This is a genomic window from Delftia sp. K82, from assembly GCF_002193035.1.
In the GTDB taxonomy this organism is placed as follows: Bacteria; Pseudomonadota; Gammaproteobacteria; order Burkholderiales; family Burkholderiaceae_C; genus Comamonas; species Comamonas acidovorans.
Map to the genome: position 1 here is coordinate 643,002 of NZ_MYFL01000004.1, position 57,141 is coordinate 700,142.

Genomic DNA, 57,141 nt, shown 5'->3' on the forward strand with positions numbered 1-57,141 from the left:
GAAAGGTGAAAGGCTCGTGCGAGAGATAGAAGCCAACCTACCCCGGTGGATTCCGAATTTTTGATATGGATAGGCTTGGTAGCGAATATTAACGGGGTCGCCTAGTTTTATAAAACCAATGGCTTTACTTGGTGCATAGAGCTCTGCCACAAGGTATGAGTCCGTTGGAACAATAAGCATCAGGAGCAGGCGTGCATCAATGCTATGGCCAACTTCAGCGAATACCGCGGTTGCCGTGCCTGCCTCTGGTGCGGTAATGACGAAGGCTCGCCTCGCTTCGCTCTCCGTGAGTTCCTGTGTGAGCATCGAAAGTTGTCGGTTGATCTGTGCTAGTTGATTCTTCTGTCGACTGTCAAGCCCTGCGAGTTCATTGGTGCGCTCTACCGCCTGCTGCTCCAAGCTTGTCTGTTCACGACGTAAGCGCTGAAGCACCTGTATTTGACCTAGTTGCTCCGCCTGACGTTGCTGAAATTGATCCTTTGAGATATAGCCTTTGTCCAACAATCCTTGGTATCTCTGAATGGCGTTGTCTGCTAGGGCAAGTAGATTCCGCTGGCTTTTAACCTGCTCCGCTAGCACTGACAGTTCCACGCGAAGGCTTGCAATTTTTCTATTCAATGTTTGCCGCTCCGCGAGATGCAGCTGCAGAAATTTCGTATGCTCGTCAATGAGCGATTCTCGCCTTTGTTCCAGGCTTCGGGTGATTTGAGAAAAAACTGCTACCGCATCTTCACCAAAACGCTCACTGGAGATTTTATAAAGAATATCGCCTTTCTCGACGTATTGCCCCTCCTTTGCATACTTTGCAATAACAACACCTGGTTGTTGAGAAAAAACTCTGATCTGCCCCGTAGCTGGAAGGAGTTGACCTTTAACTGTTGAGTGTCTGGAATAGGTTGAAAATAAAAGAATTATTGCTATCGATAGGAAGGTTGTAATGGAGAATGTCGTTAAAACTGCGAAGGAAAATGGACGAATCATTAAGACATGGCCGTCCAGTTTAAATCTCTTGGAATCAAGAGATTCTTTTCGGAATAATGTCATCTGAGATTATTTTTGCCTTCGTTATTTTAGATGTAATAAAATTTATGAATATTAATTTATTTCTTTGCAAGAAATGTCATGATTATTGGTGTGAAAATGGTTATAAATATGGCTAATATAAATATTTTGCGGTTGCTGGTGATTTTTCTGCGAAGTGAATTCTTGTTTGTTGCTGCGTATATTATTGCTATTACGATAAAAACTATTAAGTTTATGATTGCGAGTAATTTTTGAGTTTCGGTCATGTTGTGTTGGATAATTTTTGCGGTAAATTAATGGCCAATCAGTGAGTTGATTGGCCATTTTTTATCTACTATGCATCACCGTCAAAATCAAAGGCTTTCCCATCGATGAGGCCGTCGCCGATCGCTACTCCTCCCCAATAACTTACCAATCCCGCTCCGAGGAGTCCGATTATTCCAACGGGAGTAGAGACTATTGCGATGCCTAAACCAACACCAGCAAGCCCCGTCCCTACTTCCCCCCAGTCTGCTCCGCCATTTACGACTTCCATCTCTGAAATTACTAGTTCGCGCATTTAATTCTCCAATATCGTTGCTGTGAATTTTGTTTCTGGCTAATCTAAATAAATTATGTCGTTTTCTATTAAATTTTTTATTAGGGATAGTGCTCTTTCTTGAAAATTTGGATCAATATTTCTGATGATTTTTTCTATGCTATCTCCAGGGTTGTTTAAAATTTGTAAAAATATTGATTTGGATATCTCGTCGGAGGAGATTGCTATTCCGTTTGCGTGTATCTTTTTGCTGTGAGGTGAATATAGCGAGGAGTTAAATTTAATTGATCTGGTTAAATATTGAGATGACAGTTTTTTCTTGAAAGTATCTTGGATATTGAATTCTGAGGGAATTCTCTCCTGGCTAATCTGATGGTTTTTGAACTCTTCTATGTTGTCTTGATTGATTAATATGTCTTTAATGAAGTGAATTGATTTTTCTATACCATTTGTGGAATAGTCTTCGTGTTTGATTGTCTTTCGTAATGCGGGGATTTCTGAAAATGTATTAATGCAGGACCATAGTATGTAGTCAACTATGTGAAGTGTGTGAACTCCAACTGCAATGTGAAAAGTCTCCCTATCTTTTATAGGAGCCGCCTCATGCCACCAGCCTCTTGGGATATAGAGTACATCGCCCTCGTTTAGCACACGGTCAAAAACAGGTGTTTTAGGGCATTCATGCTTGAAATTCTTGCTTCTCTGATGTGGGAGTGGCAGGGGAAATGTTGGCTCAAAGATTCTCCATCGTTTCTGTCCAATTAGTTGAACCGCAAACACATCATGAGTATCCCAATGTTTGGAGAATGTTCCTTCTCCGCCGAATGCGGCGTAACCGTTTGCGACAGTCCTCTCTCCAATGAATTTACCGAATCTTCGTGTAATTTCGTTGATCAGAGAGGATTTGGTTTCTATTCGGTTAATTACCAGCGTCGCACCATTGCGCATATATTCATTGAATAAACGCTTTGTGATGCGGGTTTTTCTTATATTGAAATCTATAAAGTTTTCAGTATATTTTTCGATCGGAATTAGTCCATCTTTGAAAATGCTCAGCATCCCATCACTAGGATCTGATGAAAATAGCACTTCATTTATATGATTCCAATCAATTTTATGTGGATATAGTGCATTATGGCAAAAAAGGAAATTCTGCTCAAAATAATTTTCAATAAATTCTTCTCTGGTAATGCCCATGTTCATGGTTTGTAAATATGCTAAATCTTAGAATAATTTCAGCAATTAAAATTAATTTGCTTTATGCGATATGAATTGACGGCAGTAATCTTTTTTACTTAATAAATATAGGTCCTTCTGACGAGGGAAAATCGTGTAAAGGAATTTTGTTAAGACTTATTTTTCAAAATCCGTGACATCTAAGAAGATTGAATTGAAATATTTTTTTGCCAAAAAATAAATAGGGAAGATTCTTAAAATTCACCTGTAAAGAGTAGGATTAATCTTATTTACGAAGTGGTTGCTCAGATTAGTCCTAGAAGATGGTTGAACAAGAAATTCAAGGACTCCCGAATGGTGGAAGTGTGACTCAACGGAGAGTTTTGCTTGGATGTGAGCTCTTCGCTTTGAACTAGAGAACGTATAGAAATCCGCCTGCATGAGAGGGCCATACAACATGCGTATCTGCGCTGAACTTCAACTGGCGACCGGCCTTCATGGGTCCTTTGGCCAATTACTAGCGTACCGGCGGGCAAGATGTTGATGTGCTGCTGCTGCCCGTTAACGCTGGTGAGCGTTCAGGGCCTTGGACTGATCAACAAGTCCTGCGTGCAGCGGGTGTGGATGCCGACGCGTGCTATCCAAAGTGGTGGTGCGTCCCATTGAGGGTACCTAATGGACAAGACCCGGCAATACTTGGGCGAGCCGCCTAGCAATACGGTCTACGCCTTCGCTAGCAGCGCAAATGTGTCGCGCTCTGGCCGGCCGTGCAAATCGGCAGGTATGCCCATCCCAGGCAATTCAATAGCATGCGCTTGGCCGTGTACCCGGCGCTCGAGCTTGGAAAGTGTGCATGGGTCCGTGCGGTCCCAGATTGATTGAGTGCCCGAGCATGCTCGGCTCCACTGCCGCAGTACACGGACCGCACCTTCCGCCAGTTCCCTAAAAAAGAGAACTAGCTGTATTCCCAGCATGCGCGAGTGGAGTGCACCTCAAAGGGAAAAGCCAGGACATCGCACGAATTGGAAGCGAAGGTGAGAATCGCCACCACGTTGAAGGAAAGCCAGGCAATGGGCATGCGCTCACAATGCCGGGCACCCATATGATGGCCGTAGTTAGCTGAAATACTGGACCGCTTGGCGATGGTATCCAAGCCGTGATGTATGACACAAGGCGCAACCGATCTTGGCCGTGCTGCGGTTCTATTGCGCCAGCTGTTGCGCAAGGCTGACTACCGTCCTTGCCCCGCTGCTCCAGCGTCTGCGTGTTCAGACATCGATGATTGCCTGAAGGAAGAAGTGAATTTACAGGGCGGACTCAAGAGCTAGAACATATGTCCGCTCAATCCAGCTTGATGTTGTTGGCCGAGATCACCCGTCCCCACTTGCTGCGCTCGGCGCGCACGAACTGGCCCATCTGGTCGGCGCTGCCGGGCATGGGCTCCACGCCCATGGCGGCCAGGCGTGCCTTGGTGCGGGTGTCGGCCAGGGCCTGCTGCAGCGACTGGCTGAACTTCTTGACCACCTCGGCCGAGCTGCCCGTGGGCACGACGATGCCCTGCCAGGCGTAGCCCTCGAAACCTTTCAGGCCCTGCTCCTGCAGCGTGGCGATCTGGGGCAGAACGTCCACGCGCGCGGGGCTGGCCACGCCGATGGCCTTGAGCTTTTTCTCGCTCAGGAAGGGAATGATGGTGGCGCTGTCGGCCCACATGGCGGGAATCTGGCCGCCGACCACGTCCTGCACGGCCGGGGCGGCGCCACGGTAGGGCACATGGGTCATGTTGCTGATGCCCGCCTGTTCGCGGAACAGTTCGCCCACCAGGTGGTGGGGGCTGCCCAGGCCGGCCGAGCCCCAGCTCACGCCGGTCTTTTGCTGTTTGGCCCAGGCCAGGAATTCGGCGAGGTTGGTGGCGGGCACCTCGTTGTTGACCACCAGCAGCATGGGAAAGCGCACCAGCATGCCCACGGGCTTGAAGTCGCGCTCGGCGTTGTAGTTGAGCTTGCTGAACAGGAAGGGATTGGCCGCCAGCGTGGCGAAGTCGGCCGTGAACATGAGGTTGCCGTAGTCGCGCGAGCGGGCGCTGTACTCGGCCGCGATGTTGGTGCCTGCGCCGGGCTTGTTGTTGATGACGATGACCCGCTCCAGATTGCGGCCCATGGCCTCGGCGATGACGCGGGCGACCACGTCCGAGCCGCCGCCGGCCGCATAGCCGACGACCCATTCCAGGGGCTTGTCCTGTGCCAGGGCGGCAGGCCCTGCGGCCAGGGCCAGGCCCGAGCAGGCCAGTGCGGCCAGAAACTGCTTGCGTTGCATCCTTGTCTCCATGTTGTATGCGGCGCCCTTGTGAGATGTCCGAGTTGTGAGGCGGGCGCCTTTGTGGGGATGGCAGGCCGCCGCACGGGCGGCGGCGCGCGGCTTCAGGCGGCCGCGTGCACCGGGGCGACCGGCGTCACGGCGCCGCGCTCGGCCGGGTCCGCGCCGGCAGGGGCAAGTCCTGCGCTGGCGCGGGCCAGTTCGAGCGCATGCAGCAAGGTGCCCTGGTGGCCAATGTGGTTGGCCAGCAGCAGCACGAGGCGGGCATTGAGGGCATGGCTTTGCGCGGTATCGAGCCCCTGGTGGGTGGCGATCAGGGCTTCGTAGAAATCGTCGCAGGCCTGCAGGTTGGGGTGGGTGGACAGCAGCATGGCGGTCTCCTGTGGATGGGGCGTAAGAGGTTCAGGCCGTGGCGGCGGCGCCGCAGGCTCTTTGGAGAGCGGCGCGCACGCCGGCTTCGTCGGGGCGGCGCCAGCGCGCGCAGACATGCTGGTCAGGCCGCAGCAGGTAGCTGGTGCCGGGGCGTGCATCCAGGCGTTTGGCCGCCAGGCCGCGCGCATCGATGAGGTCGGCGCCGTGCGCATGGGCCTCGCCCTCGGCCGCGATGGACAGGTTGAGCACGCCGGGCAGCGCCTGTGCCCAGGCGGGCGTGGGGCCGAAGTGCAGCAGCGTGAAGTCCGGTCCCAGAGCGCGCAGCAGCCAGGCCGTGCCGTCTGCGCCGGGCCGGCGCATGGGCGCATCGGCCAGCACGGCGCCGGGTAGCTGCGTTCCGTCGAAGGTGTCGGTGTCGGGCGTGTTGAGCGCCGAACCATGCAGCGTGGCCGGCAAGGACAGCCGCCCGCTGTTGACGATGCGGCGCGCGAATTCATGGTCGCGCGCCAGGTCCAGCACGGCGTCGCGGAACAGGCGGCTGATCTCGCTCTTGGGCGTGATGAAGTCGGTGGCGCGCGTGGAGTTGCGGATGTTCTCGTCGGCCGCGTATTCGCGCTCGGCGCCGTAGGTGGCGATCAGCGAGGCATCGGCCTGGCCGCGCAGCACGCGGTCCAGCTTCCAGGCCAAGTTCTCGGCATCCTGCACGCCGCTGTTGGCGCCGCGTGCGCCAAACGGCGAGACGCCGTGGGCGCTGTCGCCCGCAAAGACCACGCGGCCATGGACGAAGCGGTCCATGCGCAGGCAGGCGAAGGTGTAGACGCTGGCCCATTCCAGCTCGAAGGGCGCGTCCTTGCCCAGCAGGGCGCGGATGCGCGGCACGATGTTCTCGGGCTTTTTCTCTTCCTCGGGGTCCGCGTCCCAGCCCAGCTGGAAGTCGATGCGCCAGACATCGTCGGGCTGGCGGTGCAGCAGCACGCTCTGGCCCGGGTGGAAGGGCGGGTCGAACCAGAACCAGCGCTCGGTGGGGAATTCGGCATGCATCTTCACGTCGGCGATCAGGAAGCGGTCGCGGAAGATGCGGCCATGGCTTTCCTGGCCCAGCAGGCCACGCAGCGGCGAGCGCGAGCCGTCGCAGGCCAGGACCCATTGCGCATCGATGCGGTAGCTGCCATCGGGCGTCTCCACGGTCAGCAGCGCGCCCTCGGCCTGCGGCTCCAGCGCCGTGACCTTGCTGTGCCAGCGCAGGTCGATCAGCGGCAGCTGCAGTGCGCGCTCGACCAGGTAGGCCTCGGCGTAGTACTGCTGCAGGTTGATGAAGGCCGGGCGCTCATGGCCGTCCTCGGGCAGCAGGTCGAAGCGGTACAGCGGCTGGTCCTTGAAGAAGACCTTGCCCAGGTTCCAGGACACGCCCTTGTCCACCATGGGCTGGCCCACGCCCAGGCGGTCCCAGATCTCCAGCGTGCGCTTGGAAAAACAGATGGCGCGCGAGCCCGTGGACAGCCGGCAGTCGTTGTCCAGCAGCACCACGCGCTGGCCGCGCTGGGCCAGGTCGATGGCCAGCGACAGGCCCACGGGGCCGGCGCCGACGATGACCACGGGATGCCGGGCGGGCGTGTCCGCACCGGCGTCCTGGTCGGCATGGCGCTCGTAGGGAATGTGGATGGACTGTATGTCTGCGCCGCTGCCGCGCAGCGCTTGCAGGGAGATGGCGGGGTGGGACATGGTGTTCGTCCTCTGGCGTGGGCAGTGTGGAAAAAAGGGCGCAGCCATCCCCGCCGGCGCGCCAGGGCGCCGGGTCACGGACGGGTGCGATGGGCGGGCGTGCCGGTGTTCAGGCCCGGACGCCGCCGTGCATCAGCCTTCGAGCGCCAGCCACATCTGGCGGTCGCGCTCGGCGGTCCAGATGCGCGGGTCGGCGTGGCCCGATGCCTCGTCATAGGCGCGGGTCACATCGAAGGGCATGCAGTGGTTGAAGATCACCCACTGGCCGTACTTGGGCTGCAGCTTGGCGAAGGCGGCCTCGTAGACCTTGCGCAGGTCCTGCTGGGCATCGGCGCCGGCCTTGACCTCGGTCCACAGGTCGCTGATGAAGTCGCGCGTGCCGGCCAGGCCGGCCTGCACCTCGGCCGGCGTCTGCAGCGCGGCGCCCCGGCCGGGCACGAGCTTTTCGGGCTGCAGGGCGGCGATGGCGTCCAGCGTGTGCGGCCAGTCCTGGAAGTAGGCGTCGCCCGCATAGGGCGTGGCACCGAACTCCACCAGGTCGCCGCTGAACAGCACCTTGTCCTGGGGCAGCCAGACCACGGTGTCGCCCTTGGTGTGGCCGCGGCCCAGCTGCAGGATCTGCACCTCGAGCTTGCCCAGCCACAGCGTCATCTTGCCGGTGAAGGTGAGGGTGGGCCAGGTCATGCCGTCGGGCACGCTTTCCACGTTCTGGAACAGGCGCGGGAAGCGGCCGATCTCGCTGGCCTTGTCCTGCTCGCCGCGCTCCACGATGAGGTCATAGGTGTCCTGGCTGGCAATGATGTGCTCGGCGCCTTCCGCGAAGAAGGCCGAGGCGCCCAGCACGCGCACCGCGTGGTAGTGCGAGAGGGTGACGTACTTGATGGGCTTGTCCGTGACCTCGCGGATGCGGCGGATCACGTCCTGGGCCATGACGGGCGTGGCCTGGGTGTCGATCACCATCACGGCGTCGTCGCCAATGATGATGCCGGTGTTGGGGTCGCCTTCGGCCGTGTAGGCATAGGCGTGCTCGGAGAGCTTGTCGAAGCTGACCTGCTTGATTTCGAGGTCGGCGGCGGAGGCAAAGGTCTTGGTGGTCATGGGCATCCTGTTTTTGAGATGGACAAATGCATTTGTTTTTATCGAATGCCTGAATGCTAGGGAAAAATTCAACATTGAACAATTCATTTGACATAGTGAAAAACCCTCGGAGCCGCAAACTTCGGGTTCCAGCCTTCACAATGCCTGCCATGTCCGATGCCGCCTCCTCCCCGAACGACCCCGTCTTCCCCTCCGACAGCGCCGATGACGAGCCCGCGCGCGGCCCGCGCGGCATCCAGAGCGTGGAGGTCGGCGGCCAGCTGCTCAAGGCGCTGGCGCGCACGGGCCGGCGCATGGCGCTGAAGGATCTGGCGCGCGAGGCCGGCATGACGGCGGCCAAGGCCCATCCCTACCTGGTGAGCTTCTGCAAGCTGGGCCTGATGGAGCAGGACCGCGCCAGCGGCCACTACGGCCTGGGGCCGCTGGCCATACAGATGGGGCTGATCAGCCTGCAGCAGGCCGATCCCGTGCGCCTGGCGATTGCCGAGCTGCCCGCGCTGGCGCAGGAGGTGGGCAGCACGGTGTCGATTGCCATGTGGAGCGGCCAGGGCCCGACCATCATCCGCGTGGAAGAGGGGCCCACCCATGTCTATGTGGCCATGCGCCACGGCACGCCCGCATCGCTGCGCCACACGGCCACGGGCAAGATCTTTGCGGCCTTTGGCGAGCCCGGGCGCATCGCGCCGCTGCTGGACGCGGAAGGCCACAGCCTGGAGGAGCCCGCCTTTGCAAAGGAGCTGGCCGCCATCCGCGCCAGCCGCCTGAGCCGGGTCGAGAACCAGCTGCTGTCAGGCGTGAGCGCGCTGGCCGTGCCGGTGTTCGACGGCTTTGGCCAGCTGGTGCTGGCCATTGCCGCCATCGGCCCTTCGGCCACGCTGGATCTGGACCCGCAGGGCCGGCCGGCCCTGTTGCTGCAGGCCCAGGCGCGCAGTCTGTCCCAGCGCCTGGGAGCGCCGGCCCAGGCCTGAGCCCGTCGCTTGCTGCGGCTCAGTTGGTGAGCAGCAACTGATCCCGGGCAGGCGCACGCCCTTCCAGCGTGAAGCCGGCCACCGTGCGCGACAGGTGGTGGGCCTGCTCGTTGAGCACGGACGATGCGGCGGTGGACTCCTCCACCAGCGCGGCGTTCTGCTGCGTGGCGCGGTCCATGTCGGCCACGGCCTGGTTGATCTGGCCGATGCCCACGCTCTGCTCGGTCATGGCGCCGTTGATCTCGACAATGATCTGGGAGACGCGCTGGATGCCGTCCACGATCTCGCCCATGGTCTGGCCGGCCGCGCGCACGCGGTCCGTGCCCATGGCCACGCTGGCGCCCGAGGCGTCGATCAGGGTCTTGATCTCCTTGGCGGCCGCCGCGCTGCGGTGGGCCAGGCTGCGTACTTCTGCCGCCACCACGGCAAAGCCCCGGCCCTGCTCACCCGCGCGGGCTGCCTCGACGGCGGCATTGAGCGCCAGGATGTTGGTCTGGAAGGCGATGGCGTCGATGACGCCGATGATCTCGCCGATCTTGGACGAGGCCCTGGAGATGTCGTCCATGGTGCTCACGGCGCTGCCCACCACGTCGCCGCCCTTGGTGGCCGAGCTGCTGGCCGACTGGGCCAGGCGCGTGGCCATGGCGGCCGCCTCGGCCGACTGGCGCACATTGGCCGTCAGCTGCGACAGCGAGGCCGAGGTCTCCTGCAGGCTGCTGGCCGAGGACTCGGTGCGGTTGGACAGGTCCAGGTTGCCCAGCTTGATCTCGTCGGTGGCGGTCTTCATGGACTCCACGCCGTTGCGCACATCCTTGAGCACGGTGCCGATCTGCTCGACGAAGCCGTTGAAGGACGAGGCGATCTGCGCCACTTCGTCATTGCCCGACACCGGCAGGCGCTGCGTCAGGTCGCCGCCGCCCGAGCCGATCTTGTCCATGGCGTCGCGCACCTGCGACAGGCGCCGGAAGGACTGGGCCGTCAGCGCCGCCGCCACGGCCGTGGCCAGGCAGGCCAGCAGCACGATGGCAATGGCCAGCGTCTTGAGCACGCTTTGCAGGCCGGTCGTGGCCTCGGCCTTGTCCAGCGCCACCACCAGCAGCCAGTCCGTGCCCTGCACGGGGCGGGCCTTGAGCAGCTTGGCGCTGCCGCCCAGGTTCACTTCCAGCGGTGCCGTGGCGCTGGCCAGCGCGGTAAGCGCGGCAGGCGTCAGCAGCTCCGAGAGGTCGGAGGTGGGCTTGAGCAGCAGCTTGGCATCGGCATGCGCCAGCACCTGGCCGTCACGGCTGACCACAAAGCCCAGGCTGCCGGGCGTGGGGCGGATGGCGGAGACCACCTCGCGCACGCCCTCCAGCGGCACGGCGCCGCTGATCACGCCCTGCAGCGCGCCGCCGCGCAGCATGGGCGCCACGAAGGCCACATAGGGCACGCCCGTGGTGGAGTCGCCATAGGGCTTGGTCAGCGTCAGCTTGCCGGCCTGCACGGCGCTCTTGTACCAGGGGCGGGCCGTGGGGTCGTAGTCGGGCGGGGTGCTGGTGGTGGACTTGAAGGTCTTGTCCTGCCAGCCCACCGTGGTGATGGGAAAGCCGCTGGCCTGGCCCATGTGGGCGGCAAAGCCCTGCGGGTCGCCATGCTCGATCACGGCGGCGGCGGCGCTGACGGCGCGTGCCTTGGAGGCCACCCACTGGTCGATGGCCATGGTGTTGCCTGCGGTGATGGCGTCCAGATCCTGTTCGATGGTCTGGAACGTGCTGCCGCGGACGATGTGGTACGTGGCGGCCCCCGTGATGGCAAGGGCGCCGACCACGGTGGCTGTGCTGATGGCAAGAATCTTGGAGCGAAGGGTCTGGAGCATGGCGCGGCAAGGGAGGGCTGAGGACTCCGCAAGCCGCGATGGCCGGGCATGCGGCCCTGTCATTAACGCACAATTTGTTTCATTTTTGACGACATGCCAACCCTGTGGTGGCGTGCACCAACTTGCGCACAACACCTGTCATAGAGGCATTTGCTGCAGTGCACCATTGCAGTGCGACGTGACATGTTGCTGTAACGCAACCGTCGCGGGACTTTCATGGCGGCTTTCCACAATGGCGGCACGCAGGCAAACCGAGTGGCACAGGCAGGTCACCGACTGCGTCCAACATGACGAGGAAGGCGGGCATATGGACGTTCTTGACACCCTTCGCAACGCGGCGATCGACGTCGCCAAGCCCCCGCTTTCCGCGCTTCTCCAGCCACCCCAGGCCGCAGACAAACCGCTGCGGCTGGACGTGCGCTGGGCCCGGCACCTTGACGAAGTGCGACAGGTGCAGCGCCTGCGCCACGCGGTGTTCGCCGCCGAGATGGGCGCCGTGCTGCAGACGCCGCTGGCCGGACACGACATCGACGCCTTCGACGATTTCTGCGAACACCTGATGGTCTGCGACGCCGACCGGGGCGTGGTCATCGGCACCTACCGCCTGCTCACCCCCACCCAGGCGCTGCGCGCCGGCGGCCTGTACTCCGACCAGGAATTCGACCTCGCCCCGCTGCACGCCTGGCGCCCGCGCATGGTGGAGCTGGGCCGCAGCTGCGTGCATGCGTCGCACCGCCAGGGCGGCGTGATCCTGGCGCTGTGGGGCGCCCTGGCCGAATTCATGCAGCGCAACCAGCTGGACGCCATGGTCGGCTGCGCCAGCATTCCCATGCAGTACCCGGGCCTGGCCCACGGCGAGGGCCCGGCGCGCGTCTGGCAGCAACTGCGCCAGACCCATCTGGCCGAGCCCGAGCTGCAGGTGCGACCCCGCGTGGCCCTGCCCGAGGAGCTGGCATCCGTCAGCACCAGCGGCATGAGCGTGGAGCCGCCCGCGCTGATCCAGGGCTATCTGCGCACGGGGGCCAAGGTGCTGGGCGCACCGGCCTGGGACAGCGACTTCAACACGGCCGACCTGCCCATCATGATGCGCATGCAGGACCTGCCTTCGCGCTACATGCGCCTGTTCACGCGGCGCGGCTGAAGCCGTCCCGGCGCTTGGGGGGAATCGGGGGATTTTCGGAAAGAGAGGGCGGATCCGGCTTCTTGTGCAGTGAGCCGGACCGTGATGTGCATCACAGGGCTGTCACAAAGACCGTGCATGATGCTGGATGTGGGCTGAAGCAGACACCCGGACGGAGGCAGGTAACCTGCACCGGACTGACCGGGCCTTGGTCCACGCCAATTGCAGGCCGCAGCCTTTCAGGGGCTGCGGCCTTTTTCATGGGCAATTCCTGAGCTACCGGGCAGCGGCTGGGACATCGGCCAGCAGGCGCTGGTGCTCGATCTTCACGCAGCGGTCCTGCACGGTCCACAGGCCTGCGGCACGGGCCGGCTCCAGGGCGGCATCGTTGACCACGCCCAGTTGCAGCCACAGGCAGCGCGCGCCGATGGCAATCGCCTCGGCGGCCAGCGGCGGGATGTCCTCGCTCTTTCGGAAGCAATCGACCATGTCGATGCGCAGGCCCTGTGCGGCCAGCGCGGCCGCAGCGTCGGCCAGGCTGGCATGGACGGGCTCGCCCAGGATGCGTCCGCCTTCGCGTGCCACCACGGGGTTCACGGGAACGATGCGGTAGCCGTGGCGCTGCATGTACTGCGACGCCTGGTGGCTGGGCCGGTCGGGCTGCGGCGACAGGCCGACCACGGCCAGGGTGCGGCACTGCACGAGGATGTCACGCAGGCGGGAGTCTGTGGCTGTATCACTCATGCGCCGCAGTGTACGCAGCGCATGCGGATCAGGCCGGCTGCGCTGTCGCGGCCGCAGCATGGCGGCGGCGCAGCACCAGGCCCCAGGCCAGGCCCAGCACTGCAGCCGTGGCCGACGCCATCAGCACGCCCAGCTTGGCGGCATTGAGCAGGGCCTCGCTGTCAAAGGCCAGCGTGGCGATGAAGATGGCCATGGTGAAGCCAATGCCTGCCAGCAGGCCTGCCAGCAGCGCGTCGCCCCAGCCCATGCCTGGCGGCAGCGCGCACATCCGCAGGCGCACGGCCAGCCAGCAGCTGAGCAGAACGCCCAGCGGCTTGCCCAGTACCAGGGCCAGGGCCACGCCCCACATCACGGCCGACGTGCCCGCCACATCGGCACCTGCGCCGCCTGCCCCCTGCAGCGGCACGCCGGCATTGGCCAGCGCAAACAGCGGCATCACGCCAAAGGCCACCCAGGGATGCAGGTCCGCCTGCACACGCTCCACGGGCGCGGCGCTTTCGCGGCCTGCCAGTGCGTGCACGGGCGTCACGAGGCCCAGCACCACGCCGGCCAGCGTGGGATGGGCGCCGGTCTGCCAGATGCCCCACCAGAGCACGGCGCCCGGCAGCACATAGGCCCAGGCGCGGCGAACGCCCAGCGACTGCAGCAGGAACACGCCGGCCAGGCCGGCGGCGGCCACCAGCAGCTGGCTCCATTGCAGCCCGCCCGAATAGAACAGCGCAATGATGAGCACGGCCACCAGGTCGTCGATGATGGCCAGCGCCAGCAGGAACACGCGCAGCGCGGGCGGCAGGCCCCGGCCCAGCAGGGCCAGCACGCCCATGGCAAAGGCGATGTCGGTGGCCGTGGGCACGGCCCAGCCGTTGCGCAGCGGCGGCGCGGCATTGAAGGCCAGGAAGATCAGGGCCGGCGCCACCACGCCGCCCAGCGCGGCCATCACGGGCAGCAGCGCCTGGCGCGGCTGGGCCAGTGCGCCGGAATGCATCTCGCGACGTATCTCCATGCCGACCACGAGGAAGAACACGCTCATCAGCGCGTCATTGACCCAGAAATGCAGGGATTGCGACAGCTGCCACGGGCCCAGGCCCAGGCTCAGCGGCGTGTGCCACAGCGCCTCATAGGAACCGGCCCAGCCGGAGTTCGCCCAGACCAGGGCGGCGGCCGCTGCCAGCAGCAGCACGATGCCGCCCGCGGCCTCGGCATGGGACCAGCGGGACAGGAAGGCGCCGACGCGATCGGCGAAAGACAGGAAAAGGGGCGTGCGCGGGCCGGACGGCCGCGGGGTCGTGTAGGTGTTCATGTGCAAAGCAGCAAAGGGGCCTTGCGGCCCCGGTGCGCAGGCGGCCCGACCTGCGCTATCAACACCTGTCCTGCCGCCCCATGCGGTCTGGACACCCAGCCGCCATTATAAAAGAAGCCCCCACGCTCCCTTTGCTGCGCAAGGTCCGCTGTCCCCCCGAGGGGGCCGCTTTTTGCCTTGGGGCGGCCCGGCGGCAAAAAATCGGCGGCCGGGACCCTTGCCCAAAACCCTGCGGATTCAGGGCCTGGGCGGCTCATTGCGCGCAACGCATTCGGCCAGCAGCCCCAGCGAGGACAGCGCAATCATGAAGACCAGGAACACATAGGCCGCCGTTGCCACGCCCAGGCTCATGCTGAAGCCCCATTGCAGCACCGAGCAGGCCATGCCGGTCTGCGGGTACATCGCCGTGCACTGCGATGCGGCGGGCATGTGCACGTACCAGGTGATGGCCACCAGCATGGCGCCCGCCACCATGGCGGCGTTGCCCCAGGGGTGGGTCTGCGGGTGGTAGAGCGCGTAGATCAGCGCCACGGGAACGGCCAGGCCCCAGGCGAACATCATCAGCCAGCTGAACACCGGCGAGACGGCCAGGATGGACTGCAGCCATCCCATCTTGGGCAATCCGTTGACGAAGCCCAGCAGGTCCCAGACAAAGGGCAGGACGATCCCCGCCACGGCCAGGCTGGCAAGCCCCAGCGCCAGCAGCAAACCCTTGCCGCGTGAACGATGGTGCACCCCCGAAGGGTGCGAATGGGTGATCAGTGCATGCATGGCCCACCTCCTGTGTCGTGCAGGGCGGGCAGTTGCCGCGCGGGCGGGTCTCCGGAGTCGGGCGGCAGCCGCGGCGCCTAGCGTTCGGATTGCGGTATTCCCCGGATGCATCCAGTCTAGGACGGCGTGCGCTGCAACAAATGTAGGCCTGGGACCTACCCAAAATCGGGGTTTGTCCCAGGAGGGCGTGCCGTCAAAGCGCGGCCAACGCCCCAAGTACCTCGCTCTTCGATAGCAGCTCGCTGAGCACCACCGGGGGCTTGCCCGGCGCATGCAGCACATAGACGGGCACGCCGCTGCGGCCCAGTTGCTGCAGCGCAGCGGTGATGGCTGGGTCGCGCCGCGTCCAGTCGGCGCGCAGCAGGGTCACGCCGTGCTGGTCGAAGGCGGCGAGCACCTCCTCATGGTTGAGCGTGGTGCGCTTGTTGACCTGGCAGGTCACGCACCAGGCGGCCGTGTAGTCCACGAACACGGGCTTGCCCGCCGCCTGCAGCTCGGCCACGCGGGCGGCCGACCAGGGCTGCCAGCGCTCGCCTGCAGCGGACGCCGTGCCCGTGCCCTCGGCCTGGGCAGGCGTGGTGATCAGGGGCGCGGTGGTGGCCAGCAGCGCGCCTGCCAGCACCACGGCCAGCGTGGCCAGCACGGCGCGCGTGCGGCCCTTGAGCGTCAGCGTCCAGACCAGGGCGCTGAAGGCCAGCAGCAGGGCCAGCAGCGCGGTGGCGGCGTCGATGCCGCTCTGGTGCCCCAGCACCCAGACCAGCCAGACCACGGTGGCAAACATGGGGAAGGCCATGGCGCGGCGGAAGGTATCCATCCAGGCGCCCGGGCGCGGCAGCCAGCGCACCACGGCGGGAACGAAGCTGGCCAGCAGATAGGGCAGGGCCATGCCCAGGCCCAGGGCGGCAAACACCGTCAGCGCCTGCAGGGCCGGCATGTCGATGGCAAAGCCCAGCGAGGCGCCCATGAACGGCGCCGTGCAGGGCGAGGCAATGGCCACGGCCAGCACGCCGGACAGAAAGGCATCGGCCACCGGATGGCGCGCATGGGCCGCAGCCCAGCGGCCGGGCAGCATGGAGCCGAACTCGAACAGGCCTGCCAGGTTCAGGCCCAGCAGCGTGAACAGGGCTGCCAGCAAGGCCACGATGGCCGGCGACTGCAGTTGAAAGCCCCAGCCCAGCTGCTCACCCGCCGCGCGCAGGGCCAGCAGCAGGCCACCCAGGGCCAGGAAGGACAGGACCACGCCCGCCGTATAGGCCAGCCCGCCCAGGCGCTGGGCGCGGCGGTCCTGTCCATGGCGTGCAAAGCCCAGGATCTTGATGGCCAGCACCGGGAAGACGCATGGCATGAGGTTCAGGATCAGTCCACCCACCAGACCACCGAGCAGGGCCATCCACAGGCTGGTGGCGCTGGTGGTCGGCGCAGCGGCCTGGTTGGCCGCCAGGGCAGCGGCCAGTGCGGGGGAAACGCTGGCCATGGCGGCAGCCGTCCAGCGGCCCTCGACCGGGGCCTCGGCGCGCCAGGCCACGGGCTGGCCCTGCTCCAGCGCTGCGGCGCGCTCGGCGGGTGGCAGGGCCAGAACCACGGGCAGCTTGGCCGGGGTCTCGCCGCGCATGTCGGACAGGGGCAGCTCGGCCACCCAGGCTGCGCCGTCCCAATGCTGCTGCCAGTCCTTGCCCAGTTCTGCCGCGTGGTGGAAGGTGTCGGAAGATTCGGGATAGAAGTCCAGCGTGCGGCCCTGCAGGGATTCCGGCAGGCCCTCGATGCGCAGCTGCACGCGCTCGTCGGGCGTCCTGCCTTCTGCTGCTGGCTGGCTGGCCGGCACCACCTTGGCCTGGGCTGGCGCAGACAGTGCCTGGGGCTTGAGCGCCCAGGCCTGGGTGAAGGCTTGTCCCTGGCCTGCCGTGCTGCCCTGCAGGGGCAGCTGCAGCTGGAAATCGCCTTCCTCGGGAATGCACTCCACGCGGCAGACCAGCCAATTCGCATGCAGGCGCAGGTCCAGCATGCCGGACGCGGGCGGCTTGAAGTCGGCGGCCACCTGCACGGGCACGGGCAGCAGCACCTGGCCCTCATAGCCGTAGTTGAGCAGGGGGCCCACGCGCAGCGCCTCGGGCACGGGCCACTGGATCTCGCCAGCCGTCAGGCCTGCAGGCAGCTGCCAGTTCAGCTCGGTGGCCAGGCCGGAATCACCGGCGTTCTTCCAATAGGTATGCCATTCGGGCTGGTGGGTGATCAGCAGGCCCAGCCACAGCGTCTGACCGGGCTGAACGCCTTCGGGTGCCTGGGCCACGAGCTCGGCCCGCACGCGTGGCGTGTCCACGGCCGCGGCCGCCCCGGTGCCGGTCTTCAGGCGCAGCTGCGCGCCGGCAGGGGTGGCAAGCAGGCTGGCGGCGGCAAGGAAAAAGGCGAGGAGCCAGAAGGCGAGGTGCTGGGGGGCAGTGTGGCGAAGAGGTGGTTGGTGCGGCATGGCGGACTGTGGGAGCCAGGGGCATGGTCTTTGGTTCCCCCGGCTGCAGGCTGCGATGGTAGCGGGCCGTCCAGAGAGATCGCCTGTGGCCGGCTGCAGGACGATTGGCAAAAGATATCGTTGCATAGGCGCTTGGTATTGGACAGGCGATATGTCCGTTGCCCATCATGGACCGGCCACCCATCCGGGATAGAGCAACACAAGGAGACAAGCCATGCAGGAGACATCTCGCCGCCACTTCCTGGCCGCTGGCGCGGCAGCGGCCGCAGCCTGGGGACTGCCGCAGCACGCGCGCGCAGCAGCCGCCTATCCCGACAAGTCCGTGCGCGTGATCGTGCCCTTTCCCGCCGGTGGCACCACCGACGTGGTGGCGCGGCTGGCCATGCAAAAGCTCGGGGAGCTGACCGGCCAGTCCTTCGTGGTGGACAACAAGGGCGGCGCCAACGGCGTCATCGGCACGGAACTGGCCGCGCGCGCCGCGCCCGATGGCTACACCCTGCTGATGAACACGGCCGGCGCGCAGACCCTGAGCCCCGTGCTCTACAAGACCAGCTACGAGGCGCTGTCCAGCTTCGAGCCCATCAGCCATCTGTGCGACGTGGGCTTCGTCCTCATCGCACGCAAGGACCTGCCCGTGAACAGCCTGCAGGAGCTGGTCGCCATGGCCAAACAGGGCAAGCCGTTGAGCGTGTCCTCGGGCAGCAGCATGATTTCGCTGATCACCGAGCAGTTCAAGAAGGTGATTGGCGCGCCGGGCATCGTCAACGCCCAGTACAAGGGCACGGCGCCGCAGATGCAGGCCGTGGTGGCGGGCGAGGTGGATTTCTCGTTCGACTCCTTCACCTCGGTGGAGATGATCCGCACGGGCAAGGTCAAGGCCCTGGCCGTGCTGCTGCCCCAGCGCGCCGAAGTCTTTCCCCAGGTGCCCACCATCAAGGAGGCCGGCGTGGACGGCATGGGCTTCAGTTCCTGGTCGGGCCTGCTGGCGCCCAAGGGCACGCCCCGCGACATCGTGGCCCAGCTCGCGCAGCAGATGGACAAGGTCATGCAGGTGCCCGACGTGCTGGCCAAGCTGCGCAGCTACAGCTATGTGCCGCGCCGGGGAACGCCCGAGGAGTTCGCGCGGCTGATCGAGTCGGACAACGAGCGCTGGAAACGCATCGTCAAGGAATCCAACTTCAAGGCCGAGTGAGGAGGGCTCCTGCAGCCCATGGATGGCCCTAATATCGGGCCATGCAAGACTCCCCGCCCGAACAGATATCCCCCGGCGCCTGGCCTTCCCGCTGGTGGGCCGAGGCCTCTGCACGCGACTTTGCGCAGGCCCAGGCCAGCGGCCTGGCTGCCGAAACCATCGCCGTGCTGCCCGTGGCCGCCGTGGAGCAGCACGGCCCGCACCTGCCGATGTCCGTCGACGCCCGCCTGCTGCAGGGCGTGATCGATGCGGCCCTGCCGCTGCTGCCGCCCGAGCTGCCCGCGCTGTTCCTTCCGCCGCAGAACATCGGCTTCAGCGTGGAGCACCAATCCTTTGCCGGCACGCTGACGCTGTCGCCCGCCACGGTGATCGCGCTGTGGACCGAGCTGGGCGCCTGCGTGGCGCGGGCCGGCGTGCGCCGGCTGCTGCTGCTCAACGGTCATGGCGGACAGGTCAGCGTGATGGACATCGTGGCGCGCGAGCTGCGCATGCGCCATGGCCTGCTGGTCTACAGCAGCAGCTGGTTCGGCCTGGTGGACGATGCGGCCAATGCGCAGTTCAGCGCGCATGAGCACCGCTTCGGCATCCATGGCGGGGAGGTGGAGACGTCGATGATGCTGCACCTGGCGCCGGAGACCGTGCGCATGGAGCATGCGCGGGACTTTCATTCCACTTCGGAGGATCGGGCGCAGCGGCATGCCTTGCTGGGCAATGGGCGAAGCGCCAAGATGGGCTGGGCCATCGAGGACTACAACGTTTGCGGGGCGGTGGGGAATGCTGCGGGGGCTACGGCCGAGCGGGGGGCTTTGATGGTGGAGGCTTCGGCTCGGGGGCTGGTGCGGTTGTTGTCCGAGATGGTTGCGCTGCCTGCGGATACTGTGGGGCGGGCGCCGGAGCCGTTGTAGGTTTGTTGCGGGGGCGTTTTTGGACCCTGCCGGGTGGTGGTTTTGCGAGGCCGGGATTCGGCCCGGCGGCCGACCTACTTTCTTGCCGCGCAGCAAGAAAGTAGGCAAAGAAATGCGCCCGAATGTCCGCGACCCCTTCGCTGCGCTGCGGGGCCACCTGCGTCGTGGCGGCTGCGGGGTTCGCCGTGAAACTCTCTTCGCGCTGCGCGCTACGTTCAAACATCACGGCGAGTCAGATCACGAAGCAAGCCTGTCCTTCGGCAGGCTTGCAACCCCGCAGCCGCCACGACGCAGGCGCTGACATACGGGGAGTTTGCTCGGGCCTTTGCTTCGCTCGGCCTATTCCTTTATTGCTTGGGGATCTTGGCCTGGACGATCACGTCGCCCCAGCGCTTGATTTCCGATTGCAGCAATTGCGCGGTCTGCTCGGGCGTGCTGGACTGGGCCTGGACGTTCATCTCGCGCAGTTTCTGCGTGACTTCGGGAGAGTTCACGGCGGCGGCGATTTCCTTGTTCAGGCGGGCGATGATTTCCGGGGGCGTCTTGGCGGGGGCGGCCAGGGCGTTCCAGGAGGAGGCGACGAAGCCCTTGACGCCTGACTCCTGGGCCGTGGGCACGCCGGGCAGCAGGGCCGAGCGCTTGTCGCCGGTGATGGCCAGCAGGTTGACGGCCTTGGAGTTGATCTGGCCCATGATGGGCGTGAGGATTTCCACGGCCGCGTCGATCTGCTTGCCGCGCAGGGCCGTGACCACGGCAGGGGTGCCGTTGAAGGGCACGATCTGGGCGTCGATGCCGGCGGTGGTCTTGAACAGTTCGGCTGCCAGGTGCTGGGTGCTGCCGATGGCGATGCTGCCGATGTTGAGCTTGCCGGGGTTGGCCTTGGCCCAGGCCACCAGCTCGCCCAGGTTCTTGAAGCGCGAGTCGCTTGCGGTGAGCACGCCGATGTCGAAGTAGCCCAGGGTGGATATCGGCGTGAAGTCCTTGACCATGTCGAAGGGCAGCTGGTTGAACAGCCCCACGGTGACGGCACTGCCGTTGGACATGAGGAACAGCGTGTGCCCGTCGGGCGCGGACTTGGCCACGGTGTCGGCCGCGACGATGCCGCCTGCGCTGGGCTTGTTGTCGATGATGACGGGCTGGCCCAGCTGCGAGGCCAGTTTTTGCGCGACGACGCGCGAGGTGACGTCGGCCACGCCGCCTGCGCCAAAGGGCACGACGATGCGGATGGGCTTGTTCGACAGGGGCTGGGCCTGGCTGGTGAAGGCGGCCATCAGCAGGGCCGCGCAGGCCAGGGCGCTGCGCGTGAAACGGCGTTTGTTCATGGGTCTTTTGTCTCCTGGCCGGCGAGTTTGGCGCAAAAGCGCAGGCCGGCCCAGAGCGCCCGTGTTCTGGCTGCTATGCCTTGGCGCGATAGCTGTGTGACAGCCTTGCCGGTGCCGTATCAGGCGTGCGTGATCCAGCTGCGGTGCTCGTCCGTGTCCAGGTGGTTGAGCGTGTTGAAGGTCTGCAGCATCAGGCGCTTGGGGCTGGTGGTGAACTCGGTCACGGCGCTGTTGCGGATGCGCATGTTCAGCGCAATGGTGACCTCGGGCGAGGTGCCAAGCACATGGCCCACGGCCGTGGAGATGGGGCCGCCGCTGCTGACCAGCAGCACGTTTTCGTCGGCATGCTCGTGGCGCACGCGCTCCAGCACCTGGCGCACGCCGCCCGAGAAATCATCCCAGCTGGGCATGCCTTTGGGGCTGATGGTGCCGGCCATCCACTGGGCCAGGGCATCGCACAGCATGCGGAAGTGGTGGCGGTACAGCTCGGGTGTGTCGGGCTTGGGCAGGGGCGCCGGATGGATGGCCTGCAGCAGCGCGCCGCTGTCGTATTCATCGAGGCCTGCAAGCGCCTGGGTGCGGTGCTGCTCGGCAGGCAGGCTGCCCAGGCCGTCGGCGATGCCGGCCAGCGTCTGCGCATGGCGGCGCAGCGTGCCCGTGTAGACCGCGTCGAAGCGCAGGCCGCGTTCGCGCCAGTAGGCACCCAGCCTTTGCGACTGCGCCGTGCCGCGCTCGCTGAGCTGGTCGTAGTCTTCGGCACCAAACGAGGCCTGGCCATGGCGCACAAGATAGAGGGTTCCCATGGCGCGGATTGTGGCCAGCGCTGGCGCTGGCGTTTGTCCTGCGGGCGACTGGCTGCCGCCTTGGCGACAGATTCCGGAAACCCGGCAGGCCCTACAACAGCACCTGGCCGCTCACGCATTCCACGACATGGCCGCCTATCCACAGCGCGCCCTGCGCGTCCTCGCTGACATGCACGCGACCGTCGCGCCCCACGCAGCAGCCCTGGCTGGCGATGTAGGGCGCATGCAGCAGGCCTTCGCCGCGCAGCCACAGGGCCAGACTGGCGTTGAGGCTGCCGGTGACGGGGTCTTCAGTGACGCCGACGGGGCTGGCGAAGCCGCGCACTTCCAGGCTGGGGGCGGCATCCGCATCGGCCCCGGCCGGGCGCTGGCCCGTGGCAAAGGCGCGGGCCTCGCGGCTGCTGCGGCCGATCAGTGCCGGTGCATCTTGCGCGCTTTCGTACAACGCGCAGGCGCCCACCTTGGTGTTCAGCGCCTTGAGCCTTGCATGGTCGGGCTCCAGCGACAGCACCTGGTCGGGGTGTTCGAAGAGCACGCCCATCCAGCGCGGGCCGTTGTCCAGCCAGGCCGCACGCAGGATCTGGCCGCGTTCTGCGCCCAGCGCGGCCGCCACGTCATCCAGCAGGCCGGGCTCCACGTCGCTGATGTCGGTGGACGGTGCCTGAAAGGCCAGGCGCCCGTCCTGGCGCTCGATGCCGATCAGCCCCTTGGCGCATTCCTGCACGATGCGCTGGGCCTGCTGCGGCACGCCGCCCTGCGCCAGCCAGGCATGGCAGCTGCCCAGCGTGGGATGGCCGGCAAAGGGCAGCTCGCCGCCCGGCGTGAAGATGCGCACGCGGTAGTCGGCGCCTGCGGCGCGGCCCGCCTCGGTGGGAGGCAGCACGAAGGTGGTCTCGGACAGATTGGTCCAGGCCGCGAAGGACTGCATCTGCGCATCGGTCAATCCGGTGGCGTCGAGCACGACGGCCAGCGGATTGCCCAGGTAGGGCCGTGCCGTGAACACATCCACGGTCATGAAGGGGCGCTGGCGGGGAGCGGCGGTGGAGGTCATGGCAAGGGGCAGGGGTGCGATGGGCAATGCAGGATGAAGAAAGCCGGCGCAAAGCCGGCTTTCAGGGAACAGCCGGGGCTGTGCGTATCAGGCCGACAGCTGCGAGCGGATGGCGTCGGCCAGGGCGGCGATGCCCTTGTCGATCTGCTCGGCCGACACCGTCACGTAGGACAGGCGCAGCGTGTTGGCCTGGGGCTCGTCCGCATAGAACGGCGCGCCGGGCACGAAGGCCGTGCCGCGTTCGACGGCGGCGGGCAGCAGCTTTTGCGCATCCATGCCCTTGGGCAGGCGAACCCACAGGAACATGCCGCCCACGGGACGGGTCCACTGCACGTCCAGGCCGGCCATTTCGCGTTCCAGCGCGGCCAGCATGGCGTCGCGCTGGCGCTTGTACATGGCGCGGATGGTGGGCACATGGCGGTCCAGGAAGCCGTCCTTGATGACCTCGGAGACCACGCGCTGGTTGAAGCCCGGCGTGTGCAGGTCGGCCGCCTGCTTGGCCTGCAGCAGCTTGTTGTAGACGGACTTGGGCGCCACCAGGAAGCCGATGCGCAGGCCCGGGGCCAGCACCTTGGAAAACGAGCCCAGGTAGATCACGCCTTCGGGGTTGCGCGCGGCCAGCGGCAGGGCGGGGGCCTGCTCGAACCACAGGTCGCCGTAGGGGTTGTCCTCGATCAGCGGGATGTTGAGTTCGCGCGCCTTGTCCACCAGGGCCTGGCGGCGTGCCTCGGCCATGGTGCGGCCGGTGGGGTTCTGGAAGTTGGGCAGCACGTAGGCCAGGCGTGCCTTGTCGGCGCCGGTGCCGGCCTTGGCGGCGAAGTCCTCGACGAGGATGCCGTCGTCATCGCTGTCCACGCCCACGGGAATCGGTTCCTGCGGTGCAAAGGCCTGCAGCGCGCCCAGGTAGGTGGGCTTTTCGACCAGCATGCGGCTGCCACGGTCCAGGAAGACCTTGCCGATCAGGTCCAGCGCCTGCTGCGAGCCCGTGGTGATCAGCACCTGGTCGGGGTCCACTTCCCAGGGCAGGAAGTCGGCCACGGCCTGGCGCAGGGGGGCGAAGCCCTCGCTGGTGGCGTACTGCAGGGCCGAGGCGCCATCGCGCTGCATCACGGTCTGGCAGGCCTGGGTGAACTCGTCCAGCGGGAAGGCCAGCGGCGAGGGCAGGCCGCCCGCCATGCTGATGATGCCGGGACGGTCGGTGAGCTTGAGGATTTCGCGGATGGCGGAGGGGTTCATCTTGGCAGCACGGTCTGCCAGCGTCCAGGTCGTCATAAAAAAAGCAGTTCCAGGTCTTTGCGGTGCCCGCCATGCGGGCGGGCTGGTATGGATTGCCATGCCGTCGTGGGGCACGGGCCGGCCGCATGTGAAGAGCGGAGTGCGGATAGTGCGCTCGCTCTTGCGCCGGCAATGAGGGTATTTTGTCGCGGACGTGAAGGGTCTGCGCATCCTCCCTTCAATAGCTGGGCAGGCCAGTACGGCCTTTGCCTGGGCGTGGGTGGAGGACCCTCATGCGGCCACCATCCACATCGCCGTCAGCGCCAGCATGGTCGCCATGGCACGGTTGAACCACAGCAGCCTGCGTCCCTGGGCCAGCCAGTGGCGCAGCAGTGCGCCCACGCAGGCATACAGCAGATTGCTGAAAAAGGCATAGGCGGCCATGACGGGCAGCACCACGGTCAGGCGCTCGGTCAGGTCGTCGCGCCCGGCCAGCCAGCCGGCCACGATGGCCAGGGCCAGCAGCCAGGCCTTGATGTTCACGAATTGCAGTCCCACGCCCTGCCAGAAGCCCACCTGCAGCTGCTGCGGCGATTGCAGCGAAGCCATCTGCGCGCTGCGGCTCAGGCGCCAGGCCATCCACAGCAGGTAGCCGATGCCGGCGGCCTTGACCAGCCACAGCAGCAGCGGCGCCGCGACAATGGCCGCGCCCACGCCGGCCGTGCTCAGCACCAGCAGCACGCACCAGCCCACGGGCACGGCCAGGACGAAGCGCAGCGCCGGGCGCAGGCCGTGGTTGGCGGCCAGGGCCGTGGACAGCGTGGTGTTGGGACCGGGGCTGAAGCTCATGGAAGCGGCGAGCAGCAGCAAGGCGGTGAGTTCGGACGGTGGCATGAGGCGGTGGCCCCGAAGGTCTCCATACAGGCGGCAGGGGCTGTTGGGGAGGAGGGCACGGCAGGCCTTCTCCGCAGCACGAATGCATGAAATATAGGTGCAAGACCTGTACAGTACCAATACAGTTGGACCCTCAATTGCATGTTCTGTATTGGTGCCTATCCCGATACAGTGACTTTCTGGTGACCCCTTCGCAGCAGTTCGCAGCCGTTCACACCCGTTTCCGTATGACCGTTCCTCTCTCGCGGCTGGCGCCGCAGACCCTGAGCACCCAGCTGGCCGAGCGCCTGGGCGAGCGCATCCGCATGCGCCTGCTGCCTGCGGGCGCACGCCTGCCTTCGGTGCGCGAATGCGCGCGCCAGCAGGGCGTGAGCACGCATACGGTGGTGGCCGCCTATGACCTGCTGCAGGCCCAGGGCCTGGTCGAGGCGCGGCCGCAAAGCGGCTTCTTCGTACGCGACTTCGTGCAGGATGCGCCGCTGCTGCAGCCCGAACAGGCCCGTGCCGTCCCCGCCGAGGAGGCCCCTGGCGTGCCCAAGGGCACGCGCATCAATGCCTCCATGCTGGTGCGCGGCATGTTCCACCAGAGCGTGGGCGGCAGGCCGCAGCCCGGGGCGGGCGTGCTGCCGGCCGAGTGGCTGGAGGCCGGCTTCCTGGCGGCGGCCATGCGCAAGGCCTGCTCGGGCAAGTCCCTGCACGACTCCTGCGTGGGCTACGGCGACCCGCTGGGCGACATCGGCCTGCGCGAGGCGCTGTCGCGGCGCCTGGCGCGCCTGGGCATTGCGGCGGCGCCGCAGCACATCATCACCACCATGGGTGCCACACATGGGCTGGACGTGGTCAGCCGCGCCCTGCTGCAGCCGGGCGACCCGGTGATGGTGGAGGAGCCCGGCTGGGCCGTGGAATTCGCGCGCCTGGCATCGCTGGGCATGCGCGTGCTGCCCGTGCCGCGCGGCCCCGACGGGCCGGACCTGGCCGTGATGCAGCGCTACTGCGAAAGCTGCGCACCCAAGCTCTACGTCAGCGTGAGCGTGCTGCACAACCCCACCGGCTACAGCCTGTCACCGGCCAGCGCCCACGAGGTGCTGCAGCTGGCGCGGCGATTCGGCTTCTACGTGGTGGAGGACGATACCTATGGCGAGATCGCGCCCGACCACGCCGCGCGCATGACCGTGCTGGACCGCCTCAGCCACAGCATCTATGTGAGCGGCTTCGCCAAACTGCTGGCGCCCAACTGGCGCGTGGGCTACCTGGCGCCCCCGCCCGCCCTGGTGGAGCGCCTGGTGGACACCAAGCTGCTGTCCACGCTCACCACCCCCTCGCTGATGGAACGCGCCCTGGCCCACTGCATGGACCAGGGCCAGCTGCGCCGCCATGCCGAGCGCCTGCGCCAGCACCTGGCCCAGGCCCGCATGCGCAGCGTGGCACTGGCCCAGCAGGCCGGCGCGCGCTTCGCGGCCGAGCCGGCCGGCATGTTCGGCTGGGTGGACACCGGCGTGGACACCGAAACCCTGGCCCAGCGCCTGCTGGACGCCGGTTACTTCATCGCCCCCGGCGCCATGTTCCACGCCGGCCGCCAGCCCAGCACCTGCATGCGCATCAACTTCGCCACCACGCAGGAACCCGCCTTCTGGCGCATCTTCGAACGCGAAGTCCAGGCCATGCGCGGCAGCGCATAGAAAAGGGAATGGGGCAGGGAAGGGAGACGGCGGAGAAGATCGGCATCGCCCCGCAAATCCAGATCAGACCAGGCGCACGGCGCCAAAAACCGGCGAGGCCCAAAGCGAGGGACACCGAGCAAGGGCCGCCCCGCCGCGAGGGTGTCGTCCCCCTCCCCCGCGCAGCGGGTAGAGAGGGGGAAGGCGCGCAAGCGCCTCAGGGGGTGCTCCCAGTCAATGCGCCCGCATCTTCGTACGCAAGCGCGCAATCGCCTGGCTGTGCAGCTGGCACACGCGCGATTCGGTCACGCCGAGCACGGCGGCGATTTCCTTGAGGTTCATGTCGTGCTCGTAGTACATGCCCATGATGTACTGCTCGCGCTCGGGCAGGGCCTTGATGGCTTCGACCAGGGCCACGCGCAGGCGGTGGTCGCGCAGCAGCGCAAAGGGATCGGCGCCGCTGTCGGCCACGTGGCGCTCGAGGAAGTCCTCGCCCTCGTCGCCGCCCGACATGTCCTCCAGATACACCAGCTGCGTGCCGCGCACCTTGCCCAGCAGCGACTGGTAGTCGTCCAGGTCCATGCCCAGTTCGTCGGCGATCTCGGATTCCAGCGGCGTGCGCCCCAGGCGCTGCTCCAGGCGGTGCAGCGCGTGCTCGATGTCCTTTTGGCTCTTGCGCGAGCTGCGGCTCATCCAGTCGCCTTCGCGCAGCTCATCGAGCATGGCGCCACGGATGCGCTGGCTGGCGAAGGTCTCGAATTGCACGCCCTGCTCGCTCTCGAAGCGGGACAGGGCTTCGGCCAGGCCGATCATTCCGACCTGTATCAGATCATCAAGCTCCACATTGGGAGGCAGCTTGGCGATCATGTGCAGCGCGATCCGGCGTACCAGAGGTACATGCCGACGGATCAGTGCATCGCGGTCGAGTTGGCCTTTGGCGGTGTACATGGCAGTCAGTGGCTCCAGGCATGGGATGCGGGCAGCGGCGCGAAGCCGGCGGCCAGATCCTGGCCGCCATGTGGCAACACGCTGCCCGCATGGTTGAGCAGTTGCAGCGCCAGGCGCTGCAAGTCCGGTGCATGGTGCAGGCGCACGGGCAGCAGTCCCGGCGCATGGCCCAGGTGGCGTTGCGCGCAGCGCATCAGCGCGTCGATCTGGGATTGCAGCTGTTGCGCATCCTCGGCCTGGCTGCGGGCGCCGGTCTGTCCACGGCGCCAATCGTAGCTGGTCACGCCCAGGTCATCAGCGCTGGGCAGCAGCGGCGCCAGCAGGCAGCGCAGGCCGGCATGCACCGCCAACTGCTTGAGCTGGCGGTAGCAGCCCAGCACGCGGGTGCCTTGTTCGGGCAGCACCATCAGCGGGTGCACGGCCTGGCCGGCCAGGTTGCTGGCCAGCGTGTCGGCATTGGCATACAGCATGACGATGGCGTAGCCGCGCACGTGACGCTGCAGCCATTGCATGGGCGTCATGCCGGCTTGCCGTGCCTGCAGGGGCAGCAGATCCAGGCCCTGGCGGGCGGGCAGCACGGCCACCGAGCTGTGGCGGGGATCGGGGTGCAGGCCGGTACGGGCCTGCCAGGCGCTTTGCTGCAGCAGCTGCGCCAGGCCCGGTGCATCCGGGGACTCACCCTGGCTGGCGTCCAGCACCAGAACGGGCAGGCCCAGGCGCTGCAGGCTGGCACAGACCGGCCACAGCAGGGATTGTTCGGCCTGGCCCTGCGGGTCGTTGGCCGTGTCGCGCAGCATGGCCAGCACACGCAGGCCCATGGGAGCGGCGGCGCCGGGCTGGCCGTGCAGGCCCAGGCCCTGGTGCAACTGGGGGAAGGTTTCAAGCATGGTGGATCTCGCCTTCCGTGCTGGGGCTGGACGGGGTGAAAAAGAAGTCCAGGTCCAGCGCCTTGGGATCGAAGGCCGAGCGGGTGGCGGCGCGCATGGAGGCGGAGACCAGTTGCTGCGCATCGGCGCGTTCCCAGTCTTCGGGCACGCGCTGGCCGTTGGTCACGCCGCGCAGCTGCATCTGGTGGCGGATCAGCGTGTCCACCGACGGGCCCAGCTTCACGGCCTCGTCCACCTTGGTGAGGATGGCCTGGCTGGAGCCGCGCGCCTTGAAGGCCTGCATCACATCGTCCAGCGCATCGCCCTGGCCGGCCGCGTTCACGGCCAGCAGTTTCTGGATGCCGGGCAGGTCCAGCAGGTCGAGGATCTCGTCCTTGCGCGGATCGCGCGGGGCCACGCCCGTGGTGTCGATCAGCACCAGCTGCTTGTTGGCCAGCAGGCCCAGCAGGTCCTGCAGCGCGGCGCGGTCATGGGCCAGGTGGGCCACCACGCCCAGCATGCGGCCGTAGGAGCGCAACTGGTCGTGGGCGCCGACGCGGTAGGTGTCCAGGGTGATCAGGCCGACGCTGGCGGCGCCGTACTTGGCTGCGCACAGGGCAGCCAGCTTGGCCGTGGTCGTGGTCTTGCCCACGCCGGTGGAGCCCACCAGGGCGAAGACGCCGCCTTGCTCGTACAACGGGGCCTGGTCGGCGTCGGTGCGCAGATTGCGTTCCAGCACCTGCATCAGCCAGCGCACGGCGTCGCCGGCGGACAGGTCCTGGGGCATGTGCTCGACCAGGGCGCGGGCCAGCACGGGGGAGTAGCCCGCACGGATCAGCTTGTGCGTGAGGTTGGCGTGGATGGGGTTCTGGCGCGTCTGGCCCAGCCAGGTCAGGGTGTTGAATCGCTCTTCGATCAGGTCGCGCACGGACTGCAGCTCATCGCGCAGTGCCTGGGAGGCCATGGTCGGTGCGGGCTCGCTGCGCAGGGTCTCGCGCAGCGGGGCTTCGGCGCTGGCGCGCAGCGGGTTGTGGCGGGCCACGGAAGGCGCGGGCTGTGCCTTGAACGGCTGCTGTGCAGCCGTGGGCGCGGCGGCCGGTGCTTCGCGCAGGGCGTCGCCCAGGCTGCGGCGCTGGGCAAAGCTGGGCAGCGGCTCGTCAACGCCGGCCTCGTGGCGGCGGCGCAGCATGCGTTCGCGCACATAGTCCTGGAAGGACAGGGTGCTCATGGCCAGCTGTTCGGTGTCTTCCTGCACGCTTTGGCGCAGGCCGGCCGGCTCGGCACCGTCTGCCGACAGCGAGGCTGCCTGCGAGATGGCCTGCGCAATCGCCGACGACGTTGCCTGGGAAGCACGCGATGGAGCCGCCTGAGCGGCCTGCAGTGCCGGCTGCGCCGTGCGCGGCTGGGTCTGCGCCTGGATCAGCTTGGCCTGCACCTGCGGGCGCAGGCCCGTGGTTTCCTCTGCAGAGCGGCGCTCGATGGCCTGCTGCAGCGGCGTGCTGCTGGCAGCGGCCTTGCTGTGCTCCAGCGTGTCCTCGGCCGTGGCCATGACCTCGACGCCATCGGGCGTGTTGCGGTTGGACAGGATCAGGGTGCCCGCTCCGAAAGCCATGCGCGCCTTGGCCAGGGCCTCGCGGGAGGTGGGGGCGTAGAAGCGTTTGATGTTCATGCGGATGCACCTTTAAGAATCGAGCCGATGCGGATGGTGTGCGTTTCGGGGATCTCGCTGTGGGCGAGAACCTGCAGACGCGGCGCCACGCGACGCACCAGGCGGGCAATGGAATTGCGGATGGAATCGGGAACCAGCAGGCAGGCAGGCAGGCCCAGCTCTTCTTGCTGGTTGGCCATGTCGGCCGCCTTCTGGGTGAGGATCTCGGCCACGCCGGGATCCAGTGAGGGGGAGCCGGGGTTGGACAGGGCCTGCACCAGCAGGCGTTCGAGTCCGGGCTCGATGGCGATGACGTTCAGCTCACGGGTCGGGCCGTAGATCTGCTGGACGATGGACGGCGACAGCGCAATGCGCACGCGGCGGGCCAGCTCGACAGGGTCCTGCGTGGTCGAGGAGTGCTCGGCCAGCGTCTCGATGATGGTGCGGATGTCACGCACGTGCACCGAGTCTTCCAGCAGCAGCTGGAGCACTTTCTGGAACGTCGTGATGGACACCATTTTCGGAATGACTTCTTCGATCAGCTTGGGAGCCAGTTTGGCCACATGCTCCACCAACTGCTGCGTCTCGGTACGGCTGATCAGCTTGGCGGCATGCACTTGCATCAAGTGTGACAAATGGGTGGCCATCACGGTTTCCGAATCAACCACGGTAAAGCCTGCCATTTGTGCCGCTTCCTTTTGGCGTTCGTCGATCCAGTGGGCGGGCAGGCCGAAGGCCGGGTCGGTGGTCTGGGTGCCGATCAGCGGGGTGCTGATGCCGCCCGGATTGATGGCCAGGAACATGCCGGGGAAGGCCTCACCCTCGCCCACCATCACGCCGCGCAGGGTGATGCGGTAGGCGCTGGGCTTGAGCTCCAGGTTGTCGCGCACATGCACGGCCGGGGGCAGAAAGCCCACTTCCTGGGCGAACTTGCGGCGCACGCCCTTGATGCGGGTCAGCAGGTCGCCCTGGCGGCCCTTGTCCACCAGGGTGATCAGGCGGTAGCCCAGTTCCAGGCCGAGCAGGTCCACCGGCTGCAGGTCGTCCCAGGTGGCTTCGCCGTCGCTGGGCGCGGCCACGGGTGCGGGCGCCTGGGTCTGCTGGGAGGCGCGTTCCTGCTGGCGGCGCGAGAGCATCCAGGCCAGCCAGCCCAGCAGCGCGCCCGTGCACAGGAACACGACGTGGGGCATGCCCGGAATGACGCCCAGCAGGCCCAGCACGCCTGCCGTGATGCCCAGCACCTTGGGCGACATGAACAGCTGCTGCGCGATCTGCTGGCCCATGTCGGTTTCCTTGCCCACGCGCGAGATCACCATGGCCGCGGCCACCGAGATCAGCAGGCCGGGGATCTGCGCGACCAGCGCATCGCCCACAGCCAGCAGGATGTAGCTGTCGGCGGCCTGGCCGGCCGACAGGCCGTGCTGGATCATGCCGATGGCGAAGCCGCCGATGATGTTGATCACCAGGATCAGAATGCCGGCGACCGCGTCGCCGCGCACGAACTTGCTGGCACCGTCCATGGAGCCGAAGAAGTTGGCCTCTTCCTGCACCTCGGCGCGGCGGCGCTTGGCTTCCTTTTCGTCGATCAGGCCGGCGTTCAGGTCGGCGTCCACGGCCATCTGCTTGCCGGGCATGGCGTCCAGGGTGAAGCGGGCCGAGACTTCGGCGATACGCTCAGCACCCTTGGTGATCACCACGAAGTTGATCACCACCAGGATGGCGAACACGATCAGGCCGACGGCGAAGTTGCCGCCGATCAGGAAGTGGCCGAAGGCCTCGATCACCGCGCCGGCCGCGCCGGGGCCGGTGTGGCCCTCCAGCAGCACCACGCGGGTGGAGGCCACGTTCAGCGACAGGCGCATCAGCGTGGTCAGCAGCAGCACCGACGGGAAGGCCGCGAAGTCCAGCGGCCGGATCATGTAGGCCGCCACCATCATCACCATCAGCGCCACGGCGATGTTCAGCGTGAAGAATGTGTCCAGCAGCCACGGCGGAATGGGCAGCACCATCAGCGCCAGGATGGCCACCACCAGCAGCGGCGCCATCAGGCCCTGAGCGAACTTGGCGTTCTCGCTCGACCACATCGATTGCAGGGATTGGAGCGGATTCGTCGTCATGGAGCAGTACCTTCAGTGGTCGCGGCGGCGCCTGGCGCGCGGCGGCCCTGGTGCGGATCGAGTTCGGCGGGCACGACGGGTTCGCCGAGATCGCCAGGCATGGGGCCTTCGCCGCGCAGCGCGGCCTTCAGGCGGTAGACATAGGCCAGGACCTGGGCCACGGCCGTGTACAGCGCGGCGGGAATGGCCTGGTCCAGATCGGCGTGCGCGTACAGGGCGCGCGCCAGCATGGGGGATTCGAGCACCGGGATCTTGTGGGCGCCCGCGACTTCGCGGATCTTCAGCGCCACCAGGTCCGTGCCCTTGGAGATGACCTGCGGGGCGGCCATGGTCTTTTCGTCGTAGCGCAGGGCCACGGCGTAGTGCGTGGGGTTGGTGACCACGAAGTCGGCGCGCGGCACGGCGTTGACGCTGGCGCGGTCGGCGATCTCGCGCTGCTTCTGGCGGATCTTGCTCTTGATCTGCGGGTTGCCGTCGGATTCCTTGTGCTCCTGCTTGACTTCCTCGTGGCTCATCTTCAGGCGCGACTTGAACAGGTAGGCCTGCAGCGGCACGTCGATCACGGCCATCAGGAACACCACCAGCAGCAGCAGGGCGACGCCGCTGGCCAGCCATTGCCCCGTCATGGACAGCGCCATGGCCGAGGGCTGGGAGGAGATGGCGGCGATCTCGGCGAGATGGCCGCTCAGGAACTTCCAGGCCACGAAGGAGAGGATGGCCGTCATCACCACCATCTTCACCACGGTCACCATCTGCTGCTTGGAAAACAGGTTGGTCAGGCCCGACAGCGGATTGAGGCGGTTGAACTGCGGTTGGATGGGCTTGAGGCTCAGGATCCAGCCGCCGGCCAGCATGCCCGACACCAGGGCCGCACCCGTGGTCACGGCGGCAACGACCAGGGAAATCTTCAGGCCCAGGCTGCCCATGGACAGCATGCGCTCCATCATCAGGGCCGGCGTCTTGGCCGTGTGCGCGTCGAAGGCCAGCTGCTGGGCCAGTGCCATGCGCAGGTGCTGGATCAGGGGCTCGGCGCCCATCAGCATCATCAGCGCGCCCGTGCCCAGGATGGCCAGGTGCGACAGGTCCCGAGAGCGCGCACCCTGGCCGTCAGAACGCGTTTTCTGCAGTTTGCGTTCGGTGGCGGGAAGGCTTTTGTCTTGGCTGGAGTCCATGGCGCAATGACGGAAGGATTTGCGTCATTGTCGGAACAAGCCAGGCAGGCGAAGCCCCGATAAGCGGGGCTCAAGCGGCGCTTATGTGCTGTCTGCACAAGGGGAGGAACGGCAGCCGCATGGTGCAAGGGCGCCGCGAAGATGGCAGTCAGCCCCTTGCGCCCAAGCGAAAGAGGCTGCCCTGCAATGAGAGGGGAGGCGCCGGGCGCCCCCCGGGTTGATCAGAATCCCAGGCTGGCCAGGAGATCGTCCACCTGGGACTGCGAAGTCACCACATCGGGCGTCTTCTCGGGATCGACCACGGGGCCGGCGAGGTGCTCCTTGGGCTTTTCCAGGGGCTCCAGCGCCGTCTGCTGCGGGTTGGGCGAGGTCTGGATGAGCAACTGCACCAGCTGGTCCTCCAGATCGGCGGCCAGCGAGACCACGCGGGCAATGACCTGGCCCGTGAGATCGTGGAAGTCCTGGGACATCATGATCTCGGTGAGGTGCTCGTCGGCCTGCTGCGTGCCCTGCTCGACTTCCTCCAGGAAGTTCATCACCCGGCCCTTGGCCACGGCCGCCACGGGGTCCTCGACCATCTGTGCCCGCATGGCGCGTACACGCTCGGCCAGCCGGTCCTGCTGGACCTTGGCCAATTCGACGCGGTTCAGAACCTTCTCGGCGGCTTCTCCGGTCAGCCGCGCAATGTAGGAAAGGCGGCTTTGCGCGTCCGGCAGCTCTCCCATGCTGCCGCGCAATCGGTCCGCATAGCCCAGCTCGTTGAGCGAGTCATGCAGCTGGCGCGTGAGAACGCCCACCTTGTAGTGGACGCTGTCGGGGACATCCGGGTTGCTCATGGCGCGTGCCCTACAGGCCCAGCTTTTTGAGGATCAGGTTGACTTTCTCTTCCAGCGTGGCCTTGGTGAAGGGCTTGACGATGTAGCCTGCCGCGCCGCCCTGGGCCGCTGCCACGATGTCCTCCTTGCGTGCCTCGGCCGTCACCATCAGCACGGGAAGGTGCTTGAGTTTGTCGTCCTGCTTGATTTCGGTGAGCAGCTGGAAGCCGTTCATGTTGGGCATGTTGATGTCCGTCACCACGAAATCAAACTTGCTGTTGCGCAGCTTGTGCAGTGCCACGACGCCGTCTTCGGCTTCATCGGCTTCGGGAAAGCCGCTCTCCTTGAGCAGATTGCGCACGATGCGCCGCATGGTGGAGAAGTCGTCAACGATCAAAAAACGCAGGGCATTAGCCACGTGAGGCCCTTTCGGTCGGTAGGTGCTCGGTACTGGTAAGAATCCGCCGCGATGGTAACAATATGAAACCTTCTTGGCGCAATGTGGGAATTTTCCTGCTTTTCGGCAGCATCGGGCGCAAACCTTAATTTGTTACACGATCAGGTGACGCGGGCGCAGACGGGGCAGCTGCAGGCGAGGTGGCGGCGGGCTGCGCAGCGGTCTCGCCGGTTGCGGATTCGGTGGTGGCCGCATTCGCCGTGCCGCCATTGCCGCCCGCCAATGAGGGCGGCAAGGCGTTGCGTGTCACAGGTCCGCGGTGGCCCAGCAGGCGCTTTTCAGCCTCCTGCGTGAGCACGGTGATAGTGATGCGCCGGTTCTGCGGGGCGCGCGGATCATCGGGCAGCAGCAGGTCGCTGCTGGCCAGGCCGGTGATGCGGGCCAGCTGGTTCAGCGGCATGCCGGCCGCCACCAGCTCGCGGCGCGACGCGTTGGCACGGTCGGAGGACGGCTCCCAGTTGCTGTAGCCGCGGTCGGCATTGCCGTAAGGGGCGGCATCGGTATGGCCGGACAGGCTGATGCGGTTTTCCGCGCCCGCCAAGGCCGCGCCCACTTCGCGCAGGATGTCGCGCATGTAGGGTTTGACCATGGCGCTGCCACTGTCGAACATGGGGCGGTTTTGCTCGTCCACGATCTGGATCTGCAGGCCGTCGGGCGTCACGTCGGTGCGGATCTGCGAGCGGAATTCGTTCAGGCGCGCATTGCTGGTGATCATCGCGTCCACCTTGGCCTTGAGCGCCTTGATGCGGTTGGAATCCACCTGGGCCTGGTCAGCGCGGCCTGCATCGACGCTGGTGCGCCGGTTGGAGCTGTCCGCCGCCTCCGAGCGCCGCACCTGGCCGTGCACCTTGGCCAGGTCGTTGCCGCCGCCGGGAATCACGCTGGAGCTGTTGCCCGCACCGTCGCCGCCGGCCATCGCCACCTTCAGCGGCGAGGAAAAATACGCCGCAATGCCCTGCAGCTCGCCCTTGGCCGTGGAGCCCAGCAGCCACATCAGCAGGAAGAAGGCCATCATCGCGGTCACGAAGTCGGCATAGGCGATCTTCCAGGCACCGCCGTGGGGTGCATGCGCCGTCTTCTTGACGCGCTTGATGATGATCGGCTGTAACTTTTTCTCTGCCATGGCTTGACGCTGCTGGACGCAGGATTACTTCTTGCCCTTGACGTGGGTTTCCAGTTCAAGGAACCCGGGACGTTCGGTGGAGAACAGCACCTTGCGGCCGAACTCGATGGCCGTGGCGGGGTTGTAGCCCTGCATGCTGGCCAGCAAGGTGGTCTTGATGCACTCCAGTTCCTTGGCAGCATCCTGGGCGCGTTGCTCCACCAGGCCGGCCATGGGTTCCACCAGCGCATAGGCCAGCAAAATGCCCAGGAAGGTGCCGACCAGGGCCGAGGCGATCATGCCGCCCAGCACGGAAGGCGGCTGGCCCACCGAGCCCATGGTGTTCACCACACCCAGCACGGCCGCAATGATCCCGAAGGCGGGCAGGGCGCCGGCCAGGCGGGTCAACGCATTGACCGGGGCATGCGCTTCGGCGTGATGCGCCTCGATCTCGCTGTCCATCAGCGACTCGATCTCGTGGGAGTTGAGGTTGCCCGACACCATCATGCGCAGGTAGTCGGTCAGGAACTCCACCACATGGTGGTCGGCCAGCAGCTCGGGGTACTTGGTGAAGATGGGCGACTCGTTGGGTGCCTCCACATCGCTTTCGATGGACATCAGGCCCTCCTTGCGGGCCTTTTGCAGAATCTCGTACAGCAGGGCCATCAGCTCCATGAAGCGGGCCTTGGTGTAGCGCGAACTCTTCATCACGCCAGGGATGGCCTTGGCCGTGGCCTTGAGCACCTTGGGCTGGTTGCACACGATGAAGGCGCCGATGGCGCCGCCGCCGATGGTCACCATCTCGAAGGGCAGGGCCTTGAGAATGACCTGGACGTTGCCCCCGTGCAGCACATAGGTGCCGAAGATGCAACCGAAGGCGACGATGTATCCGATGATGACAAGCATGGGAGTGGATTCTGTCAGAGGTGTCCCGATGGAAAAGTCGGAACTGGCTTGGAAATGCGCGCTTGTTTTGACACTGGGCCGTGGCGGGGTGGCGGCCATCGACGAACCCATGGCTTGTCAAGCTATCGACCGCAGGCATCAATACTTGAGAGCCCTGAGATGCAGGTGTAAACGCGCCGCTGCGCGCCAAAAGCCCAAAAAGGCCGGCAAATCGGTGCCTGTTTGAGTCTTGCAAGGCGGGCGCTTAATAGCGGATCGCGCGGCGCGCATGCGAGGATAGTCGGCATAGTTTTATTCTTTGTGTCACCGCGCGCACAAGCGTGCGGACCGCGGGCCGACCGCGGGCCGGCCTGATACTTCCTCTGCTGCATCGCCATGCCATCTTCACCTCTTGCCAACGCCTTTGCTGCCGCTGCGCAGCCGCCCAGCATCGACAGCGAGCTGACCCGCATCCGCTCCATGGTCGATCGCGCGCAGTTCCTGGAGGCACTGTCGGATCTGGCGCAACTGGTGGCCCGGGACCCGCGCAACTCCAAGGTCTGGCTGCACATCGGCTTTGTCTACGTGCGCATGAGCATCTGGCCACAGGCCATGGAAGCGTTGCAGATGGCCTTGGAGATAGAGCCCCGCATGCCCAACGCCCAGCGCCTGCTGGCGCTGGCCCTGTTCAGCACGGGCCGCAGGCAGGAGGCCTGCGACCTGATCGACGACGCCTGCCGCCATGCCAAGAACGAGAACACGCACTGGATGACGCGGGCCTACATCCACTCGCACACCAGCAGCGACCCGCTCAAATCCCTGGAAGTGGCGCGCGACTGGGGCCGGCGCTTCGCCGACCCGCTGACCCGCAACGCCAAGCCCTTTCCGCCGCGCGATCGCAACCCGCGCAAAAAGCTCAAGGTCGGCTATGTCACGGCCGACTTCCGCCAGCACTCGGTTGCCTTCTTCATGCGGCCCGTGCTGGAGCACCACAACCCGGACAACGTCGAGATCCACGTCTACTCCAGCGGCCGCCCCGACAAGATGACCGAGAAGCTGCGCGCCCTGGTGCCGCACTGGCACGATGCGGTCGAGCAGACCGACGATCAGCTCTACGAACAGATCCGCGCCGACGGCATCGATGTGCTGGTGGACCTGTCAGGCTTCACCCTGGGCCACCGCCTGGAAGTCTTCGCCCGCCGCGCCGCACCCGTGCAGGTGACCTGGCTGGGCTATATGCATACGCTGGGGATGAAGGCCATGGATTACCGGTTGGTGGATGGCGGCATGGCGCCGCCTAGTCATGCGCCTTGTTACTCTGAAAAATTGTTTTACCTGGGCTGCATGGCCAGCTATGCACCGCCGGAGTACTCTCCCCTTTGCGAAGAGCCGCCCATGCTGCGCAACGGCTATCCCACACTGATCTCCCTGAACAACTCCGCCAAGATCACCGACGAGATGCTGGCGGTTTGGGCTCGCATCCTGCACGAGTGCCAGGACGCCCGACTCATCATCATGGTCAAGGAACAGGACCCCGATGCCGCGCAAGCCCACATGCAGCCGCGCGTGGAAGCAGCCGGCATGCCGCTGGACCGCGTGTCCGTGCTGCACCAGCAGCCGCTGGATGGTTTCATGGAGCTAGGGCATATCGCCGACGTGGCGTTGGATACCTCGCCCATTTCCGGGGGGACGACGACCTTGCATGCGTTGTGGATGGGGCTGCCTATTGTGGCGTTGGATGCGGAGCGTGGCGTGGATGCGGCGACGGCGCGCACGCTGCAGGGCCTGGGCTTTGGCGGTGTGATCGCCAATGACTTTGAAGGCTATGTGCAGGCTGCACTCGATCTGATGGCCGACCCCGAGCGCCTTCAGCAGCAGCGCCTGACAGCGCGCGCGCAGCTGGCGGGCGGCATACTCATGGACTATCCTGCCCGGACCCGGGAGTTGGAGACATCCTATCGCCTCATGTGGCTCAACTGGCTGCGCGGCGATCAGCACATCCTCACGGTCGATACTGACCTGGAGGCCTTGCTAGCAAAAGCGGAAGCGCAGACATGAGCGACTCTTGCTCCTCGTCAGAGTGGGTGCCCCTGCTGGTGCCCGATATGCCCTCGCCCCAGGTGCTGATGCCTTGGCTGGAGCGCATGCATGCGGCGCGGCACTATTCGAACTATGGCCCCCTGGTCCGGGAGCTGGAGTCGGAATTCGCGCAGCGTTTTGCCCTGCCGGTGGACGATCTGACCACGGTCTCCAACGCCACGCAGGGCCTGGAGCTGGTGCTGCAGGCGCTGGAGCTGGCGCCGGGGTCGCGCATCTTGCTGCCGGCCTTTACCTTCGTCGCTACGGCCACAGCCGTGGTGCGTGCCGGTCATCTGCCCGTACTGGCTGACGTGGACCCCGATGACTGGATGCTCACTCCCGACATTGCGCGGGCCGCCTGCGCTGTGACGCCTGTGGACGCCGTGCTGCCGGTGGCCACCTTCGGTATGCCCCACGACATGAAAGCCTGGCAGCAATTCGAGCAGGACACCGGACTTCCCGTGGTCATAGACGCAGCTGCGGCCTATGGCAGCCAGTGGCTGCAGGGCGCCGAGGGCACCCTGGTCTTCAGTCTGCACACCACCAAGAGCCTGCCGGCGGGCGAGGGCGGCTTGGTTGTCTCCACCCGGCCTGGCTTGGCCGCGCGAGTACGCCAGCTCTCGAATTTCGGCATCAACCTGGACCCAAAGGCCGGCATGCCCCTGGGCTCGCTGGCCAGAGTGGGGACCAATGCCAAGATGAGCGAATACCATGCTGCCATCGGCCTGGCGTCGCTGCAGGTGTGGGAGGAGCATGCCCTGGAAAGGCGCAGGCTGCATGCGTGCCTGATGGAGGAACTCGATGAAGCCAGTGGACATTCTCTGGTCTGGCAGCGTCTGGGTGCGGGAGGCGCATTGGTTGCGCCCTCGCTGCTGTGCGCCCAACTTCCTGACGATGGCACGCGCAGGGCACTTGAACAGACCTGCCAGCAGATGCATATCACCACGCGGCGCTGGTACCAGCCGCTGCTGCAGCATATGCAGGCCTTGCTGCCCCATTGCCAGGCATTGGAGACACCCCATGCGGACCGTTTGGCCAGCACGCTGGTCGGCCTGCCATTTTTTCTGGGGATGGAGGCGATGCAGCGCGGGCGTTTGAAGCTGGCTGTATCTGCGGCCGTCCAGGCAAGCAGGGCCTGACAGCATATGGAGCACCTGGTTCTGCCCCGCAGCTGCCATGGGAGCGAGTTTGGAAGCCGAACTTGGAGTCGGCTCTGTATCAACGTATATAAATAATGAAAAGATTGTTCATCATCGGAGCCGGTGGATTTGGTAGGGAAGTCTTGACACTGGCCATAGAAAGTTATGGCTATCAGCGTGAGTGGATGATTGCCGGTTTTCTCGATAGCCGAAAAGAAATTCTCAATGAATTTTCTGCGTGCTATGAATCATTGCCCTATCCAGCACCTGCATCCGAGCAAACGCGCACCAGATACGCAATGAACCATGGGGTTGTCGGCGATCCGCTCACTTACGAGGTGCAGTCAGACGATCTTTTTGTCTGCGCACTGGGCGATCCGGTACAGCGAAAAAAATACACCGAAAATATATTGCGCCAGGGTGGCCAGTTCATCCGCCTTGTTCATGAGCTGGCTGCGCCGTCTGCCCATTCATCCATAGCGCCTGGGTGTATTCTGGCGCCCCACGCCACCCTGTCGCCAAATGCTCGGTTGGGGCATTTCGTGACGGTCAGTAATTTCACTGCAATTGCCCATGATGTACGTGTGGGAGATTGGACATCGATAGGCGCACATTGTATGGTGGCTGGAAATGCCAGGATCGGTGAAGGTGTGCAAATTCACCCTGGCAGCATCATCACGGCCAAGGCCGTCATAGGCGATGGAGTCGTGGTGGCTGCAGGCAGTGTGGTGTTCGGGAAAATACCGGCAGGCATTACCGTTATGGGAAATCCTGCCAAACGCTTTTGTTGGGGCTGAATGATGTCCGTTTTACAAGATCCTTTGCTTTCTATTGTCATACCGACTTATCATAGAGCTCGGTACCTGAGGGGAATGCTGGATTCCATTATTGAGCAGGCACGGTTGGAGCCAGAGCTGCAGGCGGAATTTGAAGTGGTTGTTGTGGACAATGGCTTGGACGATGTCACCTGTCTTCTCATGGAAGATATGTGTGCTGCCTATCCGTTTATCTCCTATGTACGCCGTCCGCACAGCGTTCCCATGGAGGAAAGCATTCTGGCTGCAAAGCACTTTGGCCGGGGGGGCTATCTCTGGACACTGGGCGATGACGATGCTCTGGAGCAAGGCGCGTTGTCGTTCATATTGGGCCACATCAGACAGGAATCCCCCGAAATTTTCTTGGTGGCTCGCGACTCATGGACACCAGATTTGAGTCGTCGATGTGTTATTACACACGGCAATTATCCCGAGGATGAGATTTATTTTTCATCCTTGCTGCAGGCCGTCCATGCGCTAGGCTGGGGCTACTACTTTGTTTATCTGGGCTCCTGTGTGTTTCGGAAGGAAAAATTCAGAGCGGTCAATGAGATTGATTACTTGCATTCGCCTCATTCTTTTTCATTTTGCGTGCTCCAGGCCTTTCACGATATTCCTTGCAAGTATCTAAAGAAGAAGCCGGTGACGAAATACAGAATGGACAATATTTTGCCTTATTCTGCAGGGGGGCTAAAGTCCGTGACGATCATCATGCTACAGTGTTTTCAGCATCTCCAGAAATATGGAATGGGATCTTGGCGTGAAATTTTGAGTATCAGAGACCTGATTTTTTCCAATGAGAAACTTGTTCATCTCAAGATTCATTCGTTGGCTGTTTGCATGCTCAGCAACCAATGGGACAGGGTCAGGACCCGTCAGCCCATCCTTGAAGAAGAGTGGGATATTTTTCAGGAAGCATATGCTGCTTACGGTAATGAGGAGATGCATGCCCTGTTGTCCAGGATTCGCAGCCATGTGCAGGATGATGCGCAGTCTGAGCGAAGCATCAATGAACAACTGGGTGTGATCTTGATCAAGGAAAATCTGGATCGGCGCACCTATCCCCGCAATACCCTGCAAGTGGTGTGAGTGGTGGGGTCTGCTACGTGCGGCTGCGCACGTCGGCAATCAGCGCCGCAATGCCATCCTGCAGGCGGGTGGTGCTGTGCCAGCCCAGTGTCTGCAGCAGCCCCGGCCGGGCGGCCGAGAAGCCTATTTCTCCCTGGGCAAGCGCAATATCGCCAAAACCCAGAACGCTGGTGGAGCCCGTCGCGGCATGGAGCTCTCGGCAGAAATCCCTGAGGGCAATCGCCTGGCCTGTACCCACCTCCACGCTGTGGCAACCCCTGGCAAGCTCTGGTAGGCCCTTTAGCAGGCAGGCATAGGCCTGCGCGGCATCCTCGACAAAGAGAAAGTCCCGCATCTGCTGGCCGCAGGTCAAGGCAATCCGGGGAAGATGGTTCAGGCAGTTGCGTGTCAGGGCAGTGCAGAACTTCTCCATGGCATCACCGGGGCCGTAGAGATGCTCCAGACGCATGTGGATGAGCCGTATGCGAGTCCCTGCCATGACGTCGGCCCATTCCCGGAAATGGGCCTTGCTGCGGATGTAGTTCTGCAGCAGGTGTCCCGGGCCAGCCTTGGCGTAGTAGGTATCGGTATTGATGAAAAACTGCAGGCCCTGGGCAATGGCGTCCTCCAGCAGTCGTACTGGCAAGAGCACATTGGACGCGATGATGTCCGAAGTGCGCGAGCAGGCCGACCGGCCATACTGGGTGGCCATATGGATGATGCCATCCTGTCCTTCCAGGTCCAGGTGCTGCCCATAGAGCACCATATGCAGCGACAGGGGATACCGTGCCTGCAGTTGCCGCAAGGGTTCAGGAAGTATTTCGGTGCGCAGGGCCACGGTGAGCGTATGGCCTTTCTGCAAAAGCGCCGAGCACACATGCTGGCCCAGAAAGCCGCTGGCACCTGTGATGAGGATCCGCATGGGCTAGGCCGGCTTCGTTGTTCTGAAAAATGCATCGAAGCGGCTGGCAATGTACTCCAGATGGTTTGTGCCAAGTCCTGGATAGACACCGATCCAGAAAGTCTGGTGCATGATGCGATCGGTATTTGCCAGGCCACCGCTGACGCGATAGGTGCGGCCCTCCATGTACGGCTGCTTGAGCAGGTTGCCAGCAAACAGCAGCCGTGTGCCGATGCGGTGCTGCTCAAGATGGTTCAGCAGATCGAGGCGGCTGAATCCCGTATTTTCTTTCAAGGTGATGGGAAAGCCGAACCAGGAGGGGTCCGAGCGGGGCGTTGGCTCGGGAAGAATGAGAAATTCCTCTAGATGCTTCAGGCGCTTCGTGAGCTGCTGGAAGTTCTGCTTTCTGGCAGCGATGAAACCCGGCAACCTGTCCATCTGTGCCAAGCCGCATGCTGCCTGCATGTCGGTGATCTTCAGGTTGTAGCCCAGATGGCTATAAATGTACTTGTGGTCGTATCCCTCGGGAAGCTCGCCCATTTGGCGGCAAAAACGCTTGTTGCAGGTGTTGTCATGGCCGGGAGGGCAGTAACAGTCCCGGCCCCAATCCCTAAAGGACTCTGCGGCCCGCTTGAGCTTGGGATTATTGGTGAAGACGGCACCGCCTTCGCCCATGGTGATGTGGTGTGCCGGATAAAAGCTCAGGGTGGCGATGTCGCCAAACGTTCCCACCAGCTTGCCGTCGTAGGTGCTACCAAGCGCATCGCAGCAGTCTTCGACAAGCCAGAGGCCATGCTTTTTGCATATCGCCACCACGGCTTCGAGGTCGAAGGTGTTGCCCAGCGTATGGGCAATCATGATGGCCTTGGTCTTGGGTGAAATGGCCGCTTCTATGACGGTGGCATCAATGTTGTAGGTGGGGATGTCCACATCGACGAAGACAGGTACTGCGCCGAACTGAAGAATGGGGTTGACCGTGGTGGGGAATCCAGCGGCGACGGTAATGACTTCATCGCCGGGCTGTATGGCCCTGGAGCCCAGCTTAGGGGACGTCAGGGAGGAGAAGGCGACCAGGTTGGCTGAGGATCCGGAATTGACGGTCAGAAAGTGCTTGACGCCCAGGTAGCTGGCCATGCGGCTTTCAAATTCCGCATTGAACCGTCCCGTGGTCAGCCAGCCATCCAGGCTGGCCGACACCATGTTCTGCAGCTCCAGGGTGCCAATGACCTTGCCAGAAACGGGCACGGGAGACAGTCCCGCAAGAAAGGGTTGGTGCGCATGAACCAGACTGGAGTATTCCTGGACCAGTTCCAGAATGTCTTGCCGGATTTCCTCGGGCGTCCGGCAGGACGCCTGCGGCGAGGAGGTCGATGAGTTCATATCATTCCGAGGTATAGGATTCGATCTGGGACATCACCAGATCGCAGGCGTTGGCGCCGCTGACCCAGGCGCGATGCCATTCAACCGTCTTGGCCAGCGCCTGGTCGAGCTGCCAGCGCGGCTGCCATTGCAGGTGCTGGACGGATTTGGAAATATCGAGTTTCAGCACATTGGCTTCATGGGGGCCTGTCACCGCATCGCAGCTCCAGTCGATGTCTTCGCCCCAGAGTGCCATCAGCTTTTCCGTGATCCAGCGCACGTTCCTGGCCCCTTCGTCCAGTGGGCCGAAATTCCATGCCTGGGAGAAGGCGGCGCCTTCTTCGTACAGCTTTTGCGCAAGGCAGAGATACCCCGATAAAGGCTCCAGCACATGTTGCCATGGGCGTATGGCTCCCGGGGAGCGGATGAGCGGGGGCCGGCCTTTTTCCAGCGAACGCAAAATATCGGGCAATAGCCTGTCGGCAGACCAGTCACCACCGCCGATGACATTGCCTGCCCTGGCCGTGGCCAGGCCTATGCCGCGCTGTTCATAGAACGATTGGCGGAAGGCATGGGTAACCAGCTCGGCACAGCTCTTGCTGTTGCTGTAGGGGTCGCGGCCTCCCAGGGGGTCGTTTTCCCGGTAGCCCCAGTCCCATTCCTGGTTCTCGTAGCACTTGTCGGAGGTCACGTTGACCACGGCCCGGACGCAGTCGATCTTGCGGACGGCTTCCAGCAGGTGCACGGTCCCCATGACGTTGGTGGAATAGGTTTGCACCGGGTCGTCGTAGGACGGCCGAACCAAGGCCTGCGCTGCCATGTGGATGACGATGTCGGGCTGGAAATTTTCCAGGGCCGAGCTCAGTGTTCCATAGTTCCGGATGTCGCCCCGGGTATCCGTCAGCCTGCGGGCGATGCCCGCTCGTGTGAACAGGTTGGGCTGTGTGTCTGGCGCTAGGGCATAGCCGTGGACCATCGCGCCGAGGTGGTGCAGCCAGAGGCCGAGCCAGCTGCCCTTGAAGCCCGTGTGCCCTGTCAGAAACACACGTTTGCCATGCCAGAAACTTGAAGAGGGGGCCATTGAGCGCTATTCCCAGATCTTCCACGGAGCCTGCCCGTGTTCCCACAATTCTTCCAGCTTCTGCTTGTCACGCAGGGTGTCCATGGGTTGCCAGAAGCCTTCGTGCTCGAATGCCATCAGATCCCCTTGCTCTGCCAATTGCGTCAAGGGTGCCTGTTCCCACACCGTTTGATCATTGTCCAGCAGGTCCAGCACGCGGGGCGACAGTACGAAAAAGCCGCCGTTGATCAAGCCGCCGTCTCCCTTGGGCTTTTCCTTGAATTGTGTGACCCGGGAAGCCTGAATGGCGACGGCACCAAACCGCCCGGGAGGATAGGTGGCCGTCATGGTCGCCACCTTGCCGTGCCGGCGGTGGAAAGCGATGGACGCGGCGATGTCGATGTCCCCGACGCCATCGCCATAGGTCATGCAAAACGCCTCTTCGTCTCGCAAATGGGCAGCGACACGCAGCAGACGGCCCCCGGTCATGGTGTGGTCGCCCGTGTCCACCAGGGTCACGCGCCAGGGCTCCACCCGTTGCTGGTGCACCTGCATTTCGTTGTTTCGCATGTCAAAGGTGACATCAGACATGTGCAGGAAGTAGTTGGCGAAATACTCCTTGATCTGATACCCCTTGTATCCGCAGCATATGATGAAATCATTGATTCCGTGGTAGGAATATATTTTCATGATATGCCAGAGAATCGGCTTTCCACCCACTTCCACCATGGGCTTGGGCCGTGTCGTCGTTTCTTCGCTCAGGCGTGTGCCCAGGCCCCCCGCTAAAATCACTGCCTTCATGGTAGGGCGATGCCTCAATGGCTGCAAATCGGAATGGACTCGGGCAGGCGCCCTGATTCGGTCTGGCTGACGTAGGCATTGTGAAAATGCTTGACGCGATCTTCAATGCCTTCTCCCAGAACGGCGGGGCGTGTGGCCTGGCTGATTCCCGCCTGCACCTTGCGACAGATATCACCGTCCTCTGCAAATACTTTACGCGTAAAGGCGTGGCCATCGGCATGGATGCGTTCCATCATCTTCGCGCCCATTTCGGTGCCTTTCTTCAAAGACACGCCCACGGTTCGTGAATGCACGCGCGTGCGATCCACGGCAAGGGGATCGAAACGTTGTACGTGGAAGCTGTATCCCATGAAAGAGGTGACTGTGAGATTTGGAAAAATCAGATGATGGGTATAGTGCTCGAAGCGCCAAGGCCACTGACCAATCCTGGGCTCCATGCGTGAAAAGCGTGCCACCCACTCAGCATTGGCAGCGTGCTCAAGATGGCTGTGCAGGCGGTCATTCAGAAAGAAGAGGGGCGCTTCTTCTTGCCGGCTCATGCCATCGACCTGGGCGAACGTGCGGTTGTGTACGGCCGGCACGTGATAGCCCTCAAGGGAGTTTTCGATCACGACTTTCCAGTTCGCCTCAACGTCCTCCTGGAATTCATCGAGCACGGAGTCCATACCTTCACTGGCGCGTTCCAGAAAATCATACTGACTGCCCAGATAGTCCCGCAGGCTGGGACCTTGAGGGGAAAGCCGTACAAAAATGAACTGGCCCACGGCTTCGCAGGCAAACTCGGTCAGCTTGAATTTCTCGGGCTCGGCAACCACTTGGGGAAATGCTTGTTTGGCAGGTATTCCCACAGGGACACCTTGCCTGTCGTAAACCCAGCCATGGTAAGGGCAGCGCACGGCACCCTTGTGCAGTCCGGGCTCGCACAGCCGGGCATGGCGATGGGCGCACACATTCAGAAAAGCATGTGGCTTGCCCTGGGCATCGCATTGCAGCAGTAGACTTGTACCGCCCAGGCTCAGGCCACGGTGGGTGAGCCCCTGGAATTCGAAAAGCAGGCCAGCAAACAGCCAGCTTTTTTGAAACAGCTGGCCCTGCTCGAAAGCATGTTGACTCGGGTCACGGTAGGCCGCCAGTGGGATGGATTGAGTGGGCATGGAATCTTCAAGAAAAATGCAGCCAGTACTTGAGGCGTCAGGAGCCAGCAAGAGGCACTTTGAGGCAAGGTTTGCACCCTCCTCCCCTCTCTTGCTAGGCTGCATCGGTGCCTGGCAACCAATCGCCGCGCGGTGTCGCATACAGCATGGTGTCGTAGAAATAGCCGGCATGATGGCGCAAGAAGAAGGTATAACCCGGGGCCAGCTCATCGATGGTCTGGGCAATATCCAGCAAGTCGGTGGCGTAATGGTAGGACGCCACGGCAAGGCGCGGCCGGTTTTCGGCCAGCAGTCTCTTTGAGCCCTGCAGCGCGCGCGCTTCGAAGCCTTCCACATCGAATTTCATGAAGGTGGCGCGCTCCACCCAGTCGTCCACGGTCACGCAACGTATGCTGACATCGCCCTGATCTGAAATATGGCTACCCATGGTGCCTGTCTGGTGAAAGCGCAGGGTCTGGGTCTGGTCCGAGACGGCATAGTTGTGGGTGTGGAATTTCTCAAGCTTCCAGGGTGCCAGTTGCTGCAGGGCCTGGAAATTCTCGGCATCCGGTTCAAAGGCATGCAGGCTGGCATAGTTCCAGCCTGTGACGCCGAACAGCTTGTGCAGTATCGTGCCACGGTGTGCGCCGCAGTCCACGAAGTGCTCCCTGTTGCCCAGGGTGAAGGTGTTGCTCTCGCCCGCCAGTCCGAAATACTCATCCCTGGGACTTATGCGAATGTCGTTCATCCAGCGCCGATCATATTCGAGGCGCTGCAGCAGCACGCCATAAAGCGTTTCCCGGCTGTGATTGTCCCCCAGGCGTTGTGCCAGCTTCAGCCAGTCGTCGGCGCGCGCCAGGGTGTTGCTCCGGTAGTCCCTGATTTTTTCGTAGACCGCCACGGAGTTGAAGCAGGCCAGTACCTGGAATACATCCCTCAGCTCAAGCCCGGCGTGGCGGGCCAGATGCCGGCAAAAGCCGTTGGCAAACAGGCTGAGGCTGAAGTCCACCATCAGGGTATTGGCCGGAAAGCTTCCTGCCCGCTCGATAAGCTGGGCGGATTTGACGATGGGGATTCCTTCCACGGATTCCTTGCTGGTGTAGTCGTCCACGCCGAGGATGATGGATGCTCCCTGGTCCAGCAAGTACCTCAGATGCATGTTCCCCAGCAACGACTGGGGACCGAACACCACCAAGGGTCGGTCGTTCAACAGAGCGGGAGACTCTGGCTCCCCGGAGCGGGCAAAAGATTCGATCAGATGGGCGTAAAGGCTCATTTCAGCAATCAAGAGGTATTGTCATATTCTTCGGAGGGGGTGCGGCATCGCCGCAGATCCGGGTGTCAGGGCTCGCGCGCAGCCCTCTCCTTAAAAAGCAAAAGCAAGCCACGTCAACTGACGGTCAGTCCGCCATCCATGACCAAGGTAGTGCCAGTTATCCAGCGGCTGGCATCCGATAATAGAAAAACTGCGGCATTGGCAACATCCTCTGGTTTCCCGAATCCGAGAGGATAGTTACCTCGCTCTTTTTCCATGGAGCCTACTACGGTTGCTGTCGCCTCCAGTAGTGGTGTCTCAACTAATGCTGGAGACAAGCAATTTGCCCGTATTCGTCGCTTGACAACCTCCATGGCCAAGCAGCGCACCATTGCTATTAGTGCAGCCTTTGTGCCTGAGTATGCCGCTACTCCTGGAACCCCTATATGAGCCGCAATTGATGAGAGAAAAACCAATGAACCATCTGCGCTTATGAGGTTCCGTTTGAGTAGAGCCTGCGTTAGAAGCATTGGGGCATCGACATTGATGGCTTGGACTTCTCTGAGGTGCTGCTCCGATATCATGCGTACGGGACTCAGGCGAGAGATTCCGGCGCTGTGCACCACTCCATGCACCGGGCCTCCAATATGTGCGACCAGTCTTTCACGATCCCTTTCCAGGGTGAGGTCCGCCTGCAGCATTTCATGGGGCTTATCCGACATGGATTTCAACTGCTGCAGGCTGCTGGCCAGACGCTCTGGATTTCGCCCTATCCCCAGCACCTGGGCACCCATGCGTGCGCAAGCTAAGGCCGTAGCAAGGCCCAGTCCAGAAGTTGCGCCCGTCACGATGATGCGGCGGTCATGCAGGTGAAAGGGAGTGAAAGTCTCGTGGTTCATGAGGGTTATTCTTCGATCAACTCAGGAAGACAAGCGCCATCGATATCCATGATGCAGGCTCCCCATGAAAGGCCAATTCCAAATCCCGAGAGAAGTATTTTGTGCCGGTCTTGCGCAAGTGTATCGCGAAGTCGCGCCGTAATTGTTATCGGTAAAGTCGCACTGCTGGTGTTGCCAAAATCATGCAAAGTGCTTGGAGTTTGCTCGATAGTAAGTCCCAGCTTTTTCCTGATGGTCTCATTTATCATTCTATTCGCTTGGTGGAAAATATAATAATCAATATTATTCTTTTCAAGCTTGGCGTATTCGAGGATTTGCTGTATGGCAGGTGGCACTCTTTGTGTCGAGAAGCTCAGAACTGCTGGTCCATCCAGAGATAAATCATTGGGCCAATGGAGAATTCCATGTTCATCGCGGGTTGGAATGCCATGATGTATTGCGTACGGTTCCCTATGCCCCCCAATAGGCTTCATGATGGCCTTGTAGCCGCTGCCGTCACTATTGAGGTCAAAGTGCATGGGAGATGCATCGGCCGAGAACTCTAGCGCTGTCGCGGTTCCTGCATCTGAGAAGAGTGGATCATTGATGTTAGCCGATTTATCGCCCACCAGCAGCAATCCCTTCTTCACTCCACCTGCTGCAATCATGCTGCCCAGGAGGTGTAGTCCGAACGGATAACCCGAACAGCCCAGATTCACATCAAAAGCAATCGTTCCGTGTGGCAATCCCAGCCTGTCCTGAAGAATGATTGCGGTGGATGGAATCAGATAGTCGGGAGACTGTGTAACGACGATCAGAGCATCGATTTCGTTGCGCTGCCACTGCAGTTCGGCCAGCAACTTTTCTGTGGCAGCAAAGGCCAGGTCCGAAAAGCACTGCCATTCCGGGCAGATGCGCCGCGTCTTTATACCGATGTTGCGCACCAGCCTTTCACGCTCGGAGCGTTGCGATGGTGGGCAATCCTCCAGATTGGAGATCACCCGCTTGGGAACGCAACTGGACATGCCCGCAAAGCGGACGTTGTGCAGAGTGGACAGCGCCATGGTGGTTATCCCAGCAGCTTGTAGAGGTCGGTGATCGTCGAGCAGTTCTTGAGGTCGTCCCCGGTGATGGTCTTGCCGAATTCGACATCGAACATGACGATCACGCCCAGCGCAGCCAGGGAGTCCCACTCGGGCAGGCTCCTGAGCTCGGTTTCGGGGGTCACTTCGACTGCCTCCTGGAAGTCCACGGCGGTCAGAAAGCTTTCGATGAATTGGTCAATGGAGGGCATGGGATGGGTTCCTGAAAAAGGGCTACGCGCCCGTCTATGAGGGCAGACGCTTCGATGAATTTTCGCAGAGCGCCTCTGCGCCGGAAGGGTGAAACTGTAGGCGAAAGCGAGTCCTGTTCCGATGCTGTGCGGGGCGATGCTGTCTTGGCGGACCCGGGGGATGATGGCATATGGCTCCTTGGCGCGCTTCCTGTTTTGTAGCAGGCAGTAGCCGAGCCGCCTGGTAAAAGTGGAAGAAATGCGGTTTGCTCCCGCTTATCCAGGGGCCGTGTTTGCTGGCTTGCCTGCACGATGGCGGTATTTTTGCGGGTGTCGGCTTGGGGCCGGGCCTGTGGTGGGGCGCTTGCCCGCAACCTTGATGACCAAGATGAATACGACCGAGCATTTGCAGCAAGCCCGCCAGTTGCATGACCAGTGGCAGTTCGAGCAGGCTCGCCAAGCCTATGAAAGGGTGCTGGAGCAGGAGCCCGCCCATGCCGAAGCCCTGCACGGCATGGCCCAGCTGCTGGGTCTGCACCAGCTGTGCAGCGCAGAGGCGCTGCCCTATCTGGAGGCGGCCATCGGCGTGCGGCCTGCGGATTTTGGCTACTGGCGCCTGTACATCCACATGCTGATCCGTGAGGGGCTGCTGGACATGGCCATCTCGCTGATCAACGTGGCACGGGCCAACGGCATGCAGGAGATTGCGCTGGAGCAGCTGGAAAAGGATGTGGCTCTGGTGCAGGGCGCCCAGGCCGCAGCGTTTCTGGAGGAGCAGGCCGCGCGTTGGCCGCTGGGGCCGGCTGAGCCGGAGATGGCGCCTGCTGCCGGCGATGGCCGGGGCCGGGTGCCCGATGCGCAGCTGCGGCTGCTGATGCAGCTGTTCGCCCAGCGCGAGCATGCCGAGGTCAGTCAGCTGGCGGGGTCGCTGGTGCGCCAGTACCCCAAGAGCGGCCTGGTCTGGAAGCTCAAGGCGGCAGCCGATCATGCGAACGGCCGCATCGAGGCGGCCCTGCAGGCAGCGCGCCAGGCAGCCGTTCTGCTGCCGCGCGATGCCGAGGTGCAGTTCAACCTGGGTGGTATCTGCCTGCAGGCAGGCCACGCGGCCGAGGCCGAGCGTGCGATGCGCGCGGCTTTGGCGCTGCGGCCGCATTGGACCCAGGCTTTCTCGCATCTGGGCGATGCACTTTGTGCCCAGGACCGTACCGAGGACAGCCTGCCCTGCTATGTGAACGCGCTGCTGCTCGATCCCGAGGATGTGGACACGCTGTCGCGGCTGACCGCTGCGCTGCAGAAGACCGGACGGCTGCAGGAATGTGCGCAGTTCCTGGTGCTGCTCATGCAGCAGCGGCCCGAGGACCTGCGTTTGTGCCTGGCCAGCGCCCATGTGCTGGGCGAGGCTGGCTGGGAGCTGCAGGCGGAAACGGCCTATCGCATGGCGCTGCAGCTCGATCCCGGCAGCCTGGAACTGCTGCTGCATCTGGCGTTGCTGCTGTGTGCCGGCGGCCGACTGGGAGAAGCCGAAACCTGCTTGCGCAAGGCGCTGCAATTGCGTCCCGACAATGCGGTGCTTCTCTGCGAAACGGCCTTCACGCTGTTCGCCCAGAAGAAGTGGGATCAAGCGTTGGAACTGCTTGAAGAAGCGCTGCGCATTCAGCCTGATAGCGCTCGCGCACAGATCATCCGTTGCCACGTGCTGCTTGAAACCCGTGATCTGCCCCGGCTCGACCAGGCGCTGACGGCCGCGCTGGAGCGCTTGCCAGGTGACCGGGATCTGATGTTCCAGCGTGCCGCCTACTGGGACCGCTGCGGTGACGCCGCGCGCCACATGCAACAGCTGGATGAACTGGTGAGGCTGCACTCGGACTACGAGCCCGCCTACAGCGCGCGCCTGTTCGCCATGATCCATTCTCCTGAGGCCAGTGCAGCCTCGGTGGGCCGGGCCAACCGCGAATATGGCGCGCTCATGCGGTGCCACTCCGCGGGGCAGCAAGGGACCGGGCATGACAATGCCCGCGACCCCGGAAAGACATTGCGCCTGGGCTTTGTGTCCGGCGATCTTCGCGCCCATGCGGCCGCCAAGTTCTTCCTGCCGGTGATGCGCGAGCTGTCCCGGCACAGCGATCTGGTGTGCGTTGCCTATTGCAACAACGAGATCCACGACGAAGTCACCAAGGAGTTCCAGGGCCTGTTCCAGCTGTGGCGCGGTATCCGGGATATGAATGTGCAGTCGCTGTCGAACCTGGTGCGGGCCGACGGCATCGATATCCTGATCGATCTGAGCGGCCACACGCGCGGGCACCGGCTGGATCTGTTTGCCGCCAAGCCCGCGCCGCTGCAGATGACCTGGATAGGCAACCCCGGCAGTACAGGCCTGGAGAGCATGGACTACATTGTGCTCAGCGACCTGATCCTGGAAGATGAACTGCTCAAGACCCAGCTGACGGAGCGGCTGATGCGTGTTCCGCTGGCCTACGTCTTCGACGGAGGTATCCACCAGGAGGCCGTGGCGCCACTGCCGGCGCTGCGCAACGGGCATTTGACGTTTGGCTCCTTCAACCGCCTGTCCAAGATCAACCGCAAGGTGGTTTCTGTCTGGGGTGAGGTACTGCGCACGCTGCCCACGGCGCGGCTGAAGATCGCGGCCTGTCCCCGTTCCGGTCCTCCGCAGCACCTGCGCGAATGGCTGGCCGAGGAGGGCGTAGCCGCGCAGCGCGTCGATTTTGTGGAGCAGATGGGATTCGAGCACTATCTGCAGGCCCACCATGACATAGATATCTGCCTGGATACTCTGCCCTTCACCGGCGGAGTGGTAACCAACCACGCACTGTGGATGGGCGTGCCCACGCTGACGCTGATGGGGGAGCTGCTGGCGGGGCGGCAGTCGGCCGAAGTGATGGCTCGTGTGGGCCTGGACCAGGGCTTTGCAGCGCGGGACCTGGCGCAATTGCTGGACCAGGCTACGTTCTGGCAGGCACATTTGCCGCAGCTGCAGCAGATACGCCAGGGGCTGCGCGCACGCCTGCAGGACCTGGAGCCGCAACAGGCGGACATCGTGGCGCGCTCGGTGGCGATGGGGATGCGCCAGGCCTGGGCCCGCTGGTGCCAGGGGCAGGAGCCTGTGGATCTGCGTGTCTCCTATGAGGATCTGGGTCTGGCCGCTCCCGTGGCGCCCGTTTTGTAACAGCGAATCAGGCACCGCGCGGATGGGCCATGCCGCGCGGTGCAAAAAATCTTGTGAAGTCCCCCTAAAGTTCGCCGGGGCAGCTCCGAAAACCAACTCAGCAGAGGGACAAAAAGTCCTGAGCCCACCAAAAGCCGCGTAATTCGATGTGAAAGCGGCCGATGGTCGGATTGGGCCGCCGCCGCCCGCCTTGCGATAAGCGAGGGCACCGTGGCGGCGACGTAACTGACTTTACTAGGAGTTGTCACCATGGCCATGTCTATCAACACCAACGTGCAATCGCTGAACGCCCAGCGCAACCTGGCTACTTCGCAAAGCTCGCTGTCCACCACCATGCAGCGCCTGTCCTCCGGCCTGCGCGTCAACAGCGCCAAGGATGACGCCGCTGGCCTGGCCATCGCAGAACGCATGAATGCCCAGGTCCGCGGCATGAACGTGGCAGTGCGCAACGCCAACGACGGCGTGTCGATGGCCCAGACCGCTGAAGGCGCCCTGTCCAAGGTGACCGACGCTCTGCAGCGTATGCGTGAACTGGCTGTGCAGGCCCGTAACGGCACCAACGGCGCCAAGGACCAGGTTTCGCTGAACAAGGAATTCGTCGAGCTGGGCAAGGAAATCGACCGCGTGATCAAGGGCGCTGATTTCAACGGCAAGAAGATTCTGAGCACCGACTCCGGCGCCATCAACTTCCAGGTCGGCGCGAACACCTCGGCCAACGACTCGATCACGGTCACCACGAGCAACTTGGGCACGAACACCGACATCACGGCCATCACCAGCGCCTCGATCGGCTCCAACGCCACCACGGCTCTGGACGCTACCGCCCTGGCCACCGTGATCTCCAACCTGGACACGGCTCTGGACACGGTCAACTCCGAGCGCGCTGTGCTGGGCGCCACGCAGAACCGCTTCGAGGCCGTGGTCTCGAACCTGCAAGTGGCTTCCGAGAACACCGCTTCGGCCCGTAGCCGCATCATGGATGCCGACTTCGCTTCGGAAACCGCCAACCTGAGCCGCTCGCAGATCCTGCAGCAAGCCGGCACGGCGATGGTGGCCCAGGCCAACCAGCTGCCCCAGGGCGTTCTGGCCCTGCTGCGCTGATCGTAGTACGAGTCTGGCTGCCTTCCCAAGCAGGAGGCGGCCGGAATTCTCCAAACCCCAGGCATCTGCCTGGGGTTTTTTTTTGGCCGAAAGCGTGAGCAAAGAGGGTGTTCGAAGGGTGAATTGGCGCCGGATCATGGGCTTTATCGGCGCTTTGGCGCAGGGGCTTTTCCGCACAATCGTTGGCATCAGATAGGCAGAGCTGGAAGTCCTGGCGTGCTTTCTGGCGTTCTGGCGGCTTGGGGTCGTCGAACGGTTGGCCATTGTTCATGCCTAACGAGGAGCTGCCCCATGGCATCCATCATCAACACCAATCTTGTTTCGCTTAACGCCCAGCGCAATCTCAGCACATCCCAGTCGTCGCTGAGCACGACCATGCAGCGCCTGTCCTCGGGTCTGCGTGTCAACAGTGCAAAGGACGACGCGGCGGGCCTGGCCATTGCCGAGCGCATGAACGCCCAGGTGCGCGGCATGAATGTGGCCATGCGCAATGCCAATGACGGCATTTCCATGGCGCAGACGGCCGAAGGCGCGCTGGGCAAGCTCAGCGACAACCTGCAGCGCATGCGTGAGCTGGCCGTGCAGGCCGCCAACGACACCAACGGCACGACGGACCGTGGCTCGCTGGACAAGGAGTTCCAGCAACTGGCACAGGAAATCGCCCGTATTGTCGGCAGCACGAGCTTCAACGGCCGCCAACTGCTGGACAACAACAATCCCACCGTGTTCCAGGTCGGAGCCAATACCGGCGCCGACAACCAGATCACGATCATGGCCGTGAACCTGACAGGTGCTGCGCCTGGCGGTCTGGACATCACTGCGGGCACGCCGCCGACATTGGGCGGAGCATTGGGCTCGCTGCTCGGCGCAGGCAGCTCGGCCCCTGATGCACGCCTGTCCATGGCGGCCATCGATACGGCGCTGGACCAGGTCAACAACACACGCGCCACCTTCGGTGCAGCCCAGAACCGCTTTGAAGCCGTTATCTCCAATTTGCAGGTGGCTGCCGAGAACACTTCGGCCGCACGCTCGCGCATCATGGATGCCGACTTCGCCGCTGAAACCGCGAACCTGAGCCGCACGCAGATCCTGCAGCAGGCCGGCACAGCCATGGTGGCCCAGGCCAACCAGCTGCCCCAGTCGGTGCTCAAGCTGATCCAGTAAGAGGGAGCCCGCGGGGCTTTTGAGCCTGGCTGCGCGGGGCGTAGCCAAAAAAAGCCTCAGGTTCCAGAAAAACCGGTCGATAAGATACCGGGGAATGCTCTCGGGCATTTGGTGTGCGTGTTCGCAAGGACGCGCTCTGCGCTATGGCGCGGAGGTGTTCTGCACTTAGAAAGGGATGGTCATGGCCACCTTGAGTTCAGCTGGCATCAGCGGCAGCGGCCTGGACGAGACGATGATCGCCAAACTGGTGGCCCTGCAAAGGCAGTCACTGGTTCCGCTTCAGCAAAAAGCGTCTGTCCTGGATTCCAAGATATCCACGTTCGGGCAGATCAAGTCCCTGATGTCCACGCTTCAGGACGCGGCCACTTCGCTGGCCAATGCCGATACGTGGCGCCTGACCAATGCTGCCACGACCAGTACGGCCGTGGCGGTTTCGGTCACGGACGCCAATGCGCTGCCGGGTTCTTCGGTAATCTCGGTGGACAAGCTGGCGCGCAGCCAATCGGTGGCCACCGGCATCATGCCGAAGGACACGCAGTTCGGCGCGGGTAAGCTCACCATCACCATGGGAACCTGGAACACGGACGGAAGCCAGTTCAGCAACCCTGGAACACCGCTGGATATCGATATCGCAGCAGGCGCCAAGCTGGAGGACGTGGTCCAGGCCATCAACAGCAAGGGCGCCGGCGTGGTGGCTTCAGTGCTCAAGGATGCCCAGGGCGAACGCCTTGTCCTGCGCTCGCGCAGCACCGGTGCGGATGCGGGCTTCACTGTGGGTGCCAGTGGCGATTCCAGCCTTTCTGCTCTGGCGTTCAATGGCGCGGCCACCTCGGGCTCCGTGGCGCAGTACGCCCAGAATGCCGAGGTGACAGTCAACGGCATCAAGGTGCAATCGACCACCAACGAATTCAAGCAGACTCTGCCGGGTCTCAACATCACAGTGAACCAGGAGACAGCTCCAGCAACTCCGGTGACGGTGACGGTGTCTTCGGACACCGAGGGCATGAAGAAGAAGATCCAGGCCTTCATGGATGCCTACAACGCGCTCAACGACGCGTTGTCCAGTTCGACCAAATACGACGCCGAAAGCAAGGTGGCGGGGCTGCTGCAGGGTGATTCCACCACGGTGGGCATGACCAACAGCCTGCGCAGCGTGGTCTCGGGCTCGGTCGATGGCGGGGCGGACACGCTCAAGCGCCTGTCGGACATGGGCATTCAGATCCAGAAGGGCGGCAAGCTGGCCTACGGTACGACGGCCAGCGACAAGACCAAGCTGGACGCAGCGCTGAAGGATCCCGAGTCCATGAGCAAGATGTTTGCCGCGGTGGGTACGGACGGGCAGCCCAATACGCAAGGCCTGGCCGCGCGCATGAAGGATTTCACGCGCAAGGCGCTGGAATTCGATGGCACCTTCGACACC

At 63.5% G+C, this 57,141-nt stretch carries 48 protein-coding genes (2 of these 48 running past the window's edge); 13 read left to right on the forward strand and 35 right to left on the reverse strand.

Annotated elements, in window-relative coordinates:
• The 7 genes from KDK82_RS26350 to KDK82_RS26380 all read right to left on the reverse strand — a co-directional run.
• On the reverse strand, nt 1-1,044 hold the 5' portion of the coding sequence (locus KDK82_RS26350) for an HlyD family secretion protein (RefSeq protein WP_088166647.1). It extends 225 nt beyond the left edge of the window; only the first 1,044 of its 1,269 coding nucleotides appear in the window; its start codon is at nt 1,042-1,044; its stop codon lies beyond the left edge, outside the window.
• A gap of 313 nt (nt 1,045-1,357) precedes the next feature.
• Nucleotides 1,358-1,582 carry a hypothetical protein gene (locus tag KDK82_RS26355; protein WP_088166648.1) on the reverse strand — a complete coding sequence of 75 codons (225 nt, stop codon included), beginning with the start codon at nt 1,580-1,582 and terminating at the stop codon, nt 1,358-1,360.
• Between the two features lie 39 nt (nt 1,583-1,621).
• Complete coding sequence (locus tag KDK82_RS26360) at nt 1,622-2,764, reverse strand: cupin domain-containing protein (protein ID WP_088166649.1); 1,143 nt, start codon at nt 2,762-2,764, stop codon at nt 1,622-1,624.
• A gap of 1,314 nt (nt 2,765-4,078) precedes the next feature.
• Nucleotides 4,079-5,050 carry a tripartite tricarboxylate transporter substrate binding protein gene (locus tag KDK82_RS26365; protein ID WP_088166650.1) on the reverse strand — a complete coding sequence of 324 codons (972 nt, stop codon included), beginning with the start codon at nt 5,048-5,050 and terminating at the stop codon, nt 4,079-4,081.
• Between the two features lie 104 nt (nt 5,051-5,154).
• Nucleotides 5,155-5,421: a DUF2783 domain-containing protein gene (locus KDK82_RS26370; RefSeq protein ID WP_013800326.1), complete on the reverse strand. Its 267-nt coding sequence runs from the start codon at nt 5,419-5,421 to the stop codon at nt 5,155-5,157.
• 31 nt (nt 5,422-5,452) lie between these two features.
• Nucleotides 5,453-7,144 (reverse strand): FAD-dependent oxidoreductase, encoded by a 1,692-nt coding sequence (locus KDK82_RS26375; RefSeq protein WP_088166651.1) that lies wholly within the window; start codon nt 7,142-7,144, stop codon nt 5,453-5,455.
• A gap of 132 nt (nt 7,145-7,276) precedes the next feature.
• On the reverse strand, nt 7,277-8,242 hold the full coding sequence (locus KDK82_RS26380) for an MBL fold metallo-hydrolase (RefSeq protein WP_013800328.1): 966 nt from the start codon (nt 8,240-8,242) through the stop codon (nt 7,277-7,279).
• 149 nt (nt 8,243-8,391) lie between these two features.
• Here KDK82_RS26380 and KDK82_RS26385 point away from each other — a divergent pair, with 149 nt between their 5' ends.
• A complete protein-coding gene (locus KDK82_RS26385; protein ID WP_170962106.1) occupies nt 8,392-9,210 on the forward strand; it encodes an IclR family transcriptional regulator in 819 nt (272 codons plus the stop codon).
• A gap of 19 nt (nt 9,211-9,229) precedes the next feature.
• Here the strand turns inward: KDK82_RS26385 and KDK82_RS26390 are convergent, their stop codons facing one another.
• A complete protein-coding gene (locus KDK82_RS26390; protein WP_088166652.1) occupies nt 9,230-11,062 on the reverse strand; it encodes a methyl-accepting chemotaxis protein in 1,833 nt (610 codons plus the stop codon).
• A 307-nt stretch (nt 11,063-11,369) separates the two neighbouring features.
• Between KDK82_RS26390 and KDK82_RS26395 the strand changes: the two genes are divergently transcribed.
• Nucleotides 11,370-12,203: a GNAT family N-acetyltransferase gene (locus KDK82_RS26395; RefSeq protein ID WP_065346541.1), complete on the forward strand. Its 834-nt coding sequence runs from the start codon at nt 11,370-11,372 to the stop codon at nt 12,201-12,203.
• Between the two features lie 255 nt (nt 12,204-12,458).
• Here KDK82_RS26395 and KDK82_RS26400 read toward each other — a convergent pair whose 3' ends face one another.
• The 4 genes from KDK82_RS26400 to KDK82_RS26415 all read right to left on the reverse strand — a co-directional run bounded on the left by KDK82_RS26400 (nt 12,459) and on the right by KDK82_RS26415 (nt 17,461).
• Nucleotides 12,459-12,926 carry a CoA-binding protein gene (locus tag KDK82_RS26400; RefSeq protein WP_088166706.1) on the reverse strand — a complete coding sequence of 156 codons (468 nt, stop codon included), beginning with the start codon at nt 12,924-12,926 and terminating at the stop codon, nt 12,459-12,461.
• Nucleotides 12,927-12,954: 28 nt separating this feature from the next.
• Complete coding sequence (nhaA, locus tag KDK82_RS26405; protein WP_088166653.1) at nt 12,955-14,226, reverse strand: Na+/H+ antiporter NhaA; 1,272 nt, start codon at nt 14,224-14,226, stop codon at nt 12,955-12,957.
• A gap of 237 nt (nt 14,227-14,463) precedes the next feature.
• Nucleotides 14,464-14,997 (reverse strand): hypothetical protein, encoded by a 534-nt coding sequence (locus KDK82_RS26410; protein ID WP_088166654.1) that lies wholly within the window; start codon nt 14,995-14,997, stop codon nt 14,464-14,466.
• A 193-nt stretch (nt 14,998-15,190) separates the two neighbouring features.
• Entirely contained in the window at nt 15,191-17,461 is a 2,271-nt protein-coding gene (locus KDK82_RS26415; RefSeq protein WP_088166655.1) for a protein-disulfide reductase DsbD, read from the reverse strand.
• Between the two features lie 214 nt (nt 17,462-17,675).
• Here KDK82_RS26415 and KDK82_RS26420 point away from each other — a divergent pair, with 214 nt between their 5' ends.
• Entirely contained in the window at nt 17,676-18,653 is a 978-nt protein-coding gene (locus KDK82_RS26420) for a tripartite tricarboxylate transporter substrate binding protein (protein WP_088166656.1), read from the forward strand.
• 41 nt (nt 18,654-18,694) lie between these two features.
• Entirely contained in the window at nt 18,695-19,558 is an 864-nt protein-coding gene (locus KDK82_RS26425) for a creatininase family protein (protein WP_071953731.1), read from the forward strand.
• 347 nt (nt 19,559-19,905) lie between these two features.
• On the opposite strand, the gene KDK82_RS26430 is transcribed toward KDK82_RS26425, so the two are convergent.
• The 5 genes from KDK82_RS26430 to KDK82_RS26450 form a co-directional block, all read right to left on the reverse strand.
• Nucleotides 19,906-20,880, reverse strand: a complete 975-nt coding sequence (locus tag KDK82_RS26430) for a tripartite tricarboxylate transporter substrate binding protein (RefSeq protein ID WP_088166657.1) — start codon at nt 20,878-20,880, stop codon at nt 19,906-19,908.
• Nucleotides 20,881-20,999: 119 nt separating this feature from the next.
• A complete protein-coding gene (locus KDK82_RS26435) occupies nt 21,000-21,683 on the reverse strand; it encodes a histidine phosphatase family protein (RefSeq protein ID WP_088166658.1) in 684 nt (227 codons plus the stop codon).
• Between the two features lie 91 nt (nt 21,684-21,774).
• A complete protein-coding gene (locus KDK82_RS26440) occupies nt 21,775-22,734 on the reverse strand; it encodes a PhzF family phenazine biosynthesis protein (RefSeq protein ID WP_088166707.1) in 960 nt (319 codons plus the stop codon).
• An 87-nt stretch (nt 22,735-22,821) separates the two neighbouring features.
• Nucleotides 22,822-24,006 carry a PLP-dependent aminotransferase family protein gene (locus KDK82_RS26445; RefSeq protein ID WP_013800341.1) on the reverse strand — a complete coding sequence of 395 codons (1,185 nt, stop codon included), beginning with the start codon at nt 24,004-24,006 and terminating at the stop codon, nt 22,822-22,824.
• A 234-nt stretch (nt 24,007-24,240) separates the two neighbouring features.
• Complete coding sequence (locus KDK82_RS26450; RefSeq protein WP_034398013.1) at nt 24,241-24,843, reverse strand: LysE family translocator; 603 nt, start codon at nt 24,841-24,843, stop codon at nt 24,241-24,243.
• Nucleotides 24,844-25,070: 227 nt separating this feature from the next.
• Between KDK82_RS26450 and KDK82_RS26455 the strand changes: the two genes are divergently transcribed.
• Entirely contained in the window at nt 25,071-26,522 is a 1,452-nt protein-coding gene (locus KDK82_RS26455; RefSeq protein ID WP_034398015.1) for a PLP-dependent aminotransferase family protein, read from the forward strand.
• Between the two features lie 213 nt (nt 26,523-26,735).
• Here the strand turns inward: KDK82_RS26455 and KDK82_RS26460 are convergent, their stop codons facing one another.
• The 9 genes from KDK82_RS26460 to motA all read right to left on the reverse strand — a co-directional run bounded on the left by KDK82_RS26460 (nt 26,736) and on the right by motA (nt 36,532).
• Complete coding sequence (locus KDK82_RS26460; protein WP_012202528.1) at nt 26,736-27,449, reverse strand: RNA polymerase sigma factor FliA; 714 nt, start codon at nt 27,447-27,449, stop codon at nt 26,736-26,738.
• A 5-nt stretch (nt 27,450-27,454) separates the two neighbouring features.
• On the reverse strand, nt 27,455-28,336 hold the full coding sequence (locus KDK82_RS26465; protein ID WP_088166659.1) for a hypothetical protein: 882 nt from the start codon (nt 28,334-28,336) through the stop codon (nt 27,455-27,457).
• Nucleotides 28,329-29,984, reverse strand: coding sequence for a flagellar biosynthesis protein FlhF (flhF, locus tag KDK82_RS26470; RefSeq protein ID WP_034398017.1), 1,656 nt, complete (start codon nt 29,982-29,984; stop codon nt 28,329-28,331). Before flhF ends, KDK82_RS26465 begins: the two co-directional genes overlap by 8 nt.
• Entirely contained in the window at nt 29,981-32,080 is a 2,100-nt protein-coding gene (flhA, locus tag KDK82_RS26475) for a flagellar biosynthesis protein FlhA (RefSeq protein WP_012202531.1), read from the reverse strand. The genes flhF and flhA overlap by 4 nt, the downstream gene beginning before the upstream one ends.
• On the reverse strand, nt 32,077-33,252 hold the full coding sequence (locus tag KDK82_RS26480) for a flagellar biosynthesis protein FlhB (protein WP_013800346.1): 1,176 nt from the start codon (nt 33,250-33,252) through the stop codon (nt 32,077-32,079). Before KDK82_RS26480 ends, flhA begins: the two co-directional genes overlap by 4 nt.
• Nucleotides 33,253-33,473: 221 nt before the next feature.
• Nucleotides 33,474-34,088 (reverse strand): protein phosphatase CheZ, encoded by a 615-nt coding sequence (locus KDK82_RS26485; RefSeq protein WP_012202533.1) that lies wholly within the window; start codon nt 34,086-34,088, stop codon nt 33,474-33,476.
• 10 nt (nt 34,089-34,098) lie between these two features.
• Nucleotides 34,099-34,485: a chemotaxis response regulator CheY gene (cheY, locus tag KDK82_RS26490; protein WP_012202534.1), complete on the reverse strand. Its 387-nt coding sequence runs from the start codon at nt 34,483-34,485 to the stop codon at nt 34,099-34,101.
• A gap of 124 nt (nt 34,486-34,609) precedes the next feature.
• On the reverse strand, nt 34,610-35,647 hold the full coding sequence (gene motB, locus KDK82_RS26495) for a flagellar motor protein MotB (RefSeq protein ID WP_088166660.1): 1,038 nt from the start codon (nt 35,645-35,647) through the stop codon (nt 34,610-34,612).
• A 24-nt stretch (nt 35,648-35,671) separates the two neighbouring features.
• Nucleotides 35,672-36,532 carry a flagellar motor stator protein MotA gene (gene motA / locus KDK82_RS26500; RefSeq protein WP_012202536.1) on the reverse strand — a complete coding sequence of 287 codons (861 nt, stop codon included), beginning with the start codon at nt 36,530-36,532 and terminating at the stop codon, nt 35,672-35,674.
• Nucleotides 36,533-36,907: 375 nt separating this feature from the next.
• On the opposite strand from motA, the gene KDK82_RS26505 reads away from it, so the two are divergent.
• The 4 genes from KDK82_RS26505 (at nt 36,908) to KDK82_RS26520 (ending at nt 41,633) form a co-directional block, all read left to right on the forward strand.
• On the forward strand, nt 36,908-38,569 hold the full coding sequence (locus KDK82_RS26505) for a glycosyltransferase (protein ID WP_088166661.1): 1,662 nt from the start codon (nt 36,908-36,910) through the stop codon (nt 38,567-38,569).
• Complete coding sequence (locus KDK82_RS26510) at nt 38,566-39,729, forward strand: DegT/DnrJ/EryC1/StrS aminotransferase family protein (RefSeq protein ID WP_179217978.1); 1,164 nt, start codon at nt 38,566-38,568, stop codon at nt 39,727-39,729. Before KDK82_RS26505 ends, KDK82_RS26510 begins: the two co-directional genes overlap by 4 nt.
• A gap of 95 nt (nt 39,730-39,824) precedes the next feature.
• Nucleotides 39,825-40,526 (forward strand): sugar acetyltransferase, encoded by a 702-nt coding sequence (locus tag KDK82_RS26515; protein WP_088166663.1) that lies wholly within the window; start codon nt 39,825-39,827, stop codon nt 40,524-40,526.
• 3 nt (nt 40,527-40,529) lie between these two features.
• Nucleotides 40,530-41,633 carry a glycosyltransferase gene (locus KDK82_RS26520; protein ID WP_179217979.1) on the forward strand — a complete coding sequence of 368 codons (1,104 nt, stop codon included), beginning with the start codon at nt 40,530-40,532 and terminating at the stop codon, nt 41,631-41,633.
• Between the two features lie 13 nt (nt 41,634-41,646).
• Here the strand turns inward: KDK82_RS26520 and KDK82_RS26525 are convergent, their stop codons facing one another.
• The 9 genes from KDK82_RS26525 to KDK82_RS26565 form a co-directional block, all read right to left on the reverse strand.
• Nucleotides 41,647-42,534, reverse strand: coding sequence for an NAD(P)-dependent oxidoreductase (locus KDK82_RS26525; protein ID WP_088166665.1), 888 nt, complete (start codon nt 42,532-42,534; stop codon nt 41,647-41,649).
• Between the two features lie 3 nt (nt 42,535-42,537).
• Nucleotides 42,538-43,893, reverse strand: a complete 1,356-nt coding sequence (rfbH, locus tag KDK82_RS26530; protein WP_088166666.1) for a lipopolysaccharide biosynthesis protein RfbH — start codon at nt 43,891-43,893, stop codon at nt 42,538-42,540.
• 1 nt (nt 43,894) lies between these two features.
• The gene (gene rfbG, locus KDK82_RS26535) at nt 43,895-44,953 is read right to left on the reverse strand and encodes a CDP-glucose 4,6-dehydratase (protein WP_088166667.1); all 1,059 of its coding nucleotides are present in this window, start codon (nt 44,951-44,953) and stop codon (nt 43,895-43,897) included.
• 6 nt (nt 44,954-44,959) lie between these two features.
• Nucleotides 44,960-45,733, reverse strand: coding sequence for a glucose-1-phosphate cytidylyltransferase (rfbF, locus tag KDK82_RS26540; protein WP_088166668.1), 774 nt, complete (start codon nt 45,731-45,733; stop codon nt 44,960-44,962).
• Between the two features lie 14 nt (nt 45,734-45,747).
• Nucleotides 45,748-46,887 carry an aromatic ring-hydroxylating dioxygenase subunit alpha gene (locus KDK82_RS26545; protein ID WP_088166669.1) on the reverse strand — a complete coding sequence of 380 codons (1,140 nt, stop codon included), beginning with the start codon at nt 46,885-46,887 and terminating at the stop codon, nt 45,748-45,750.
• A 94-nt stretch (nt 46,888-46,981) separates the two neighbouring features.
• Nucleotides 46,982-48,142, reverse strand: a complete 1,161-nt coding sequence (locus KDK82_RS26550; protein WP_218827096.1) for an FkbM family methyltransferase — start codon at nt 48,140-48,142, stop codon at nt 46,982-46,984.
• A gap of 113 nt (nt 48,143-48,255) precedes the next feature.
• The gene (locus tag KDK82_RS26555; RefSeq protein ID WP_088166670.1) at nt 48,256-49,020 is read right to left on the reverse strand and encodes an SDR family NAD(P)-dependent oxidoreductase; all 765 of its coding nucleotides are present in this window, start codon (nt 49,018-49,020) and stop codon (nt 48,256-48,258) included.
• A gap of 5 nt (nt 49,021-49,025) precedes the next feature.
• The gene (locus tag KDK82_RS26560) at nt 49,026-50,063 is read right to left on the reverse strand and encodes a ketoacyl-ACP synthase III (RefSeq protein WP_050042322.1); all 1,038 of its coding nucleotides are present in this window, start codon (nt 50,061-50,063) and stop codon (nt 49,026-49,028) included.
• Between the two features lie 5 nt (nt 50,064-50,068).
• Entirely contained in the window at nt 50,069-50,293 is a 225-nt protein-coding gene (locus tag KDK82_RS26565) for an acyl carrier protein (protein WP_065346523.1), read from the reverse strand.
• 358 nt (nt 50,294-50,651) lie between these two features.
• Here KDK82_RS26565 and KDK82_RS26570 point away from each other — a divergent pair, with 358 nt between their 5' ends.
• The 4 genes from KDK82_RS26570 to fliD form a co-directional block, all read left to right on the forward strand.
• Nucleotides 50,652-53,456, forward strand: coding sequence for a tetratricopeptide repeat protein (locus KDK82_RS26570; protein ID WP_088166671.1), 2,805 nt, complete (start codon nt 50,652-50,654; stop codon nt 53,454-53,456).
• Nucleotides 53,457-53,705: 249 nt separating this feature from the next.
• Nucleotides 53,706-54,557, forward strand: a complete 852-nt coding sequence (locus KDK82_RS26575; protein ID WP_065346521.1) for a flagellin domain-containing protein — start codon at nt 53,706-53,708, stop codon at nt 54,555-54,557.
• Between the two features lie 291 nt (nt 54,558-54,848).
• Entirely contained in the window at nt 54,849-55,721 is an 873-nt protein-coding gene (locus tag KDK82_RS26580) for a flagellin domain-containing protein (protein ID WP_088166672.1), read from the forward strand.
• Between the two features lie 181 nt (nt 55,722-55,902).
• Nucleotides 55,903-57,141: the 5' portion of a flagellar filament capping protein FliD gene (gene fliD / locus KDK82_RS26585; RefSeq protein ID WP_088166709.1), read on the forward strand. The gene runs 183 nt beyond the window's last position; 1,239 of the gene's 1,422 nt are visible here — the first part of the coding sequence; the start codon lies at nt 55,903-55,905; the stop codon falls past the right edge of the window.

Bases quoted from the DNA above. Each gene is read 5' to 3' on its own strand.
- KDK82_RS26355 (WP_088166648.1), bottom strand. From the start codon at position 1,582: ATGCGCGAACTAGTAATTTCAGAGATGGAAGTCGTAAATGGCGGAGCA.
- KDK82_RS26360 (WP_088166649.1), bottom strand. From the start codon at position 2,764: ATGAACATGGGCATTACCAGAGAAGAATTTATTGAAAATTATTTTGAG.
- KDK82_RS26365 (WP_088166650.1), bottom strand. From the start codon at position 5,050: ATGCAACGCAAGCAGTTTCTGGCCGCACTGGCCTGCTCGGGCCTGGCC.
- KDK82_RS26370 (WP_013800326.1), bottom strand. From the start codon at position 5,421: ATGCTGCTGTCCACCCACCCCAACCTGCAGGCCTGCGACGATTTCTAC.
- KDK82_RS26375 (WP_088166651.1), bottom strand. From the start codon at position 7,144: ATGTCCCACCCCGCCATCTCCCTGCAAGCGCTGCGCGGCAGCGGCGCA.
- KDK82_RS26380 (WP_013800328.1), bottom strand. From the start codon at position 8,242: ATGACCACCAAGACCTTTGCCTCCGCCGCCGACCTCGAAATCAAGCAG.
- KDK82_RS26385 (WP_170962106.1), top strand. From the start codon at position 8,392: ATGTCCGATGCCGCCTCCTCCCCGAACGACCCCGTCTTCCCCTCCGAC.
- KDK82_RS26390 (WP_088166652.1), bottom strand. From the start codon at position 11,062: ATGCTCCAGACCCTTCGCTCCAAGATTCTTGCCATCAGCACAGCCACC.
- KDK82_RS26395 (WP_065346541.1), top strand. From the start codon at position 11,370: ATGGACGTTCTTGACACCCTTCGCAACGCGGCGATCGACGTCGCCAAG.
- KDK82_RS26400 (WP_088166706.1), bottom strand. From the start codon at position 12,926: ATGAGTGATACAGCCACAGACTCCCGCCTGCGTGACATCCTCGTGCAG.
- nhaA (WP_088166653.1), bottom strand. From the start codon at position 14,226: ATGAACACCTACACGACCCCGCGGCCGTCCGGCCCGCGCACGCCCCTT.
- KDK82_RS26410 (WP_088166654.1), bottom strand. From the start codon at position 14,997: ATGCATGCACTGATCACCCATTCGCACCCTTCGGGGGTGCACCATCGT.
- KDK82_RS26415 (WP_088166655.1), bottom strand. From the start codon at position 17,461: ATGCCGCACCAACCACCTCTTCGCCACACTGCCCCCCAGCACCTCGCC.
- KDK82_RS26420 (WP_088166656.1), top strand. From the start codon at position 17,676: ATGCAGGAGACATCTCGCCGCCACTTCCTGGCCGCTGGCGCGGCAGCG.
- KDK82_RS26425 (WP_071953731.1), top strand. From the start codon at position 18,695: ATGCAAGACTCCCCGCCCGAACAGATATCCCCCGGCGCCTGGCCTTCC.
- KDK82_RS26430 (WP_088166657.1), bottom strand. From the start codon at position 20,880: ATGAACAAACGCCGTTTCACGCGCAGCGCCCTGGCCTGCGCGGCCCTG.
- KDK82_RS26435 (WP_088166658.1), bottom strand. From the start codon at position 21,683: ATGGGAACCCTCTATCTTGTGCGCCATGGCCAGGCCTCGTTTGGTGCC.
- KDK82_RS26440 (WP_088166707.1), bottom strand. From the start codon at position 22,734: ATGACCTCCACCGCCGCTCCCCGCCAGCGCCCCTTCATGACCGTGGAT.
- KDK82_RS26445 (WP_013800341.1), bottom strand. From the start codon at position 24,006: ATGACGACCTGGACGCTGGCAGACCGTGCTGCCAAGATGAACCCCTCC.
- KDK82_RS26450 (WP_034398013.1), bottom strand. From the start codon at position 24,843: ATGCCACCGTCCGAACTCACCGCCTTGCTGCTGCTCGCCGCTTCCATG.
- KDK82_RS26455 (WP_034398015.1), top strand. From the start codon at position 25,071: ATGACCGTTCCTCTCTCGCGGCTGGCGCCGCAGACCCTGAGCACCCAG.
- KDK82_RS26460 (WP_012202528.1), bottom strand. From the start codon at position 27,449: ATGTACACCGCCAAAGGCCAACTCGACCGCGATGCACTGATCCGTCGG.
- KDK82_RS26465 (WP_088166659.1), bottom strand. From the start codon at position 28,336: ATGCTTGAAACCTTCCCCCAGTTGCACCAGGGCCTGGGCCTGCACGGC.
- flhF (WP_034398017.1), bottom strand. From the start codon at position 29,984: ATGAACATCAAACGCTTCTACGCCCCCACCTCCCGCGAGGCCCTGGCC.
- flhA (WP_012202531.1), bottom strand. From the start codon at position 32,080: ATGACGACGAATCCGCTCCAATCCCTGCAATCGATGTGGTCGAGCGAG.
- KDK82_RS26480 (WP_013800346.1), bottom strand. From the start codon at position 33,252: ATGGACTCCAGCCAAGACAAAAGCCTTCCCGCCACCGAACGCAAACTG.
- KDK82_RS26485 (WP_012202533.1), bottom strand. From the start codon at position 34,088: ATGAGCAACCCGGATGTCCCCGACAGCGTCCACTACAAGGTGGGCGTT.
- motB (WP_088166660.1), bottom strand. From the start codon at position 35,647: ATGGCAGAGAAAAAGTTACAGCCGATCATCATCAAGCGCGTCAAGAAG.
- motA (WP_012202536.1), bottom strand. From the start codon at position 36,532: ATGCTTGTCATCATCGGATACATCGTCGCCTTCGGTTGCATCTTCGGC.
- KDK82_RS26505 (WP_088166661.1), top strand. From the start codon at position 36,908: ATGCCATCTTCACCTCTTGCCAACGCCTTTGCTGCCGCTGCGCAGCCG.
- KDK82_RS26510 (WP_179217978.1), top strand. From the start codon at position 38,566: ATGAGCGACTCTTGCTCCTCGTCAGAGTGGGTGCCCCTGCTGGTGCCC.
- KDK82_RS26515 (WP_088166663.1), top strand. From the start codon at position 39,825: ATGAAAAGATTGTTCATCATCGGAGCCGGTGGATTTGGTAGGGAAGTC.
- KDK82_RS26520 (WP_179217979.1), top strand. From the start codon at position 40,530: ATGTCCGTTTTACAAGATCCTTTGCTTTCTATTGTCATACCGACTTAT.
- KDK82_RS26525 (WP_088166665.1), bottom strand. From the start codon at position 42,534: ATGCGGATCCTCATCACAGGTGCCAGCGGCTTTCTGGGCCAGCATGTG.
- rfbH (WP_088166666.1), bottom strand. From the start codon at position 43,893: ATGAACTCATCGACCTCCTCGCCGCAGGCGTCCTGCCGGACGCCCGAG.
- rfbG (WP_088166667.1), bottom strand. From the start codon at position 44,953: ATGGCCCCCTCTTCAAGTTTCTGGCATGGCAAACGTGTGTTTCTGACA.
- rfbF (WP_088166668.1), bottom strand. From the start codon at position 45,733: ATGAAGGCAGTGATTTTAGCGGGGGGCCTGGGCACACGCCTGAGCGAA.
- KDK82_RS26545 (WP_088166669.1), bottom strand. From the start codon at position 46,887: ATGCCCACTCAATCCATCCCACTGGCGGCCTACCGTGACCCGAGTCAA.
- KDK82_RS26550 (WP_218827096.1), bottom strand. From the start codon at position 48,142: ATGAGCCTTTACGCCCATCTGATCGAATCTTTTGCCCGCTCCGGGGAG.
- KDK82_RS26555 (WP_088166670.1), bottom strand. From the start codon at position 49,020: ATGAACCACGAGACTTTCACTCCCTTTCACCTGCATGACCGCCGCATC.
- KDK82_RS26560 (WP_050042322.1), bottom strand. From the start codon at position 50,063: ATGGCGCTGTCCACTCTGCACAACGTCCGCTTTGCGGGCATGTCCAGT.
- KDK82_RS26565 (WP_065346523.1), bottom strand. From the start codon at position 50,293: ATGCCCTCCATTGACCAATTCATCGAAAGCTTTCTGACCGCCGTGGAC.
- KDK82_RS26570 (WP_088166671.1), top strand. From the start codon at position 50,652: ATGACCAAGATGAATACGACCGAGCATTTGCAGCAAGCCCGCCAGTTG.
- KDK82_RS26575 (WP_065346521.1), top strand. From the start codon at position 53,706: ATGGCCATGTCTATCAACACCAACGTGCAATCGCTGAACGCCCAGCGC.
- KDK82_RS26580 (WP_088166672.1), top strand. From the start codon at position 54,849: ATGGCATCCATCATCAACACCAATCTTGTTTCGCTTAACGCCCAGCGC.